Genomic DNA, 57,671 nt, shown 5'->3' on the forward strand with positions numbered 1-57,671 from the left:
CAGTTCGTAAAATCTCTAACGGTGTAGGTGTTGAGCGTATCTTCCCAATCCACACTCCACGTGTTGAAAAAATCGAAGTTGTTCGTTACGGTAAAGTACGTCGTGCGAAATTGTACTACTTGCGTGCTCTTCAAGGTAAAGCAGCTCGTATCAAAGAAATCCGTCGTTAATTCGACTAAAAACTCTGCTTCTTCAGCAGAGTTTTTATCTAGCTCCCTTAGTTCAATGGATATAACAACTCCCTCCTAAGGAGTAGTTGCTGGTTCGATTCCGGCAGGGGGCAGTAATTAGATATTCAAAAACCGCTCAGCTGAGCGGTTTTCGTCTATTCTTTCCTTTTACAGTACCCATGTACGGATGGCATGGGCAACGCCAGATTCATCATTAGATTTAGTGATGTATTTGGCGATTTTTTTGATTTCTGGATTTCCATTTTCCATGACAACGGGGTTTCCAACGACTTCCAGCATGGCGCGGTCATTTTCTTCGTCACCGATAGCCATGGTTTCATCTTTAGTCAATCCGAGTTTTTCAGCTAAGTGAGTAATGGCTGAACCCTTGTCAACATTCTTTTTAAGGAGTTCGAGGTAGAAAGGAGCAGATTTGTTGATGGAGTAACGTTCGTAAAATTCCGCTGGTATCTTTTCAATCGCAGCATCGAGAATCTCAGGCTCATCGATGAACATACACTTGACGATTTCCTTGTCAGCCATTTCTTCAGGTGTACGGTAGAAGATAGGCATGCTGACGAGGGTTGATTCGTGCACAGTGTATTTTCCGATATTGCGATTGGCAGTGTAGATTCCATCCTTGGTAATGGCATGCATGTGGACACCGAGCTTGCGACTGAGGAATTCCATATCCAGATAATCCTCATAAGTCAAGGATTCGCTGATAATCTCATGTCCTGTAGCAGTTTCTTGGACAAGGGCACCATTGAAGGTCACAACATAGTCACCCTCGTCTCTCAGCTGCAAGTCGTCCAGAAGTTTGGCAACACCTGCGATGGGGCGGCCAGTTGCAATGACGACTTTGACACCAGCTTCTTTGGCATCTTGGATGGCAGAAAAGACCTCAGGAGTGATTTCCTTTTGGCTGTTGACTAGAGTTCCGTCAATATCGACGGCGATTAGTTTAATACTCATAAATTTCCTCTTCTAGTTTTTATTTGGGGTAAAATGGTCGTTCTCAATCAAGTGTAAAAATTGCTGGGTGATACTTGCGAAGATGCTGTTTTGGTCCAACATTTCTTTTGGAAAATAGAAACGATTATCTCCGTGGCGACTGCCAGCAAGGGATTGGACGATAGGAGAAAGGCTAGAGAGTTCCGCCAGTTGACCATTTTTTTGTAGAATCTCAATCTGTGTTCGTGGATTCTCAGATTCGGGACGATAGATATCATAAGGGAGGTCAAAATTCTTATGAATGGCAGTGTAGTAGTCGGGATCAAAGCCGATATCCTCAACCAATTTTCTCATGCTAGCGAGTTGGTCTTGGTCTTCTTGTGAAAAGGTAATGGATTTAAAGACCTTGCGGTTGACAAAGCGTTGCGATAAGTCAGCAAGAATCTTGTCAGGACTGGTCATCCATAGCTGGAAATAGGTGTTCATAACCCCATCATCCAGAGCCAGATAGTCAGACAAGGTCACATTTTTTTCAAAGAAAGGCAGGAGATGTGGAGATGTTCGTGCAAAGAAATCTTTGTCTTTAGGATAGAGTTCCTTGGCGCGTTTGAGGAGATTCTGTAGGAGAACTTCCATGGCGCGTGTTGCGGGGTGGAAATAAACCTGCATGTACATCTGGTAGCGACTGAGGACGTAGTCTTCGATGGCGTGCATGCCATTGCGCTGAAAGGCGATACCATTTTCAACAGGACGAATGACTCGGAGGATGCGAGTCAGGTCAAATTCTCCATAGGATGCTCCTGTAAAATAGGAGTCGCGCAAGAGATAGTCCATGCGGTCCGCATCAATCTGACTAGAAATGAGTTGCACGACCTGCTTGTTAGGATAGGTATGGTCGATGACACTGGCTACCTTTTTTGGAAAGTCTGGCGCTACTTGTAGCAGGACTTGGTGAATCTCCGTTTCAGGACTTTGGATAATTTCCTGAGTAATGGCTTCATGGTCTGTATCAAAGAGATGTTCAAAAGTATGGGAGTAGGCACCATGACCAAGGTCATGTAGGAGAGCAGCGGTCATGGTCAAGAGAGACTCGGCAGGATCCCATTCGTCTGGATATTTTTCTTTAAAAATCTCTGTGATGCGTCGTGCAATTTCATAGACTCCTAGACAGTGAGAGAAGCGACTATGTTCTCCACCGTGGAAGGTGTAACTGGAAGTTCCCAGTTGTTTGATACGACGCAAACGCTGAAATTCTTTTGTATTAATCAAGTCATAGATTATTTGATTATTGACATGGATGTAGTTGTGAACTGGGTCACGGAATACTTTTTCGTTCATATGACCATTATAGCAAAAAGCTAGAGTTTTTGGTAAAATAGTAGGACAAGAGACAAGAGACAAGAAAGAGGACCTGATGTGAAGATTCGGATGCGAAATACGATTCAGTTTGATGAGCAGTTGGAAGTGATTGACCAACTCTATGATGTAGAAGTGCATGAAAAGGGAGATTATAGCTACCTGCTTTTCTATAATGAGGAAAAGGAAAAAGTGGTTATTAAATTTCATGGTCAAGAACTTGTGATGAGCCGATTTTCCAATCCCAAGACCATTATGCGCTTTCTAAAGGATAGCGATAGTTTAGCCTATATTCCCACACCTATGGGCATGCAGGAGTTTATCATCCAAACGAGCCGTTATGAAGTTGATGGGCAAAAGATTCATTTAGATTATCAACTACAAAATCAAGAGGGACAACCCTTTGCCAGCTATCAATTGGAAATTACTTGGGGCTAGGATCTCGTCTTTTTCAAATTTACCTAGCTATCTTCTCGAATTAGCCTACTAATGTGGTAGATTAGGCTAATTTTTGGTATAATAAAAGTTATGGAAATCGAAAAAACCAATCGTATGAATGCGCTCTTTGAATTTTATGCGGCGCTTTTGACAGATAAGCAAATGAATTATATCGAGCTCTACTACGCTGATGATTATAGTCTTGCTGAGATTGCCGAGGAATTTGGTGTCAGTCGTCAGGCTGTCTATGACAATATCAAGCGGACAGAAAAGATTCTGGAAGATTATGAGATGAAATTGCACATGTACTCGGACTACATTGTCCGCAGTCAGATTTTTGACCAGATTTTGGAGCGCTATCCCAAGGATGACTTTCTGCAAGAGCAGATAGAAATTTTAACAAGCATTGATAATAGAGAATAAGAGGAAGAAACATGGCATTTGAAAGTTTAACAGAACGTTTGCAAAACGTCTTTAAAAATCTACGTAAAAAAGGAAAAATCTCTGAATCTGATGTCCAAGAGGCAACCAAAGAAATTCGCTTGGCCTTGCTTGAGGCCGACGTTGCCTTGCCTGTTGTAAAGGACTTTATCAAGAAAGTTCGTGAGCGTGCAGTCGGGCATGAGGTCATTGATACCCTTAATCCTGCGCAACAAATTATTAAAATCGTTGATGAGGAATTGACAGCTGTTTTAGGTTCTGATACGGCTGAGATTATCAAGTCTCCTAAGATTCCAACCATCATCATGATGGTCGGTTTGCAGGGGGCTGGTAAAACAACCTTTGCTGGTAAATTGGCCAACAAACTCAAGAAGGAAGAAAATGCCCGTCCTTTGATGATTGCGGCGGATATTTATCGTCCTGCTGCTATTGATCAGCTTAAGACCTTGGGACAACAGATTGATGTGCCTGTCTTCGCTCTTGGGACAGAGGTTCCAGCTGTGGAGATTGTTCGTCAAGGTTTGGAACAAGCCCAAGCTAATCATAATGACTATGTCTTGATTGATACGGCAGGTCGTTTGCAGATTGATGAACTTTTGATGAATGAGCTTCGTGACGTGAAAGCACTAGCTCAACCAAATGAAATTCTGCTCGTCGTTGATGCCATGATTGGTCAAGAAGCGGCCAATGTTGCGCGTGAGTTTAATGCTCAGTTAGAAGTCACTGGGGTTATCCTGACTAAGATTGATGGCGACACTCGTGGTGGTGCGGCTCTATCGGTTCGTCACATCACTGGAAAACCAATCAAGTTCACTGGTACGGGTGAAAAGATTACGGACATTGAAACCTTCCACCCAGACCGTATGTCTAGCCGTATCCTTGGCATGGGGGATATGCTCACTTTGATTGAGAAAGCTTCTCAAGAATACGATGAGCAAAAAGCCCTTGAAATGGCTGAGAAGATGCGCGAAAATACCTTTGATTTCAATGATTTCATCGATCAATTGGATCAGGTGCAAAACATGGGGCCAATGGAAGACTTACTCAAGATGATTCCAGGTATGGCTAACAATCCAGCCCTTCAAAACATGAAGGTGGATGAGCGTCAGATTGCGCGCAAACGTGCTATTGTGTCTTCAATGACACCTGAAGAACGTGAAAATCCAGATTTGTTAAATCCAAGCCGTCGCCGTCGTATCGCTGCGGGTTCTGGAAATACATTTGTCGAAGTCAATAAATTCATCAAAGACTTTAACCAAGCTAAACAGCTCATGCAGGGTGTTATGTCTGGTGATATGAACAAGATGATGAAGCAGATGGGAATCAATCCAAACAACTTTCCTAAAAATATGCCAAATATGGGAGGGATGGATATGTCTGCCCTTGAAGGAATGATGGGACAAGGTGGTATGCCTGACTTGTCAGCTCTCGGAGGAGCAGGAATGCCAGATATGAGCCAGATGTTTGGTGGCGGTCTAAAAGGTAAAATCGGTGAATTTGCCATGAAACAATCCATGAAACGCATGGCGAATAAAATGAAGAAAGCGAAGAAGAAACGTAAGTAAGACAAAGGAAGGCTGCAGAGCTTTCCTTTTTTAGAAAGAATTTTTTATTTTAACATTAAAAAAATCCACTCAGTCGTCTGAGTGGATTAGGTGTGTTTAGACTCTTAATCTTTATTTTCGTATGGCAAGATTAAGTTCAAGATGATTCCTGTCATGGCTGATAGGGCAGTTCCTGAAAGGGTAACTGGACCAAGTTTAAGGATAGCTCCTCCAAGTCCAAGGACTAACATAGCGCTTGCGATGATGAGGTTACGCATTTGAGCGAAATCAACACGTTCTTTAATCAAGACTTTCAAACCGTTGCTGGCGATAACTCCATAGAGAAGGATTGACATACCACCAAGAACAGCGTTTGGAATAGTTGAAATTAAGGCAGTGAATTTACCAAGGAAGCTAAGTGCAATCGCAATAAAGGCTGCGTTACGGATAACTGAGACAGAAGCGATACGAGTCATACCGATAACCCCTGTATTTTCTCCGTAAGTTGTATTGGCTGGTCCACCAAGGAAGGCAGAAACAGAAGTTGCGATACCGTCACCAAGAAGAGTACGGTGAAGACCTGGTTCTTTCAAGAATTGACGGCCACAGATTTGACCCAAAACAGTATGGTCTCCGATATGTTCAGAAATTGTTACGATAGCGATTGGCAAGATGGCAATAGTTTCTGGACCAAAGTAAAGATTGTACTCTTTAAAGGCACCACCTGTGCTAAATGGCAAGTAGAAACCAGGAATTTCGAACCAGTTGGCTTTAAGAACTGGTGTAAAGTCAACCAAGCCAAGAGTTAATGCGAAGAGGTAACCACCGATAATGGCAAAGAGGAAAGGAATGATTCGTAGGAAGCCTTTTCCTTTTGTATTGATAAAGGCAGCAATCAAGAAAGTAACAACCGCTACAAGAGCATTTTTCCAATTTCCGTCCGCTACAAGACCAGCGTTAGTAACTGCTGAACCTGCAAGTCCAAGACCGATAACGATGATCATAGGTCCGATAATGATTGGTGGTAAGAGTTTATCAATCCATTTTGTACCTGCGAAACGAACACCGGCAGCAACAAGGACATAGACCAAACCAGTCAAGATAACCCCTGTTTGGGCAGCAGATACATCCCCACCCATTTCCTTCATAGCCAGTGACATAGCTGTGATAAAGGCGAATGATGATCCTAGATAAACTGGAACTCTAAATCCAGTTGAAATCATGTAGATGAGTGTTCCAACACCTGAAGCAAAAAGGGCAACAGATACAGGCATTCCCAAAATCAAGGGTACCAAGATGGTCGCACCGAACATGGCGAAAACGTGTTGGAAACTAAGGAGAATTCCTTTTCCAGCCGAAGGACGTTGGTCAACGTCTAGTAACAAATCAACAGTTGATTCTTGTTTCATATAAACCTCACTTTTGGGCATCAAAAAAGAGCCCATTATTTTACAGCAATAGGCCCTCAGAGTAAGACTTCTCTAAAATCTAGACTTTAAAGAGTTTCAAATATTTCTGCGTCTTCGTCACCTCACGGGATGACATTAAAAACCTTTGCTTAGGATAGTATAGCAGAAAAAAATGATTTTGTAAATCATTTTTTCCCGAGCCTAGAAATAAAAAAGCGAGGTTGATTTTGTAAATCATTTTTTCCCGAGCCTAGAAATAAAAAAGCGAGGTTGATTTTGTAAATCATTTTTAGTAAAAAATTTAGAGCGGACGTTTGTTGGGCATACCAGCTTTACGTGGATATTTATTTGGTGTTTCCTTTTTCTTTTCTACCACTGTGATGTAACGCGGATCTCCATTTGGTAGGGCGTAGCTGAGATTGTCTTCTACTTTACTAAAAAGGAGGTTGAGGGCATTCTTAGCTTCTAATAACTCCTCAGGCGCATTGCTGGCCTTGAGTGCCAATAGTTTTCCGCCAACTTTAAGGTAGGGAATAGTTAATTCAGATAGGACTTGCATACGGGCAACCGCACGAGCCGTTACAAAATCATATTGAGCACGGAAGATTTTGTCTTTGGCAAAATCTTCGGCACGTCCATGGTAGAAATGAACATCGTCTAAATCCAGTTCTTGAGCCAAAAGTTGGAGGAAGTTGATGCGCTTATTGAGTGAATCAATGATGGTCACATCTAACTGAGGATAGAGGATTTTCATTGGTAGACTAGGAAATCCTGCCCCAGCACCGATGTCAAGAAGTTTGATAGTTTCATTGGGAATCAAGCCTTGCAGAATGGGTGCAATCGAATCGTAAAAATGTTTGAGATAAACTTCTTCCTTGTCTGTAATAGCTGTTAGATTAATTTTTTCATTCCACTCGACCAAGAGTTCAAAATAACGATCAAATTGTTTTTTTTGCTGGTCCGAAAGTGGAAGATTTTGCTCGGCAAGCAGGTTGTAAAATGTTTCTGGTTTCATAGTTATTTCCTTCTTTAGTATCATCTTATTTTACCACAATCATTAAAAATTTGATATACTGGTACTAATCTAAAAGCAGAAAGGACTTATATCATGACTTGGATTATTCTTGGAGTTTTGGCTCTTATTGTTATTTTTGTGATTGTTAGCTATAACGGTTTGGTTAAAAATCGTATGCAAACCAAGGAGGCTTGGAGCCAGATTGATGTTCAGTTGAAACGTCGAAATGACCTCTTGCCAAACTTGATTGAAACTGTAAAAGGTTATGCTAAGTATGAAGGTTCTACCCTTGAAAAGGTGGCAGAACTGCGTAACCAAGTGGCGGCAGCGACTTCACCAGCAGAAGCTATGAAAGCTAGTGATGCCCTTACTCGTCAGGTTTCAGGTATTTTTGCAGTTGCAGAAAGCTATCCAGATTTGAAAGCCAGTGCCAACTTTGTTAAATTGCAAGAGGAGTTGACCAATACAGAAAATAAAATTTCTTACTCTCGTCAACTTTACAACAGTGTTGTCAGCAACTACAATGTAAAATTAGAAACTTTCCCAAGCAATATTATCGCTGGAATGTTTGGATTTAAAGCAGCAGATTTCCTTCAAACTCCAGATGAGGAAAAGGTAGTACCTAAAGTTGATTTTAGCGGTTTAGGTGACTAAGATGTTGTTTGATCAAATTGCAAGCAATAAACGAAAAACGTGGATTTTGTTGCTGGTATTTTTCCTACTCTTAGCTCTTGTTGGCTATGCGGTTGGTTACCTCTTTATGCGGTCTGGGCTTGGCGGTTTGGTTATCGCTCTGATTATCGGCTTTATCTATGCCTTGTCCATGATTTTTCAATCGACAGAGATCGTCATGTCCATGAATGGAGCGCGTGAGGTTAATGAGCAAACGGCACCAGACCTCTACCATGTAGTAGAAGATATGGCTATGGTGGCTCAGATTCCTATGCCTCGTGTTTTCATCATTGATGATCCAGCCTTAAATGCCTTTGCTACAGGTTCTAACCCTCAAAACGCAGCGGTTGCTGCGACGTCAGGTCTCCTAGCTATCATGAATCGTGAAGAACTAGAAGCTGTTATGGGACATGAAGTCAGTCATATTCGTAACTACGATATTCGCATTTCGACTATTGCTGTTGCCCTTGCTAGTGCTATCACCATGCTTTCTAGTATGGCAGGTCGTATGATGTGGTGGGGTGGAGCAGGTCGCAGACGAAGTGACGATGATCGAGATGGAAATGGTCTTGAAATCATTATGCTAGTGGTTTCCCTACTTGCAATTGTGCTGGCACCTCTCGCTGCAACCTTGGTGCAACTAGCTATTTCTCGTCAGAGGGAATTTCTAGCTGATGCTTCCAGTGTCGAGTTGACCCGCAATCCTCAAGGGATGATCAATGCCTTGCGCAAGTTGGACAATAGTGAACCAATGCATCACCACGTCGATGATGCCAGCAGTGCACTTTATATCAATGATCCCAAGAAAGGGGGAGGGTTCCAAAAGCTCTTTTATACCCACCCACCTATCCCAGAACGGATTGAACGTTTAAAACAGATGTAAAAAGAATCCAGAGATCGTCTCTGGATTTTTACTATGTTGAAAATTTATAAAGCTTCTAAATTAACTACCTCCAAACCGTGTTCTGTCAGGCGGTAGATGCTTGAACAGACCTCTTTTAAGAAACGCCTGTCATGCGAAACAGTGATGATACCGCCTGGATAGGTTGCAAAGAGTTTTCTTATTTCAGGTTGAGAAGTTGGAGAAAAGTTTCGTGTAGGTTCATCCAGCAGGAGAAAGTTTGGTTTACGCAGGACTAAATCCAAAAGCAGGAGTTTTCCCTGTTGTCCGCCAGATAAGGAGCAAATTTGATGCTGCATTTCTGGATAACTGAAATTGAGACTAGCTAAGTGAGATTGGATTTTCTGTAGTTCCTCTTTTTTACCAGTTTTGCTGAGGTAGGCTATTGGTGATAAATCCAATTGCAGTTTTTTGTGGTAATCTTGTGGCATAAAACCAAGCGAAATTTCTCTTTTGGCGCTAAGCAGCTGTTGAAACTTGGCTAGCAGAGTCGATTTCCCAATACCATTTGGGCCAATGATACCGATTTTTTCTTGGCCACGAACAGTTAGTTGAAGTCCTTGAGCCAAAACTCGCTCACCAATGGACAAATTCTCTTTTTCCAGTTGGATTAAGACTTTAGATACCGGTAATGGCTGTATATCTGAGAAAAAGAGTCTAATTTCTTCCTCTTCAAGTGGCTTTTGGGTCATGGCCTGAGCTGCCCTTTCGTAGCGTTTTTCTTGTGAGAGGACAGTTTTCATCTTTTTAGCCAATAGGCGACCGGCAGTACTGTCTTTGGTAGCTCGAAGTGCAGTTTCTACATTTTGCTTGACTCGCCGATGTTTTTCCATGGTTTTATCATAGGCTCTTTGGTCGTTAGCAGATTGCTGGCTTTGTCTGGCAAAATTAGCCTTTCTCTGCTCACTATAGCGATCATAGTCTAGGTGCTCTACTAGTGTTTCCGCTTCTTTACGGTGCTTGACCAGTCGCAAGTGGACAATAGAGTCTGCCGTTTCAGAAAGAAAGTCTTCATCATGGGAAATGAAAATAACGGTTTGCCTCATCTTCTGTATCTGTCTTTTTAGCCAATCAACTGTCTCAAGGTCCAGGTCATTTGAAGGTTCATCTAAAAATAGAATCTCAAAGGGTTTGGCTAACTCATGGATGAGCTGAATTTTCAAAGCTTCGCCACCCGATAGGCTCCCGATATCTTGGTCACTAGCAAAGCGATTACTATCAAAATGCAATTCCTCAGCTAAACGATAGAGGACACTGTAATCTAAATCAATAGTATCTAAAAAGAAGTAGTCGTGTAGACTTTTCTTTTTCAGGTCCTCAGGGAGTTTTTGAGGAATGTAGGCTATTGATTGATAATCAGATTGAATGTCTCCCCTGATAGTGAAATCAGGCAAAGCTTCCCCCATTAAAGTTTTAAGCAAGGTTGATTTGCCATTTCCTTCTTCGCCAATAATAGCTACCTTTTCACCATCTTGAATGGCCATTGTTAGGTCAGATACAAGATCTCGTAAATCTTTGTTTTGTGTGATGGTCAGGTGATTGATTTTTATCATATGATTGTCCTTTCTAGAATGTTCATAGTGCATAACAAAAAGCTCTACTTTACCTAGTAGAGCCCAAAGTCTATGTCAAAAAAACTCTATTAACATGCCAGAAAAAGAGCATAAAAGAGCACACAAAAAGAGACAAAAACAAGATCTACTAAATAAAGGTTCTTTATTTGATAGACTTAGTTGTTCATGTCTCCCTTACCTCCGAGTATTAGTATCTTTATACTATACCTTTAAGGAAATTTTGTCAATAGAAAACTGAAAATTCTAATCTCTAGAATCTAAAAACAGGTCCATAAAGAGTCAGTACGTGTTTGACATGCTCGTAATGAAATTTGTCGTAGTTTCTCAAAGCAGTGCGTGCTTGGTCGTTCAGTTTTAGGCTACCCAGTCCAATAAGTAGACTGGTACGTTGGTAAAATTTCTCAAGGTCGATTAAAATACTGTTGTTCAACTTTTCCGCTTTTTTGAGCTCTTGCATAGTAGTGTTTAGTAGCTCTTGTAGTCGAATATCATCTGCCGTACCCTGTTTGCAGCTTTGGAAACTTTTATTTAACACGGATAGGAGTTGGGTTGCATTAGTAATGAGTTCTTTATCTTCCATGTTAGCATCCTCCTTGCTCTGATGTATTCTTGCCTATAGATAGCACTAAAAAACAAAAATGTCATATTGAATATATTAAAAACTTGAATGTTAATTACAAAGTTTGGTGGGCTGATTTGTAGCCTTTTCATGGTATAATCAAGAGAGTAAATCTTTATGGAGGAAGTATGAAATTAAATATTCAAGAAATTCGTAAGCAGTCTGAAGGCTTGCATTTTGAACAAACCTTAGACCTAGCCGCAGACCTGCGTGCACGTAATCAAGAAATTTTAGATGTAAAAGATATCCTTGCTGTTGGGAAAGTACAGTACGAAGACCGTATGTATTTCTTAGATTATCAGTTGTCTTATACCATTGTCCTTGCTTCAAGTCGTAGTATGGAGCCAGTTGAGTTAGTTGAATCTTATCCAGTAACGGAAGTTTTCATGGAAGGTGCAACTAACCAACTAGATCAGGAAGTTTTAGACGATGACTTGGTCCTACCTATCGAAAATGGAGAACTTGACCTTGCTGAGAGCGTGTCAGACAATATCCTACTAAACATTCCTATCAAGGTCTTGACGGCTGAAGAAGAAGCTGGTCAAGGATTTGTGTCAGGAAATGACTGGCAAATCATGACTGAGGAAGAATACCAAGCTCAACAAGCAGTTAAGAAAGAAGAAAACAGTCCTTTTGCTGGCTTACAAGGATTATTTGACGGAGACGAATAATGGTCTTGTCAAAAAAACGAGCACGAAAGGTGCTAGAAGAAATTATTGCTCTGTTTCCAGATGCCAAGCCCAGTCTTGATTTTACCAATCATTTTGAACTCTTGGTTGCGGTCATGTTGTCAGCCCAGACAACGGATGCAGCGGTAAATAAGGCCACACCAGGTCTCTTTGCTGCCTTTCCAACGCCACAAGCCATGTCTGTGGCAACTGAGAGTGAGATTGCTTCACACATTTCTCGCCTGGGACTGTATCGGAATAAGGCTAAATTCCTTAAAAAATGTGCCCAACAGCTACTAGACGATTTTGATGGTCAAGTCCCTCAGACACGTGAGGAATTGGAGAGTTTGGCAGGTGTTGGTCGCAAGACGGCCAATGTTGTCATGAGTGTGGGATTTGGGATTCCAGCTTTTGCAGTTGATACTCATGTGGAGCGTATTTGTAAGCACCACGATATCGTTAAAAAGTCAGCGACACCACTTGAGGTGGAAAAGCGGGTCATGGATATTTTGCCACCTGAAAAATGGTTAGCAGCCCATCAGGCCATGATTTATTTTGGAAGAGCCATTTGCCATCCTAAAAATCCAGAGTGTGACCAGTACCCACAGTTATATGATTTTAGCAATTTGTAAGATGGAACATCGAAAGTTTTTGCTTGATTTTAAGCATGCTTTGTGCTATAGTAATTGATAACTAAATATTCCTTTAAACCTGTCCCGTGAGGCAGGCAAGGAGAACGATTAAGTAGTAGGGTGAAGTCTATACTGTTTGCAGTAGGGCTCGCTTGGCTATACATTTCAAGTCTCCTTGTTTAAGGAGACTTTTCTTTTTGGAGGTTTGTCATGAAGGCAAAAGAAGTTGTAGACGAATTGACCGTCAAACGAGCGATTACGCGTATTACTTATGAGATTATCGAACGTAACAAAGATTTGAATAAAATCGTCTTAGCTGGTATTAAAACGCGTGGTGTCTTTATTGCCCACCGAATCCAAGAACGTTTGGAGCAGTTAGAAAATCTTTCAGTTCCTGTTGTGGAATTGGATACGAAACCTTTCCGTGATGATGTTAAAAGTGGAGAAGATACATCTTTGGTTTCTGTTGATGTGACAGATCGTGAAGTTATCTTGGTGGATGATGTGCTTTATACAGGCCGTACTATCCGTGCTGCTATTGATAATATTGTCGGTCATGGTCGTCCTGCGCGCGTGAGTTTAGCAGTTCTAGTCGATCGTGGACATAGAGAGTTGCCAATCCGTCCAGATTACGTTGGAAAAAACATACCAACTAGTCGTTCTGAAGAAATCATCGTAGAGATGACAGAACTTGATGGCCAAGACAGAGTTCTGATTACTGAAGAAGCTTAGAAAGCTAAAGGAGTAGCCATGTCAGAAAATCAACAAGCATTGAACCATGTGGTGTCCATGGAAGACCTCACTGTCGATCAAGTCATGAAATTGATCAAGCGAGGAATTGAGTTTAAAAATGGAGCTCAGCTTCCCTATGAGGACCATCCGATTGTCTCCAATCTTTTCTTTGAGGATTCTACACGGACGCATAAGTCCTTTGAAGTGGCAGAGATTAAACTGGGATTGGAGCGACTGGACTTTGATGTGAAGACTAGTTCAGTCAATAAGGGTGAAACACTTTATGATACCATTTTGACTTTGTCTGCTTTAGGAGTTGACGTCTGTGTGATTCGTCACCCAGAGGTTGACTACTACAGAGAGTTAATTGCTAGTCCCACGATTACGACTTCCATCATAAATGGTGGAGATGGTTTGGGCCAACACCCTAGCCAGAGCTTGCTTGATTTGATGACTATTTATGAGGAATTTGGTCACTTTGAGGGGCTCAAGGTCGCTATTGCAGGTGACTTGGACCATTCACGCGTTGCCAAATCCAATATGCAGATTTTGAAACGCTTGGGAGCTGAACTCTTTTTTGCTGGACCTGAGGAATGGAGAAGTCAAGAGTTTGCAGACTATGGACAGTTTGTAACTATTGATGAAATTATTGATCAGGTGGATGTCATGATGTTTCTTCGTGTGCAACATGAACGCCATGATAGTGGAGCTGTCTTTTCAAAAGAAGACTACCATGCCCAACATGGCTTGACTCAAGAACGTTACGAGCGCTTGAAAGAAACAGCAATCCTTATGCACCCAGCTCCAGTCAACCGTGATGTAGAAATCGCAGACCACTTGGTTGAAGCACCAAAATCACGGATTGTCCAACAAATGACCAATGGTGTCTTTGTTCGAATGGCAATCTTAGAATCCGTACTGGCGAGTAGAAACGCCAACTAAAACACAAGACGTTAAAAGACGCCAGTGAGCGTCCACGAGAGGTGAAAATATGACAAAAAGACTTCTAGTATTAGAAGATGGCACAGTTTTTGAAGGCAAGGCCTTCGGAGCAGATATTGATGTAACAGGCGAAATCGTCTTTAATACAGGCATGACCGGCTACCAAGAATCCATTACAGACCAGTCTTATAATGGACAAATCTTGACCTTTACTTATCCTTTAGTAGGAAATTATGGAATTAACCGTGATGATTACGAATCCATTATTCCAACTTGTAAGGGAGTCGTTGTTTTCGAAGAAGCACGTCGAGCTAGCAACTGGCGAAATCAAATGACGCTGGATGAATTTTTGAAAGCTAAGAAAATTCCAGGTATTTCAGGGATTGATACGCGTGCTCTTACCAAGATTATCCGTAAACATGGTACGATGCGTGCAACCTTGACTCATGTTGGGGACAGTATGGACCATGTGACGGATCAGCTCCAAGCAACAGTTTTGCCGACAGACAATATCAAGCAGGTTTCTACTAAAACATCCTATCCAGCTCCAGGAGTTGGTTTGAGTGTTGTCTTAGTTGACTTTGGTCTCAAGCACTCAATCCTACGTGAACTTTCTAAGCGAAACTGTAACGTGACGGTTGTTCCTTATTCAACAACGGCGGAAGAAATTCTCCATCTCAATCCTGACGGAGTTATGTTGTCAAACGGTCCAGGTAACCCAGAAGACGTTCCACAAGCACTCGACATGATTCGTGGTGTGCAAGGAAAAATTCCAATCTTTGGTATTTGTATGGGGCATCAACTCTTTGCAATGGCAAATGGGGCTAAGACCTACAAGATGAAGTTTGGACACCGTGGATTCAACCATGCGGTACGTGAAATTGCAACAGGACGAGTAGACTTCACCAGTCAGAACCATGGTTATGCAGTTAGCCGTGAGGATTTGCCAGAGCATTTGATTATTACCCACGAAGAAATCAATGACAAGTCAGTCGAAGGTGTGCGCCACAGATACCAACCTGCTTTCTCTGTTCAATATCACCCAGATGCAGCCCCTGGTCCACACGACGCAAGCTACCTATTTGACGAGTTTATCGAGATGATGGAAGCTTTTAAACAATCAAACTAAGAACGAGTAAAAGCTCGTTGGAGAATTTATGTAACTGAACACGGACGGGAAGCTCGGAATTTAGAGAAACCAATTTGGATTGTCAATCCTTCCTTGGTTTCCTAAAATTCAATTGCTCTCTATTCGTCCTTTGTATCTTATTTAATGTCGCTCTGTGAGGCGACGAATAGAAAGGCAGGTCGTTTCTTTTAGTCGCTATCAGGCGAACTAAAAACTCCCTGCACTAGATTTTTTACCGAAAAGTATCGTTTCGCTAAAAAATCGTCGGAGAATTTATTTAATGGCAACCTGAGAGTTGCCGAATAGAAAGGAGAAGATACATTGTTCGCGGAAGTGAACACGCCCTAAGAACTGTGTGAAAAAGATAAACATCGTCTTGACGCTGAAGGCGTCTGCACCGAGTTTCCTATTTTCACTGTGTTCTTTACGGGCTTTGTATCATAAACTATGCCTAAACGTACTGATATTCAAAAAATTATGGTGATTGGTTCTGGTCCGATTATTATTGGTCAGGCTGCTGAGTTTGACTACGCTGGGACCCAGGCTTGCTTGTCGTTGAAAGAGGAAGGTTATGAGGTTGTCTTGGTTAACTCAAACCCTGCCACCATCATGACAGACAAGGAGATTGCGGACAAGGTTTATATTGAACCGATTACACTTGAGTTTGTAACGCGTATTCTTCGTAAGGAACGTCCAGATGCCTTGCTACCAACCCTTGGTGGTCAGACAGGGCTCAACATGGCCATGGAATTGTCTAAAAATGGTATCCTAGATGAACTTGGTGTTGAGCTTCTGGGAACTAAACTATCTGCCATTGATCAAGCGGAGGACCGTGACCTCTTTAAACAATTGATGGAAGAGCTCAACCAACCAATTCCAGAATCTGAAATTGTCAACACAGTCGAAGAAGCTGTTGCCTTTGCAGCAACAATTGACTACCCAGTCATCGTCCGTCCAGCCTTTACACTTGGTGGTACTGGTGGTGGTATGTGTGCCAACGAGGAAGAATTGCGTGAAATCGCTGAAAATGGTTTGAAATTGTCACCTGTCACCCAATGTTTGATTGAGCGTTCGATTGCTGGTTTCAAGGAAATCGAATACGAAGTGATGCGTGACTCAGCTGACAATGCTTTGGTTGTTTGTAACATGGAAAACTTTGACCCAGTTGGGATTCACACAGGGGATTCCATCGTGTTTGCCCCTGCGCAAACCATGTCAGATTATGAAAACCAAATGCTACGTGACGCGAGCTTGAGCATCATTCGTGCCCTCAAGATTGAAGGTGGATGTAACGTTCAGCTGGCTCTTGATCCACACAGCTTCAAGTACTACGTCATCGAAGTAAACCCTCGTGTATCACGTTCGTCAGCCCTGGCATCTAAGGCGACAGGTTATCCAATTGCCAAATTGGCTGCTAAGATTGCTGTCGGTTTGACCTTAGATGAAGTTATCAACCCAGTTACAGGTTCAACCTATGCCATGTTTGAGCCAGCCCTTGACTACGTGGTTGCCAAGATTCCGCGTTTCCCATTTGACAAGTTTGAAAAGGGTGAGCGCCGTCTTGGTACCCAGATGAAGGCAACTGGAGAAGTCATGGCGATTGGTCGTAACATCGAGGAATCTCTTCTTAAGGCTTGTCGCTCCCTTGAAATTGGAGTGCACCACAATGAAATGCCTGAGCTTGCATCGGTTTCAGATGATGCCTTGATTGAAAAAGTTGTCAAAGCCCAAGATGATCGCCTCTTCTATGTATCAGAAGCCATTCGTCGTGGCTACACACCAGAAGAGATTGCTGACTTGACTAAGATTGATATCTTCTACCTTGATAAACTCTTGCATATCTTTGAGATTGAGCAAGAATTGGGCGCACATCCTCAGGATGTCGATGTCCTGAAAACTGCCAAACTCAATGGATTTTCAGACCGTAAGATTGCTGAACTATGGGAAACGACAGCTGACCAAGTTCGCCAGCTTCGTTTGGAAAACAAGATTGTCCCAGTCTATAAGATGGTCGATACTTGTGCGGCAGAATTTGACTCTGAGACACCATATTTCTATTCAACTTATGGTTGGGAAAATGAATCTATCAAGTCTGATAAGGAATCCGTTCTAGTTCTAGGTTCTGGTCCAATCCGTATCGGGCAAGGGGTTGAGTTTGACTATGCAACCGTTCACTCTGTTAAGGCTATCCAGGCAGCTGGTTATGAAGCTATCATCATGAACTCAAATCCAGAGACCGTTTCAACAGACTTCTCTGTATCAGATAAGCTTTACTTTGAGCCATTGACATTCGAAGATGTTATGAACGTCATTGACTTGGAGCAACCAAAAGGTGTTATCGTTCAGTTTGGTGGTCAAACAGCTATCAACCTTGCGGAGCCATTGGCAAAAGCAGGTGTGACCATCCTTGGGACACAGGTTGCTGACCTAGACCGTGCCGAAGACCGTGACCTCTTCGAGCAAGCTCTAAAAGACTTGGACATTCCACAGCCACCAGGACAAACGGCTACCAATGAAGAAGAAGCAGTGCTTGCAGCTCGCAAGATTGGCTTCCCAGTCTTAGTTCGCCCATCTTATGTTTTAGGTGGACGTGCTATGGAAATCGTAGAAAATGAAGAAGATCTTCGTTCTTACATGCGTACAGCGGTTAAGGCTAGTCCTGACCATCCAGTCCTTGTTGACTCTTATATCGTTGGACAAGAGTGTGAAGTTGATGCTATTTCAGACGGAGAAAATGTTCTCATCCCTGGTATCATGGAGCACATCGAACGTGCCGGTGTCCACTCAGGTGACTCAATGGCCGTTTACCCACCACAAACCTTGTCGCAAAAGGTGCAAGAAACCATCGCAGACTATACTAAACGTCTAGCAATCGGTCTTAACTGCCTTGGAATGATGAACATCCAGTTTGTTATCAAGGATGAAAAAGTCTATGTTATTGAGGTTAATCCACGTGCCAGCCGTACGGTTCCATTCCTTTCTAAGGTGACCAATATCCCTATGGCTCAAGTAGCAACCAAACTTATTCTTGGTCAAAAACTTGAAGAACTTGGCTACCAAGATGGACTTTACCCTGAAAGCACCCGCGTTCATATCAAGGCACCTGTCTTCTCCTTTACCAAACTAGCTAAGGTAGACAGCTTGCTTGGTCCTGAAATGAAGTCAACAGGGGAAGTTATGGGTTCTGATACAACTTTGGAAAAAGCTCTCTATAAGGCCTTTGAAGCTTCTTACTTACACTTGCCAACTTTTGGTAACGTTGTATTTACCATAGCTGATGATGCCAAAGAAGAAGCCTTGGACTTGGCTCGTCGTTTCCAAAATATTGGCTATGGAATCCTCGCGACAGAAGGGACAGCAGCCTTCTTTGCCAGTCATGGATTGCAAGCCAAACCTGTTGGTAAGATTGGTGATGACGATAAGGATATTCCAAGTTTTGTTCGCAAAGGAAGAATTCAAGCTATCATTAATACAGTAGGAACCAAACGAACTGCAGACGAAGATGGTGAGCAGATTCGCCGTTCAGCCATTGAACACGGAGTGCCCCTCTTTACAGCCCTAGATACAGCTAATGCTATGCTCAAAGTATTGGAAAGCCGTAGTTTTGTTACAGAAGCAATTTAAATAGAAAAAAGAGAAGGTGTAACGATCTTCTCTTTTTTGTTATATTTTTTCTTGTAAACTACTGCTTAATCAGCTTTTGAGATAAGCTTTAATACTATGGCTATACCACTCTTGCATTTCCTTTGATGGTGGTGTCATATAATCCCCATACATCTGGGTTAAAAATTGATCATATTTTTTAGGGACAGGCAACATACGGCCCTCAAACTCAGTTAAGATGAGTTCTTTAAAGGTATCAATTGGAAATACTTCTTTCATACCTTCCTTACCAATCCCAATTCCTCCTTCATATTGAGGAGAGTTGGTTGTAGCATTTTTGACTAGCTGATCAATTTTCTTGTAAAAGTAACGGGGATTGACCACTCGGAGGGCGTACCAGCTACATAATCTTAGAAAATCTTTTAACTTGCTGTCACCGTGAACTGCGCGTGATTTTTTGATATAAGCTAGTTGACGAAGGGCTACATACTTATAGCTCTTGTCGACAATGCTCAAATCTGTAAAGCGATCAATTGGGAAGACATCGATGAAAAGGCTGGTATCATGACGCTTGTACTTAACATGGTCTTCGATAACAGTAGAAGTGTCCAAAATCGATGCGAAATTATGGAAGTACCAAGAAGAAGTGTCATATGAAAGAACCTTGTAGCGAGGGTGATTTTCTTCTTCAATAATCTTCAGTAAACGCTCATAATCTTCACGATAAAGGGAAATATCAATATCATCGTCCCAGGGAATCATACCTTTGTGGCGGATAGCTCCAAGCATGGTTCCATAACTTAGAAAATAAGGAATATCATGTTTCTTACAAGTCTCATCAATATAGTCCAGCAGGGCTAGTTGAATTTCTTTAATTTCTTCTTTTTCTAAATACTGCATCCTAATCCTCCAATTTGTAAGCGTGAAATTCATGACTGTAGAAGCGTTTTTCTTCTGGTGGTAGGGTCATATAATCTCCATAAAATTGTGTCAAAATAGTATCAAATTTTTCAGGTGCTGGAAGGCTTAAATTTTCAAAGGGTAAATCAATTGTTTTATCGAAGGTACCGCTTGGGAAGACTTCCTTTTCCTTAAATTTAGAAGGGATAAAAGCCATATAGCGCCCATTCTCACGATTATATTTTTGAATTTCTTTCTCGATTTTATTTGCAAAATAACGAGGAGAAACAGGTCGAAGGAGCAACCAAAAGGCTGTTCGTATCCAATCTTTTAAAAGGCTATCTTTATAGACAATATTTTTATGTTTACTGAAAGACAGTAGTTTGAAGCTTTCCAGTTTGTAACAAGTATCAATGACCTTAGGATCATCAAAGCGATCCATAGGGAAAATATCGATAAAAACACCGGACTCATAGGTTTTTGTATTTCGAGTATCAACAATTTTAGTCGTACTGTCGGTTATTTTGATAAAGTTGTTAAAGTAGTTTTTATCTGTTTCTAAGGATAAAAGTTTGTATTTACTTTTTTCCTTTTGAAAAATGTTTATAAATCGTTGGTAGTCTTCTCGAGGCATGGACAGATCAATATCGTCGTCCCAAGGGATAAAGCCCTCATGTCGAACAGCCCCAATCAGAGTCCCGTAGTTAATAATATAGTTGATATTGTGCTTTTTACAGAGAGTATCAATATAATCCAAAATTTCTAATTCAATTTGTTTGGCATCTTCAATGGTTAGTTGTTTCATTTTAAACTCCTATGATCTTTTGAATTTATTTTTTAAGGCTAGGACATAGTTTAAAAATTCATAGAAAATGCTATCTTTGGTGAAGGCAAGTAGACCAATATAAGAGATGGCTGATAGCAAGACAATCAAACCAGTATTAATCAAAAATGGCAAATTAATGACCATATCTACAGGATACAAGAAATTAATCAGGAAATAGATTCCTACAAAGGAAAGTGAAAAGAGCGAGTATCGAATAGTATAGCTGAAGATATGTCCTAAGTGGATGAGTTGTTTTCTATGGATGAAAATGATATAGAAAACAAGTAGAGAGGCCTCTGATAGCATAGTTGTCAGTAAGTAGTATTCAGGCGCCACGATGTGGTTGAAAAAGAGGAGACTATTTAAGCCCAAATTGAGCAATCCTGCAAAGACTGTATAGACTGTGATTCGTTTTTCATAGCCATTTGTAAAGAGAATTTGGGAACCAAGAATGGTATCCAGTGCCAGGATAATCGTACGAAAAGCGAAGAGAGAGGTTAAGATACCGCCTCCGATATATTTTTCACTACCGTAAAGTAGGATGGCATTTGGTCCTAAAACCATGAGTCCAAAACTGAGTGGAATGATAAAGAAGTTAAAGATTCGACTTCCTCTGTTAACAAGTGAGACATAAGCTTCCTTATCGCCTTTTCCTAGATAGTAACTGAGACGAGGCACACTTACTCCGATAGCTCCTGTTACAACACCAGCTATAACGGTCACAATTCGTTGAGCCATGGTATAGTAACTAACGTTGACATCAATCCCTGTTTTAACGAGGAAGAGGCGATCTAAAAAAGTGAAGAGCATATTGGCATTGGCAAAGACTAACATGGCTGTCAGAGGGAGAAAGAGTGGTTTAAAATCACTTAGGTGAATCTTAACAAGTTTGATGTCTCTTTTAATCCAAAAATAACTAATCAGGTAGTTAATCAGCGTCGATAAACTCATCACAAGTGTATAAACAACAATATCGTGTTCATTCTTGACAAACAGGAAAATAGAGACCAGCATCAGGATACGGATGAAGGCAGTCTTGTAAAAGAGAAAACTGTAATTTTCCAGAGCTTCATTGACCCACTCGATTGAAAAAATCTGGGCAATGAGTTGAATCCCCATAACAAGGTAGACTTTTTTGATGATTGGATTATCAGTAAAGAAGAGAGGATAGGCTAGGATATAGACAGCAGTGGTCAAAATTGTACACGCTATGCACAAATAAAAAAGACTAGAGAAGGTTCTATTCAGATCTTTTTTGTTATCCTTGACATTACTGATGGCCCGTAAACCGTAGTTATAGACCCCATAAGTCGCAAAGGGCAAGAAAAATGACAAAATAGTGTCAACTGAGTTGAAGTAACCATAGTCAGTTCGGTTCAAGACACGCGCGACGTAGGTACCAGTTAAGATGGGAAAAATAATATTCAAGACACGAATTCCCATATAAGATAGAGCATTTAATTTTATACTTTTCATTCAATTTACCTCGTTTTTCATTATATCATAAAGTCAGCTAATAAGAAATGAAGGGCAGTAATACTCTTCGAAAATCAAATTCAAACCACGTCAGCGTCGCCTTACCGTACTCAAGTACAGCTTACGGCTAGCTTCCTAGTTTGCTTTTTGATTTTCATTGAGTATAAGTCAAGTAATCACTTTGAAGTCTCAAAGTTTAATTTTAAGTTTTCTTTAAGAAAACTATATTATTCTGAAGAACTCTAAAATTTCACAGCCATTTATTAGTAATGACTACAGAATTCCTAGTCATTATTAGAAATGGACTAGTTTATTTGAATAATAGAACTCCTTAAACCTTCTATTCTAGAACGGGAGGGTCGGTATTTCTTTCATGATAGGACTAGATTGTGGTATAATAGAGAGAATAAGTTTTTTTAGTAAGACAAAGGAGAAAATAGATGATTTATGCAGGAATTCTTGCTGGTGGAACTGGCACACGCATGGGAATCAGTAACTTGCCAAAACAATTTTTAGAGCTAGGTGATCGACCTATCTTGATTCATACAATTGAAAAATTTGTCTTGGAACCAAGTATTGAAAAAATTGTAGTTGGGGTTCATGGAGACTGGGTTTCTCATGCAGAAGATCTTGTAGATAAATATCTTCCTCTTCATAAGGAACGTATCATCATTACAAAAGGTGGTGCTGACCGCAATACAAGTATCGAGAAAATCATTGAAGCCATTGATGCTTATCATCCGCTTACTCCAGAGGATATCGTTGTTACCCACGATTCTGTTCGTCCATTTATTACACTTCGCATGATTCAGGACAATATCCAACTTGCCCAAAATCATGACGCAGTGGATACAGTGGTAGAAGCGGTTGATACTATCGTTGAAAGTACCAATGGTCAATTCATTACAGATATTCCAAATCGTGCTCACCTTTATCAAGGACAAACACCTCAAACATTCCGTTGCAAGGACTTCATGGATCTTTACGGTTCTCTCTCTGCTGAAGAGAAGGAAATCTTGACAGATGCATGTAAAATCTTTGTCATTAAAGGAAAAGATGTAGCCTTGGCCAAGGGTGAATACTCAAATCTGAAGATTACAACAGTAACAGATTTGAAGATTGCAAAAAGTATGATTGAGAAAGACTAGTAAAATGATTAATCAAATTTATCAACTAACTAAGCCTAAGTTTATCAATGTCAAATATCAGGAAGAGGCTATTGACCAAGAAAATCATATCCTTATCCGTCCCAACTACATGGCGGTCTGTCATGCGGATCAGCGTTACTACCAGGGAAAACGGGATCCCAAGATTTTGAATAAAAAGCTTCCAATGGCAATGATTCACGAGTCATGTGGAACCGTTATTTCTGACCCGACGGGAACCTATGAGGTTGGGCAAAAAGTTGTCATGATTCCAAATCAGCCTCCTATGCAGAGTGATGAGGAATTCTATGAAAACTACATGACAGGGACCCATTTCTTGTCTAGTGGATTTGATGGCTTTATGAGAGAGTTTGTTTCTCTCCCTAAAGACCGTGTGGTGGCTTATGATGATATTGAAGACACGGTTGCAGCCATTACAGAGTTTGTCAGTGTTGGCATGCACGCTATGAATCGTCTATTGACCCTTGCTCATAGCAAGCGGGACCGAATCGCCGTTATCGGAGATGGAAGTTTAGCATTTGTGGTTGCCAATATTATCAACTATACTTTGCCAGAAGCAGAGATTGTGGTTATTGGTCGTCATTGGGAAAAATTGGAACTTTTCTCTTTTGCCAAAGAATGCTATATCACTGATAATATTCCCGAAGATTTGGCCTTTGACCATGCTTTTGAGTGTTGTGGTGGTGATGGTACTGGACCAGCTATTAATGACTTGATTCGCTACATTCGTCCTCAGGGAACGATTCTCATGATGGGAGTTAGCGAATATAAAGTCAATCTCAATACTCGTGATGCCTTAGAAAAGGGCTTGCTCTTGGTTGGTTCCTCTCGTTCTGGTCGCATTGATTTTGAAAATGCAATCCAAATGATGGAAGTCAAGAAATTTGCCAATCGTCTTAAAAATATCCTTTATCTAGAAGAACCTGTAAGAGAAATTAAAGATATTCACCGTGTCTTTGCAACCGATTTAAACACAGCCTTTAAAACTGTGTTTAAGTGGGAAGTATAAGTGCTGGAGGTTAATTGTGGAGAAAATCATTAAAGAAAAAATTTCTTCCCTACTTAGTCAAGAAGAGGAAGTCCTCAGTGTTGAACAACTGGGAGGTATGACCAATCAAAACTATTTGGTCAAAACAACAAATAAGCAGTACATCGTTAAGTTCTTTGGTAAAGGGACAGAAAAACTGATCAATCGTCAAGATGAAAAGTATAATCTTGAACTACTAAAGGATTTAGACTTAGATGTAAAAAATTATCTTTTTGATATTGAAGCTGGTATCAAAGTAAATGAGTATATCGAATCTGCGATTACGCTTGATTCAAGGTCAATCAAGACCAAATTTGATAAAATTGCTCCAATATTACAAACGATTCATGCTTCTGGTAAGGAATTAAGAGGAGAATTTGCTCCTTTTGAAGAAATCAAAAAATACGAATCTTTGATTGAGGAAAAAATCCCTTATGCTAACTATGAAGCGGTTCGAGAAGAAGTCTTCTCCTTAGAGAAAAGACTGGCTGACTTAGGTGTTGACAGAAAATCTTGTCATATTGATTTGGTGCCTGAAAACTTTATCGAATCACCTCAAGGACGACTTTATCTGATTGACTGGGAATATTCATCAATGAACGATCCAATGTGGGATTTGGCTGCCCTCTTTTTAGAGTCTGAATTCACTCGTCAAGAGGAAGAAGACTTCTTGTCTCGCTATGAGAGTGAGCAAACACCTGTCTCTCGTGAAAAGATTGCCATTTATAAAATTTTACAAGACGCTATTTGGAGTTTATGGACAGTTTACAAAGAAGAGCAAGGTGCAGATTTTGGTGATTATGGTGTGAGCCGTTACCAAAGAGCTATTAAAGGTTTGTTATATTATGGAGGTTCAGATGAAAAATAAAAATGGAGTTTCTTTTGGTCTACTCTCAGGTATTTTCTGGGGTTTAGGTCTAACGATTAGTGCTTATATCTTTTCGATTTTTACAGATTTGTCGCCCTTTGTGGTGGCCGCTGCTCACGATTTCTTGAGTATCTTTATCTTACTAGCTTTTCTCTTGGTAAAAGAAGGAAAAGTTCGTCTCTCAATTTTCTTAAATATTCGCAATGTTAGTGTTATCATCGGAGCCTTGCTGGCAGGTCCTATCGGAATGCAGGCCAATCTTTATGCGGTTAAGTATATCGGAAGTTCCTTAGCTTCATCGGTATCCGCTATCTATCCTGCGATTTCAGTTTTATTGGCTTTCTTCTTTTTGAAGCACAAGATTTCAAAAAATACTGTATTTGGTATTGTCTTGATTATTGCAGGAATTATTGCTCAGACCTATAAGGTTGAACAGGTTAATTCCTTCTACATTGGGATTCTCTGTGCTTTGATTTGTGCCATTGCATGGGGAAGTGAGAGTGTTCTTAGCTCTTTTGCCATGGAAAGTGAATTGAGTGAAATCGAAGCTCTCTTAATCCGTCAAGTAACTTCATTCTTGTCCTATCTTGTGATTGTGCTCTTCTCTCATCAGTCATTTGCAGAAGTGGCCAATGGACAATTGCTAGGTCTTATGATTGTCTTTGCAGCCTTTGATATGATTTCCTATTTGGCTTATTATATCGCTATCAATCGCTTGCAACCAGCCAAGGCTACAGGCTTGAACGTGAGCTATGTAGTATGGACTGTCTTGTTTGCAGTTGTTTTCTTGGGTGCACCACTAGATATGCTGACAATTATTACGTCACTAGTCGTCATTGCTGGAGTTTATATTATTATTAAAGAATAAAGGAGATTTGTGTGAAAGCCATTATCTTAGCAGCGGGATTGGGAACTCGCTTGCGTCCTATGACTGAAAATACCCCTAAAGCCTTGGTTCAGGTTAATCAAAAACCCTTGATTGAATACCAAATTGAATTTCTCAGAGAAAAAGGAATCCATGATATCATCATCATCGTCGGTTATCTTAAAGAACAATTTGATTACTTGAAAGAGAAATACGGTGTTCGCCTCGTTTTCAATGATAAATACGCTGATTACAATAACTTTTACTCTCTCTATCTTGTAAAAGAAGAATTGGCTAACAGCTATGTTATTGATGCGGATAACTATCTCTTCAAAAATATGTTCCGCAATGATTTGACACGTTCGACTTATTTTAGTGTTTATCGTGAAGATTGTACCAACGAATGGTTCTTGGTCTATGGAGATGACTATAAGGTTCAAGACATTACTGTTGATAGTAAGGCAGGTCGCATCCTTAGTGGTGTATCCTTCTGGGATGCTCCAACTGCAGAAAAGATTATCAGCTTTATCGACAAGGCTTATGCAAGTGGTGAATTTGTTGATCTCTACTGGGACAATATGGTTAAGGATAACATCAAAGAGCTAGATGTCTATGTTGAAGAATTAGAAGGCAATAGCATCTATGAGATCGATAGTGTCCAAGATTATCATAAATTAGAAGAAATTCTTAAAAACGAAAATTAAAGATTCCAACATCTGGCTAAAATAGTCGGATGTTTTTTGATTTTTTTACGAATAAATAGATGAGTAGAAAAAGAAATGGAGATATTTATGAAAATCACAAACTATGAAATCTATAAGTTTAAAAAATCAGGTTTGACCAATCAACAGATTTTGAACGTTCTAGAATACGGTGAAAATGTCGATCAAGAACTTTTGTTGGGTGATATTGCAGAAATATCAGGTTGCCGAAATCCAGCTGTTTTTATGGAACGTTATTTTCAGATAGACGATGCGCATTTGGAGAAAGAATTTCAAAAATTTCCATCTTTCTCTATTTTAGATGACTGTTATCCTTGGGATTTGAGTGAAATTTATGATGCGCCTGTACTTTTATTTTACAAGGGAAATCTTGACCTTTTGAAATTTCCTAAGGTAGCGGTCGTGGGCAGTCGTGCTTGTAGCAAACAGGGAGCTAAGTCGGTTGAAAAAGTCATTCAGGGCTTGGAAAATGAACTGGTTATCGTCAGTGGATTAGCCAAGGGCATTGACACAGCAGCTCATATGGCAGCTCTTCAGAATGGCGGAAAAACCATTGCAGTGATTGGAACAGGACTGGATGTGTTTTATCCTAAAGCCAATAAACGTTTGCAAGACTACATCGGCAATGATCATCTGATTCTCAGTGAATATGGACCTGGCGAACAACCTCTGAAATTTCATTTTCCTGCCCGTAATCGCATCATTGCTGGACTTTGCCGTGGTGTGATTGTAGCAGAGGCTAAGATGCGCTCAGGTAGTCTCATTACCTGTGAGAGAGCGATGGAAGAAGGGCGCGATGTTTTTGCTATTCCTGGTAGTATTTTAGATGGACTATCAGACGGTTGCCATCATTTGATTCAAGAAGGGGCAAAATTGGTCACCAGTGGGCAGGATGTTCTTGCAGAATTTGAATTTTAATACTCTTCGAAAATCTCTTCAAACCACGTCAGCTTCACCTTGCCGTAGGTATGGTTACTGACTTCGTCAGTCTCATCTGCAACCTCAAAGCAGTGCTTTAAGCAACCTGCGGTTAGTTTCCTAGTTTGCTCTTTGATTTTCATTGAGTATAAGACGAAATTTCGCTTACTAGATAAACTTTTCTTCTATATATAGGAGCTAAGTCTTGACAGTTATGGCAAAATGGTTTACACTTTATAAAGTTTATTACTTTGAAAAGGTGTGATACTGTGGCTACGGCAACAAAAAAGAAAAAATCAACAGTTAAAAAAAATCTAGTAATCGTGGAGTCGCCTGCTAAGGCCAAGACGATTGAAAAATATCTTGGCAGAAACTACAAGGTTTTAGCCAGTGTCGGGCATATTCGGGATTTGAAGAAATCCAGTATGTCCGTCGATATTGAAAATAATTATGAACCGCAATATATCAATATCCGAGGAAAAGGTCCTCTTATCAATGACTTGAAAAAAGAAGCTAAAAAAGCTAATAAAGTCTTTCTGGCGAGTGACCCGGACCGTGAAGGAGAAGCGATTTCTTGGCATTTGGCTCACATTCTCAACTTGGATGAAAATGATGCTAACCGTGTGGTCTTCAATGAAATCACCAAGGATGCGGTCAAAAATGCTTTCAAAGAGCCACGCAAGATTGATATGGACTTGGTCGATGCCCAACAGGCTCGTCGTGTCTTGGACCGCTTGGTAGGCTATTCGATTTCGCCTATTTTGTGGAAGAAGGTCAAGAAGGGCTTGTCAGCAGGTCGCGTTCAGTCTATTGCACTTAAGTTAATCATTGACCGTGAGAATGAAATTAATGCCTTCCAACCAGAAGAATATTGGACAATTGATGCTGTCTTTAAAAAAGGAACCAAGCAATTTCAGGCTTCCTTCTATGGAGTAGATGGTAAAAAGCTTAAACTGACTAGCAATGATGAGGTCAAGGAAGTCTTGTCTCGTCTGACTAGCAAAGATTTTTCAGTGGATCAGGTAGATAAGAAAGAGCGTAAACGCAATGCTCCTTTACCTTATACTACTTCATCTATGCAGATGGATGCTGCCAATAAAATCAATTTCCGTACTCGAAAAACCATGATGGTTGCCCAACAGCTCTATGAAGGAATTAATATTGGTTCTGGTGTTCAAGGTTTGATTACCTATATGCGTACCGATTCGACTCGTATCAGTCCAGTGGCGCAAAATGAGGCAGCAAACTTCATTACGGACCGTTTTGGTAGCAAGTATTCTAAGCATGGTAGCAAGGTAAAAAACGCTTCAGGTGCTCAGGATGCCCACGAGGCTATTCGCCCGTCTAGCGTTTCTAATACACCTGAAAGCATCGCTAAGTATCTGGATAAGGATCAGCTCAAGCTTTATACCCTTATCTGGAATCGTTTTGTAGCGAGTCAGATGACAGCTGCTGTCTTTGATACCATGGCTGTTAAATTGTCTCAAAATGGGGTTCAATTTGCTGCTAATGGTAGTCAGGTTAAGTTTGATGGTTATCTTGCCATTTATAATGATTCTGACAAGAATAAGATGTTACCAGACATGGCTGTTGGAGATGTGGTTAAGCAGGTTAATAGCAAACCAGAGCAACATTTCACTCAACCGCCTGCTCGTTATTCTGAAGCGACACTGATCAAGACCTTGGAGGAAAATGGGGTTGGTCGTCCGTCAACCTACGCACCAACCATTGAAACTATTCAGAAACGTTATTATGTTCGCCTTGCAGCCAAACGTTTTGAACCAACAGAGTTGGGAGAAATTGTTAACAAGCTCATCGTTGAATATTTCCCAGATATAGTAAACGTGACCTTCACAGCTGAAATGGAAGGCAAGCTGGATGATGTCGAAGTCGGAAAAGAGCAGTGGCAACGTGTCATTGATGCCTTTTACAAACCTTTCTCTAAAGAGGTTGCCAAGGCTGAAGAAGAAATGGAAAAAATCCAGATCAAGGATGAACCAGCTGGATTTGACTGTGAAGTGTGTGGTAGTCCAATGGTTATTAAACTTGGTCGTTTTGGTAAGTTCTACGCTTGTAGCAATTTCCCAGATTGCCGTCATACCCAAGCAATCGTGAAAGAGATTGGTGTAGAGTGTCCAAGTTGTCATCAGGGACAAATCATTGAACGCAAAACCAAACGTAATCGCCTTTTCTATGGTTGCAATCGCTATCCAGACTGTGAATTTACCTCTTGGGACAAGCCTGTTGGTCGTGACTGTCCAAAATGTGGCAATTTCCTCGTAGAGAAAAAAGTCCGTGGTGGTGGCAAGCAGGTTGTTTGTAGCAAGGGTGACTACGAAGAAGAAAAGATTAAATAAGAGGAGAGTCCTGAAAGTTAATTTTAGGCTCTTTTTGGTTGGAACTTGACAAAATTCATCATTTTATGCGAAACTAGAAGAAGATTATTTTATACTCAATGAAAATCAAAGAGCAAACTAGAAACTAACCGCAGGTTGCTCAAAGCACTGCTTTGAGGTTGCAGATAAGACTGACGAAGTCAGGAACCATACCTACGTCAAGGCGACGTTGATGCGGTTTGAAGAGATTTTCGAAGAGTATTAACTAGGAGAAGTTATGCGTATTATTTATCTAATTATTGGTTTTTTATCACTGGCCTTGGCTATTGTTGGGGTTGTTTTACCCTTGTTGCCTACAACACCTTTTCTTTTACTGTCTATTGCTTGTTTCTCAAGAAGTTCCAAGCGTTTCGAAAATTGGCTTTATCATACCAAGCTCTATCAAGCATATGTAGCTGATTTTCGAGAGACTAAGTCTATTGCGCGTGAACGTAAGAAAAAAATCATCGTATCTATCTATATCTTGATGGGAATTTCCATTTATTTTGCCCCTCTCTTACCAGTCAAAATCGGTCTGGGAGCCTTGACCATCTTTATCACTTATTATCTCTTCAAGGTCATTCCAGACAAAGAATAAGTAAAATTTGTAACTATTTCCCTTGATAAAAATGAAAGCATATTCACCACAATATGATATAATAAATTCAAAGTAATCTTCAAGGAGAATCAAATGATTTACGAATTTTGTGCTGAAAATGTGACCTTGCTTGAAAAAGCGATGGAGGCTGGAGCTCGTCGAATCGAACTCTGTGATAATCTAGCAGTGGGAGGAACAACACCAAGCTATGGAGTAACCAAGGCAGCGGTTGAATTGGCAGCTAACTACGATACAACCATTATGACCATGATTCGTCCACGTGGTGGCGACTTTGTCTATAATGAACTGGAAATTGCAATCATGTTAGAAGACATTCGATTGACTGCTCAGGCTGGAAGTCAAGGAGTTGTATTTGGAGCCTTAACTGCTGAGAAGAAGTTGGATAAACCTAATCTTGAAAAGTTAATTGCTGCATCAAAAGGAATGGAAATTGTCTTCCACATGGCCTTTGATGAATTGAGCGAAGAAGACCAGTTAGAAGCTATTGACTGGCTCAGCCAAGCCGGTGTCACTCGTATCCTAACTCGCGCTGGTGTGTCTGGCGATTCACTAGACAAACGTTTTGCTCACTATCACAGAATTTTGGAGCATGCTAAAGGTAAAATTGAAATTCTACCAGGTGGGGGGATTGACCTTGACAACCGTCAAACCTTTATTGACCAACTGGGCGTGACACAATTGCACGGAACCAAGGTTGTCTTTTAAAAAATAGAAAGGAACTGCTAGCTTTGGGTAGCAGTTTTCACTTATGTTTGAAATTTTTAAATTCTATCAATTGAATCAAGAAAAGGCTCATGCTTATGGTTTTGTAGAAAATGGTGGAGTCTGGACCTATAGTTGCCAGATTTTGCAGGGTGACTTTGTCATGACTGTGTCCATCACTGCTGATAATGTGAGTTTTCAGGTCTTTGATCAGGAAACGGGCGACCTCTATCCTCAAGTGCATATGGAAAGTATGAGAGGAAGTTTTGTTGCAAGTGTCCGTGAGGCTTGTTTGGAGATTCTTTACCAAATTCGGAAGACTTGTTTTGATGTGCAAGATTTTATTTGTCCTCAGACTAAGCGAATCATGGCTCAGGTTCAGGAAAAGTATGGAAACCAGTTGGAGTATTTGTGGGAGAAATCGCCTGATTCAGCAGTTTTAAGACATGAAGGTAATCAAAAGTGGTATGCTGTTTTGATGAAAATTTCTTGGGATAAACTTGAAAAGGGTAGAGAAGGTCTAGTCGAAGCAATTAATCTCAAACATGACCAAGTAGCGGACTTACTTTCACAAAAGGGTATTTATCCAGCTTTTCATATGAACAAACGCTACTGGATTAGTGTGGCTTTTGATGATACTTTGTCAGATGAAATGGTACTGGAATTGATAGAGAAAAGTTGGAGCTTAACCTCTAAAAAATGAAATATTTCAAGGATTTTCAAGAACTTTCAATTAGCTAAATATTCTATACTGAAGAAATTTTCAGAAAATATTGGATTTTTTCTTGACAAGTAGTTTTGTCTATGCTAAAATACTAAACAAGATATCAAACGAAGGAGAAAGTCAAACATGAAAACAGCTAAGTTTAATCAATTTGCTTTGTTGTTGAGGTACTCGGGCTAGTGCAAAAAGCATTAGTCCTGTTTGGCTTACCAAGCGGGAGTGAATCAACATCTCGCTTGGACTTCTAAGCGAGATGTTTTTTTAAAAACCACATTTGGAAAAGGGGAAATCTTATGCGTAAAGTTGAATTTTTTGATACAAGTCTTCGTGATGGGGAACAAACACCTGGTGTTAACTTCTCAATAAAGGAAAAAGTTTCCATTGCAAGACAGCTGGAGAAATGGGGAATTTCTGTAATTGAAGCTGGTTTTCCGGCTGCTAGTCCAGATTCATTTATAGCCGTTCAAGAAATTGCTAAAGCCATGAAAAAAACAGCAGTGACAGGATTAGCTCGTTCTGTAAAATCTGATATTGATGCTTGTTATGAGGCACTTAAGGATGCCAAGTATCCACAGATTCATGTCTTTATCGCTACCAGTCCGATTCATCGTAAGTATAAACTTAATAAGAGCAAGGAAGAGATTTTGGCAGCTATTAAGGAACATGTTTCCTATGCCCGCTCTAAGTTTGAAGTAGTCGAATTCTCTCCTGAGGATGCGACCAGAACAGAGTTGGATTTCCTATTACAAGTCGTTCAAACAGCGGTTGATGCTGGTGCGTCTTATATCAATATCCCTGACACGGTTGGATTCACCACGCCAGAAGAGTTTGCACGCATCTTTGATCACTTGACTGAAAATATTAAATCAGATCATAAAGTTGTCTTTGGTGTCCACTGTCATGATGATCTCGGTATGGCAACTGCAAATACTTTGACAGCAATTAAACACGGTGCTGGACGTGTCCAGGGAACTATTAATGGTATCGGTGAACGCGCAGGTAATGTTGCTCTTGAAGAAGTAGCTGTTGCTTTGAAGATTCGTGAGGATTTCTTCCAAGCAACTAGTGATATTGTTTTGGATGAAACAATGAATACGTCAGAAATGGTTTCTCGCTTCTCTGGTATTCCAGTTCCTAAAAACAAGGCTGTGGTTGGTGGCAATGCCTTTTCTCACGAGTCTGGTATTCACCAAGACGGAGTCCTTAAAAATCCTCTTACTTATGAAATTATTACCCCTGAATTGGTTGGAGTTAAGAGTAATAGTCTTCCGCTTGGTAAATTGTCTGGTCGCCATGCCTTTGTTGAGAAACTAAGAGAATTGGCTCTAGATTATACAGAAGAAGATATCAAACCACTCTTTGCTAAGTTCAAGGCTCTGGCAGATAAGAAGCAAGAAATCACAGATGCAGATATTCGAGCTCTGGTCGCTGGAACTATGGTTGAAAACCCAGAAGGTTTCCATTTTGATGATTTACAACTTCAAACTCATGCAGACAATGACATTGAAGCACTCGTTAGCCTAGCCAATATGGATGGTGAGAAAGTCGAATTTAATGCGACAGGGCAAGGTTCTGTTGAAGCAATCTTTAATGCTATCGACAAGTTCTTTAACCAATCTGTCCGTTTGGTGTCCTATACCATTGATGCGGTGACAGATGGAATTGATGCCCAAGCTCGGGTTTTGGTCACTGTTGAAAACAGAGATACAGAAACCATCTTTAATGCAGCAGGGCTTGATTTCGATGTGCTGAAGGCTTCGGCTATTGCCTATATCAATGCTAATACCTTTGTTCAAAAAGAGAATGCTGGTGATATGGGACGCAGCGTTTCTTACCGCGATATGCCTAGTGTGTAAAGGAGAAGGCTATGACAAAGAAAATAGTAGCTCTAGCAGGGGACGGAATCGGTCCAGAAATCATGGAGGCCGGTTTAGAGGTTCTGGAGGCTCTAGCTGAAAAAACAGATTTTGACTATGAGATTGACAGACGACCCTTCGGAGGTGCAGGTATTGATGCTGCAGGGCATCCCTTACCTGATGAAACCCTCAGGGCATGTAGAGAAGCAGATGCCATTCTCCTAGCGGCTATCGGTAGTCCTCAGTATGATGGAGCAGCGGTTCGCCCTGAACAAGGCCTGCTGGCTCTCCGTAAGGAACTCAATCTCTATGCCAATATTCGCCCAGTAAAAATCTTTGATAGTCTCAAGCATTTGTCACCACTCAAACCAGAACGAATTGCTGGTGTAGACTTTGTGGTGGTTCGTGAGTTGACTGGTGGGATTTACTTTGGAGATCATATCCTTGAAGAGCGCAAAGCGCGTGATATCAACGACTATAGCTATGAGGAAGTAGAACGGATTATTCGTAAGGCCTTTGAAATTGCAAGAAATCGCAGAAAAATCGTTACCAGTATCGATAAGCAAAATGTTCTAGCGACCTCAAAACTCTGGCGCAGAGTAGCTGAGGAAGTCGCACAGGATTTTCCAGATGTAACCTTGGAACACCAGCTGGTGGACTCAGCTGCCATGCTTATGATTACCAATCCTGCTAAGTTCGATGTCATCGTGACAGAGAATCTTTTCGGAGATATTCTATCTGATGAATCAAGCGTTTTATCAGGCACACTTGGAGTTATGCCATCAGCCAGTCACTCTGAAAAGGGTCCAAGTCTCTATGAGCCCATTCACGGTTCAGCGCCTGATATTGCAGGTCAAGGAATTGCCAATCCTATTTCCATGATTTTATCAGTTGCCATGATGTTGAGAGACAGTTTTGGACGTTATAAGGATGCGGAACGTATCGAGCGTGCTGTTGAGGCAAGTCTGGCAGCTGGTGTTTTAACAAGAGATATAGGTGGACAGGCTTCGACCAAGGAAATGATGGAAGCTATCATTGCAAGGTTATGAAGTTAGACGAAAAAATTACTCTAGTCCTTTTGATTTGGAATGTCATGATTTTCTTGATTTATGGCATTGACAAATTAAAGGCAAGGAGAAAAGCTTGGCGCATCCCTGAGAAAATCTTACTTATTTTAGCCTTTACTTGTGGTGGTTTTGGTTCCTGGTTAGCAGGAATCATCTTTCATCACAAGACTAGAAAATGGTACTTTAAGACGGTTTGGTTTCTCGGGATGATAACCACACTAGTAGCCTTATATTTTATTTGGAGGTAATGGATGGCAGGAAAATCGATTTTTGATAAATTATGGGACCGTCATGTCATCACAGGAGAAGAGGGGCAGCCCCAACTCATGTATGTGGACCAGCATTATATTCATGAAGTGACCAGTCCTCAGGCTTTTCAAGGATTGCGAGATGCAGGGCGCAGATTGAGACGACCAGACTTGACATTTGGAACCTTTGACCACAATGTCCCGACAGTCAATATCTACGATATTCGAGATGTGATTTCTAAAGCGCAAATTGATAAGCTTGCTGAAAATGTTGAGGAGTTTGGGATTGAACATGCAGCCCATGGTTCTGAAAAGCAGGGGATCGTTCACATGGTTGGTCCAGAAACAGGACGAACCCAACCAGGGAAATTCATCGTCTGTGGAGACAGCCATACGGCAACCCACGGAGCATTCGGAGCAATCGCCTTTGGAATTGGGACCAGTGAGGTCGAGCATGTCTTTGCTACACAGACCCTCTGGCAGGTCAAACCCAAGAGAATGCTGGTGGAATTCACTGGTGTTCCTCAAAAAGGAGTTTATTCTAAGGATTATATTCTCGCCTTGATTGCCAAGTACGGCGTTGCCTGTGGTGTTGGCTATGTGGTGGAATATCGTGGGCAAGCGATTGATGCACTGAGCATGGAAGAGCGAATGACCATCTGCAATATGTCCATCGAGTTTGGCTCTAAGATGGGAATCATGAATCCAGATCAAACCACCTATGACTATCTCAAGGGACGGGAATGTGTTCCAGAGAATTTCGAAGAGGCTGTGGCGGATTGGAAAACAATTGTCAGTGATGAGGATGCCGTTTACGATAAGGTTATCCAGATGGATGTCTCAGACTTGGCTCCCATGGTAACTTGGGGAACCAATCCTGCTATGGGGGTTGACTTTGACAGCAGTTTCCCAGAAATTAAGGATATGAATGATGAGCGCGCTTATAATTACATGAACTTGGAGCCTGGTCAAAAGCCAGCGGATATTGAACTAGGCTATATCTTTATCGGTTCTTGTACAAATGCTCGTCTCAGCGACTTGCAACTGGCTGCGCGATTTGTCGAAGGGAAGAAAATAGCACCTAACTTAACGGCTATCGTGGTTCCGGGCTCTCGTCCTGTCAAACGAGCTGCTGAGAAGTTGGGTTTGGATAAGGTTTTCATAGATGCTGGCTTTGAGTGGAGAGATCCAGGTTGCTCAATGTGCCTAGGGATGAATCCGGACAAGGTTCCTGATGGTGTCCACTGCGCTTCAACCAGCAACCGCAATTTTGAAGACAGACAGGGCTTTGGTGCTAAGACCCACCTCTGCAGTCCAGCCATGGCAGCTGCGGCAGCTATTGCAGGGCGCTTTGTAGATGTTCGACAAATGCCAGAAGCTCAGTAAGGAGAGGATATGGAGAAATTTACAGTTTATACAGGAACGACCGTTCCTCTCATGAATGATAACATCGACACCGACCAAATCCTACCCAAGCAGTTTCTCAAGTTAATTGATAAGAAAGGCTTTGGTAAGTACCTCATGTATGCTTGGCGTTATCTGGACGATAACTACACTGAGGATCCAGATTTTGTCTTTAATCGACCTGAATATCGTAAAGCCAGTATCCTTATCTCAGGGGATAACTTTGGGGCAGGTTCTTCGAGAGAACACGCAGCTTGGGCACTAGCAGACTACGGTTTTAAGGTCGTGATTGCAGGATCTTTCGGTGACATTCATTACAATAATGAACTCAATAATGGTATGTTGCCTATTGTTCAGCCCAGAGAGGTTAGAGAAAAGCTGGCCCAGCTTAAACCAACCGATCAGGTAACTGTGGACTTGGAACAACAGAAAATCATCTCACCAGTTGGAGAATTCACTTTCGAAATCGATAGCGAATGGAAACACAAGCTCTTAAATGGTTTGGATGATATCGGTATTACTTTGCAGTATGAAGACTTGATTGCTGCTTATGAAAAACAACGACCAGCCTACTGGCAGGATTAGAAAAAATAGAAAAGGAAATAGAATTATGACAAAACACATTCAATGGAACGGAACACTTTCACAAGAAGGCTATGATATTTTAAAAGGTGACGGCGGATGTATCGTTTGCCCTACTAAAGTTGGTTACATTATCATGACTAGCGACAAGGCAGGACTTGAACGCAAGTTCGCAGCCAAAGAGCGTAACCGTAACAAACCAGGCGTTGTTCTCTGTGGTAGCATGGATGAGCTTCGCGCTTTAGCACAACTCAACCCAGAAATTGAAGCCTTCTACCAAAAACATTGGGACGAAGATATTCTTCTTGGTTGTATCCTTCCTTGGAAACCAGAAGCCTTTGAAAAACTCAAAGCATACGGTGATGGCCGTGAAGAACTGATGACTGACGTGCGTGGTACTAGCTGTTTTGTTATCAAATTTGGGAAAGCTGGTGAACAATTAGCTGCCAAACTTTGGGAAGAAGGCAAGATGGTCTATGCCTCATCTGCAAACCCATCTGGAAAAGGAAATCGTGGTAAGGTAGAAGGTATCGGAGAACGCATCGAAGGGGCAGTTGACCTTGTTATCGAGGCAGACGACTACGTGGCATCAATCCAGCCTGACAAAACGATTGAAACTCGCTACGAGCAAGGTGTGATGGTCTCTATGGTCGATAAAGACGGCAAACTCATCCCAGAACAAGGAGGAGCACGTTCAACTTCACCAGCCCCAGTTGTGATCCGTAAAGGGCTTGATATTGATAAAATCATGATGCACCTGTCAGACACCTTTAACTCATGGGACTATCGTCAGGGCGAGTATTATTAGAATGTAGAAGAAGTGGGGAGAAAATAATCTCTCCTCTTTTTTCTATTTTTGTAAGAAAAATCCGAACGATATATTTTAATTTATAAAATTATTTGACAAAAACTGTACTTTGGTTTATAATTAATTAAGGAAACGTCGGAAAAGGCGTAGTGATGCGAGAGCATAGGTAGGTCATTACAAAAGAAACGAGACATCGATATGTTAAATGAATTTCCAATTTTCGATTACGAAGATATTCAATTGATTCCAAATAAATGTGTGATTAAAAGCCGTGCAGAAGCGAATACAAGTGTCACTCTAGGAAATCACACCTTTAAACTACCTGTTGTGCCAGCTAATATGCAGACGATTTTGGATGAAAATGTAGCAGAGCAACTGGCTAAAGGTGGTTACTTCTACATTATGCACCGTTTTGATGAGGCAGGACGTATTCCTTTTATTAAGCGTATGCATGAGCAAGGGCTTATTGCTTCTATCTCTGTCGGTGTTAAGGACTATGAGTATGATTTTGTTAGCCAGCTCAAGGCTGATGCTCCAGAATACATCACGATTGACATTGCTCATGGTCATGCGGATAGCGTGATTTCTATGATTCAACACATCAAGAAAGAATTGCCAGATACTTTTGTCATTGCTGGTAACGTGGGAACACCAGAAGCTGTGCGTGAATTGGAAAATGCTGGTGCGGATGCTACTAAAGTCGGAATCGGTCCTGGTAAGGTTTGTATCACCAAGGTCAAGACTGGTTTTGGTACAGGTGGTTGGCAGTTGGCTGCTCTACGCTGGTGTGCTAAGGCTGCACGTAAACCGATTATTGCTGATGGTGGGATCCGTACTCACGGTGATATTGCCAAGTCTATCCGTTTTGGTGCCAGCATGGTTATGGTTGGTTCCCTCTTTGCAGGACACATCGAAAGTCCAGGGAAAACGATTGAAGTTGATGGTGAACAGTTCAAAGAGTACTATGGTTCAGCTTCACAATATCAAAAAGGTGCATACAAAAACGTGGAGGGCAAACGAATCTTGCTTCCTGCCAAAGGTCATTTACAAGACACTTTAACTGAGATGGAACAAGACCTTCAAAGTGCTATTTCGTATGCAGGTGGACGTGAGGTAGCTGACCTCAAGCACGTGGATTATGTGATTGTCAAAAACTCTATTTGGAATGGGGATGCTTCCCACTAAGGGAAGACTTTCATTCCGGAAAAAAACTTGTTATTAAAGCAATTTTTTGTTATAATAAAACAAGTTTCCACCCTTAGTGTAATGGATATCACGTAAGATTCCGGTTCTTGAGATGGGGGTTCGATTCCCTCAGGGTGGATGTAAACATCCTAAGAAAGCCTTTAATAGGGCTTTTTTGCTTTATACCGCCCCAAATTTGCCCAGAAAACTGAAAACATCATTCTAAAGCATGCCCAAATCCCCTCCAGTCCCGTTTTAAAGTGACTCAGGGTGCTTTTTTTGATATAATAAAAAGGACTGTTATCAGTTAGAAAGAGGTTGGTATGAAAGAATTACAAACTGTACTAAAGAACCATTTTGCAATCGAATTTGCAGACAAAAATTTACTGGAGACTGCCTTTACTCATACGAGTTATGCCAATGAGCACCGCCTCTTAAAAATTTCACACAATGAACGCTTGGAATTTTTAGGAGACGCTGTTCTACAGTTATTGATTTCAGAATATCTGTATAAAAAATATCCTAAAAAGCCTGAGGGTGACTTGTCTAAACTCCGTGCCATGATTGTCCGTGAGGAGAGTTTGGCTGGTTTTGCGCGTGATTGCCAGTTTGATCAGTTTATCAAACTTGGTAAAGGGGAAGAAAAGTCTGGTGGACGCAATCGTGATACCATTCTTGGTGATGCCTTCGAAGCCTTTCTTGGTGCCCTTCTTTTGGACAAGGATGTGGCCAAGGTTAAGGCATTTATCTATCAAGTCATGATTCCGAAGGTTGAAGCAGGCGAATTTGAGATGATTACAGACTACAAAACCCATCTCCAAGAGTTACTTCAGGTCAATGGCGATGTGGCTATTCGTTATCAGGTGATTTCTGAAACGGGTCCTGCCCACGATAAGGTCTTTGATGTAGAAGTTCTTGTCGAAGGTAAGAGCATTGGTCAAGGTCAAGGTCGTTCTAAGAAACTAGCAGAGCAGGAAGCTGCCAAAAATGCCGTTGAGAAAGGGCTGGATTCATGTATTTAAAGGAAATCGAAATTCAGGGATTCAAGTCTTTTGCTGATAAGACTAAGGTCGTCTTTGACCAAGGTGTGACGGCAGTTGTTGGACCCAATGGCTCTGGGAAGTCTAATATTACAGAAAGTCTGCGTTGGGCCTTGGGGGAGTCAAGTGTTAAGAGTCTCCGTGGGGGCAAGATGCCGGATGTCATTTTTGCTGGAACTGAGAGTCGGAAACCGCTCAATTATGCTTCTGTAGTTGTGACTCTGGATAATCATGACGGATTTATCAAGGATGTAGGGCAAGAAATTAGGGTAGAACGCCATATCTATCGTAGTGGAGATAGCGAATATAAGATTGACGGCAAGAAAGTCCGTCTGCGTGATATTCATGACCTTTTCTTGGATACTGGATTGGGACGAGATTCCTTCTCCATTATTTCCCAAGGGAAGGTTGAGGAAATTTTTAACTCCAAGCCTGAAGAACGCCGAGCCATTTTTGAAGAAGCTGCAGGAGTTTTGAAATACAAGACTCGTAGAAAAGAGACAGAGAGTAAACTACAACAAACTCAGGATAATTTAGACCGCCTTGAAGACATTATCTACGAATTGGATAATCAAATCAAACCTCTTGAGAAGCAAGCTGAGAATGCCCGTAAGTTTTTAGATTTGGAAGGTCAACGCAAGGCTATTTACTTGGATGTCCTTGTTGCTCAAATCAAGGAAAATAAGGCTGAACTAGAGTCGACAGAAGAAGAGTTGGCGCAGGTTCAGGAACTCTTGACGAGCTATTACCAGAAGCGTGAAAAATTAGAAGAGGAAAATCAGAATCTCAAGAAGCAACGCCAAGATTTACAGGCTGAAATGGCCAAAGATCAAGGCAGTTTGATGGACTTGACCAGTCTGATTAGTGATTTAGAGAGAAAATTAGCCCTATCGAAACTGGAATCTGAGCAAGTAGCTCTCAATCAACAGGAAGCACAAGCCCGTTTGGCCTCTTTGGAGGATAAGAGAAATTCACTCAGCAAAGAAAAATCTGATAAGGAAAGCTCTTTAGCTCTCTTAGAGGAAAATCTAGTCCAAAATAATCAAAAACTCAATCGTTTAGAGGCTGAGTTGCTGGCTTTTTCAGATGATCCTGATCAGATGATTGAGCTCTTGCGTGAACGCTTTGTAGCTCTTTTACAAGAAGAAGCCGATGTCTCAAACCAGTTGACCCGTATCGAGAATGAGTTGGAAAATAGTCGTCAGCTTTCTCAAAAACAAGCAGATCAATTAGAAAAGCTCAAAGAACAACTGGCTACAGCTAAAGAGAAGGCTAGGCAGCAAAAGGCGGAGCTTGAAACTGCCAAGGAGCAGGTTCAGAAATTATTGGCTGACTACCAAGCTATTGCCAAGGAACAAGAAGAGCAGAAAACTTCCTATCAAGCTCAACAAAGTCAACTTTTTGACCGTCTGGATAGTCTCAAAAACAAGCAGGCCAAAGCTCAGAGTTTGGAAAATATCCTGAGAAATCATAGTAACTTTTATGCAGGTGTTAAGAGTGTTCTCCAAGAAAAAAATCGCCTTGGTGGGATTATTGGTGCAGTCAGTGAGCATCTGACCTTTGATGTGCATTATCAAATTGCGCTGGAAATCGCGCTCGGAGCCAGTAGTCAGCATATCATCGTAGAAGATGAAGAGGCGGCAACCAAAGCTATTGATTTCCTCAAACGAAACAGAGTAGGTCGTGCGACCTTTCTTCCATTGACGACTATCAAGGCTCGTACGATTTCTAGTCAGAATCAAGATGCTATCGCTACAAGTCCAGGATTTCTGGGTATGGCAGATGAGTTGGTGACATTCGATACTAGACTGGAAGCTATTTTCAAGAACTTGCTAGCTACGACGGCTATCTTTGATACCGTAGAGCATGCGCGTGAAGCTGCTCGACAGGTTCGTTATCAGGTTCGTATGGTGACATTGGACGGTACAGAGTTGCGCACAGGTGGTTCTTATGCGGGTGGTGCCAATCGCCAGAATAACAGCATTTTCATCAAGCCAGAACTGGAGCAATTACAAAAAGAAATTGCTGAAGAAGAAGTAAGCTTGCGTTCTGAAGAAGCGAGTTTGAAGACCTTACAAGACCAGATGGCTAGATTGACCGAATCATTAGAAGCCATCAAATCTCAGGGGGAGCAGGCACGTATTCAGGAGCAAGGCTTGTCCCTCGCTTATCAGCAGACCAGTCAGCAAGTTGAAGAGCTAGAAACTCTTTGGAAACTTCAAGAAGAGGAATTAAATCGTCTTTCTGATGGAGATTGGCAAGCAGATAAGGAAAAATGCCAAGAGCGTCTTGCTACAATCGCCAGTGACAAGCAAAATCTGGAAGCTGAGATTGAAGAGATTAAGTCTAACAAAAATGCCATTCAAGAACGCTATCAAAACTTGCAGGAAGAGCTAGCGCAAGCTCGTCTGCTTAAGACAGAACTGCAAGGGCAAAAACGTTATGAAGTGGCTGACATTGACCGTCTAGGCAAGGAATTGGATAATCTGGATATTGAACAAGAGGAAATTCAGCGCCTTCTTCAAGAAAAGGTTGACAATCTTGAGAAAGTTGATACGGATTTGCTCAGTCAGCAGGCCGAAGAAGCTAAAATGAAAAAAACAAATCTTCAACAAGGTTTGATTCGCAAGCAGTTTGAATTAGATGATATTGAAGGACAGCTGGATGATATTTCCAGTCATTTGGACCAGGCACGTCAGCAGAATGAAGAGTGGATTCGCAAGCAAACACGTGCTGAAGCTAAGAAAGAAAAGGTCAGCGAGCGCTTACGCCATTTACAAAGCCAATTAACAGACCAGTATCAGATTAGCTATACAGAAGCTTTAGAAAAGTCTCATGAGTTGGAAAATCTCAATCTGGCAGAGCAAGAGGTGCAGGATTTGGAGAAGGCTATTCGCTCACTGGGTCCTGTCAATTTGGAAGCTATTGAACAGTACGAAGAAGTGCACAACCGTCTGGACTTTCTAAATAGTCAGCGAGATGATATTTTGTCAGCGAAAAATCTGCTCCTAGAGACTATCACAGAGATGAATGATGAGGTCAAGGAACGCTTTAAATCAACCTTTGAAGCCATTCGTGAGTCCTTTAAAGTGACCTTCAAGCAGATGTTTGGTGGAGGTCAAGCAGATCTGATTTTGACTGAAGGAGACCTGCTGACAGCTGGGGTTGAGATTTCTGTTCAACCTCCAGGTAAGAAAATCCAGTCCCTTAATCTGATGAGTGGTGGTGAAAAAGCTTTATCGGCTCTTGCCTTGCTTTTCTCCATTATTCGTGTCAAGACCATTCCATTTGTCATCTTGGATGAGGTGGAAGCTGCGCTGGATGAAGCCAATGTTAAACGTTTTGGGGATTACCTCAATCGATTTGACAAGGATAGTCAGTTTATCGTCGTAACCCACCGCAAGGGAACCATGGCTGCAGCGGATTCTATCTATGGTGTTACCATGCAAGAATCAGGTGTCTCAAAAATTGTTTCGGTGAAGTTAAAAGATTTAGAAAGTATTGAAGGATGACAATTAAACTAGTAGCAACAGATATGGATGGAACCTTCCTAGATGGGAATGGGCGCTTTGATATGGATCGCCTCAAGTCTCTCTTGGTTTCCTACAAGGAAAAAGGGATTTACTTTGCAGTAGCTTCAGGGCGCGGATTTCTGTCTCTAGAAAAATTATTTGCTGATGTTCGTGATGACATTATTTTCATCGCGGAAAATGGCAGTTTAGTAGAGTATCAAGGTCAGGACTTGTATGAAGCGACTATGTCTCGTGACTTTTATCTATCAACTTTTGAAAAGCTGAAAACGTCACCTTATGTAGATATCAATAAACTGCTCTTGACGGGAAAAAAGGGAGCTTATGTTCTAGATACGGTTGATGAGACCTATTTAAAAGTGAGTCAGCACTATAATGAAAATATCCAAAAAGTAGCGAGTCTGGAAGATATTACAGATGACATTTTCAAATTTACAACCAACTTCACAGAAGAAACGCTGGAAGCTGGGGAAGCTTGGGTCAATGAACATGTTCCTGGTGTTAAGGCCATGACAACAGGCTTTGAATCCATTGATATTGTTCTGGACTATGTCGATAAGGGTGTGGCCATTGTTGAATTAGCTAAAAAACTTGGTATCACAATGGATCAGGTTATGGCTTTTGGAGACAATCTTAATGACTTGCATATGATGCAGGTTGTGGGACATCCTGTAGCTCCTGAAAATGCACGACCAGAAATTTTAGAATTGGCAGAGACTGTGATTGGTCACCATAAGGACCAGTCGGTTATAGCTTATATGGAGGGCTTATAATGGCAGATATAAAATTGATCGCATTGGACTTGGACGGGACCTTGCTGACTACTGATAAAAGGCTGACGGATCGTACCAAGGCAACCTTGAAAGCTGCGCGTGATCGTGGTATCAAGGTCGTATTGACAACTGGTCGTCCCTTAAAAGCTATGGATTTCTTTCTCCATGAGCTAGGGACTGACGGCCATGAAGATGAGTATACGATTACTTTTAATGGTGGTTTGGTTCAGAAAAATACAGGTGAAATCCTTGATAAAACAGTCTTTTCATATGATGATGTGGCACGCTTGTATGAGGAAACAGAGAAATTATCACTGCCTCTTGATGCTATCTCAGAAGGAACTGTTTATCAAATTCAATCCGACCAAGAAAGTCTTTATGCCAAATTCAATCCAGCATTGACCTTTGTTCCAGTGGACTTTGAAGACTTATCTAGTCAGATGACTTACAATAAGTGCGTGACTGCCTTTGCTCAAGAACCCTTGGATGCAGCCATTCAGAAGATTTCTCCAGAATTGTTTGACCAATATGAAATCTTTAAATCACGTGAAATGTTGCTAGAGTGGTCACCAAAGAATGTTCATAAAGCAACAGGCTTGGCAAAACTAATCAGCCATCTTGGAATCGACCAAAGCCAAGTTATGGCTTGTGGTGACGAGGCTAATGACCTCTCTATGATTGAATGGGCAGGGCTCGGTGTTGCCATGCAAAATGCTGTTCCTGAAGTTAAGGCAGTCGCAAATGTGGTAACTCCTATGACCAATGATGAGGAAGCTGTCGCCTGGGTTATCGAAGAATATGTGCTAAAGGAGAACTAAGATATGGGATTGTTTGACCGTCTATTCGGAAAAAAAGAAGAACCTAAAATCGAAGAAGTTGTAAAAGAAGCTCTGGAAAATCTTGATTTGTCTGAAGCTACTGAGCCTGCCCTTACAGAAGCTGAGAAAGTTCCTCAAGAAGATGCAGAGGTTGAAAGTTCTGAAGAAGATCTGCTCCAAGAAGAGGAAAATCAAGACACAGTTGAAGAAAATAACAATTTAGAGCCAGTTGTAGAAGTTCCTCAAGAAGAAGCCGAAGAATTTCCAAACTCACAAGAAGTTTCAGAGGAAGAGAATACTGAGCTCTTAGAGACTGTAGAAGAAAATACTTCTGAAGTTCTTGAACCAGAAACTCCTCAAGCAGAAGAAACTGTTCAGGAAAAATATGACCGCAGTCTCAAGAAAACTCGTACAGGATTCGGTGCTCGCTTGAACGCCTTTTTTGCCAACTTCCGTTCTGTTGACGAAGAATTTTTCGAGGAGTTGGAAGAACTACTTATCATGAGTGATGTTGGTGTCCAAGTCGCTTCTAACTTAACTGAGGAGCTACGCTACGAAGCCAAGCTTGAAAACGCCAAGAAACCTGACGCCCTTCGCCGCGTCATCATTGAGAAATTGGTTGAGCTTTATGAAAAGGATGGCAACTATGATGAAAGCATTCACTTCCAAGATGGATTGACAGTCATGCTCTTTGTCGGGGTTAATGGTGTTGGGAAAACAACTTCCATCGGAAAACTAGCCCACCGCTACAAACAAGCTGGTAAGAAGGTCATGCTGGTTGCAGCAGATACCTTCCGTGCAGGAGCAGTAGCACAGCTAGCTGAATGGGGCCGTCGTGTGGATGTTCCAGTAGTAACTGGACCTGAAAAAGCTGACCCAGCCAGTGTGGTTTTTGATGGTATGGAACGTGCCGTGGCTGAAGGTATCGATATTCTCATGATTGATACCGCTGGTCGTCTGCAAAATAAGGATAACCTTATGGCTGAGTTGGAAAAGATTGGTCGCATCATCAAACGTGTTGTGCCAGAAGCACCGCATGAAACCTTCTTAGCACTTGATGCATCAACAGGTCAAAACGCTCTTGTACAGGCCAAAGAATTTTCGAAAATCACTCCTTTAACAGGAATTGTCTTGACTAAGATTGATGGAACTGCTCGAGGTGGTGTTGTTCTAGCCATCCGAGAAGAACTCAATATTCCTGTAAAATTGATTGGTTTTGGTGAAAAAATCGATGATATTGGAGAGTTTAACTCAGAAAACTTTATGAAAGGTCTCTTGGAAGGCTTAATCTAATCAAAAGCAAAAATCCTGCAAGGCACAAACTTGCAGGAAATTTTTTTATTCTAAACGACCATCTTGACGATAGGCGATATCTGGTTGCCAAGTCCATTTGGCACCGAATTTTTCAAGTAAGTCAAAGCTGGCTTTAGGTCCCATGCTTCCAGCTTTATAGTCATGAAGTGGGGCACCATTTTCAGCCCATAGTTCTTCGATACGGTCAATCAATTTCCATGATGCACCAACCTCATCCCAGTGGCTAAAGTTAGTTGAGTTGTTATTTAGAACATCATAAATCAATTTCTCGTATGGTTCTGGAGAAGCACCAGTTGCGGTCGCATCTGTACGATAATCAAGTGAGTTAGGAGCCAAGTTGAATTCTTCTCCTACTTGCTTCCCATTTAGGCTAAGAGAGAAGCCTTCTGTTGGTTGGATATAGATGGTCAAAATATTTGGAGCAAGTGGTTCTCCAAAGATAGAGTCCATTTGTTTAAAGACGATGTTGACATGAGTTCCTTTCTCAGTCAAACGTTTACCAGTACGGAAGAAGAATGGAACACCACGGAAGCGATCACTGTCTACAAAGAAGGCACCAGATGCAAAGGTTTCAGTTGTAGATTCTGGATTTACATTTGGCTCGCTACGATAAGAGATGTATTTCATGCCATCAATCTTACCTGAACGGTATTGACCACGGATAAAGTGTTCTTTAAGCTCTTCATCAGTTGGATGATAGAGGTTTTTAAAGACCTTAATCTTTTCAGCACGAATCTCGTCCTTTGTGAAGCTTGCTGGCTTATCCATAGCAAGTAGGGATAGAAGTTGCAAAGTATGATTTTGTACCATGTCGCGGAGGGCACCAGATTGGTCATAGTAGCCACCACGTTCTTCTACACCCAAGCGCTCTGCAAAGGTAATTTGAACATTGTCTATAAAGTCTTTATTCCAAACGTTCTCAAAAATCAGGTTTGCAAAGCGAACTGCAAAGATACTTTGAATCATTTCCTTACCAAGATAATGGTCAATACGGAAAATTTGTTCTTCGTTAAATGTTGCTAGGAGTTCGTCATTCAACTTGCTTGCAGTTGCGTAATCTGTACCAAATGGCTTCTCAACGATTAAACGCTCAAAACCTTTACCATCTACAATGTTTTCAGACTTGAGGTGCTTAGCAATAGTTCCAAAGAATTGAGGAGCCATAGACAAGAAGAAGAGCTTGTTGTGTCCAGCTTGGTACTTGTCATTTAGTTCAGCCTGCAATTGACGCAAAGCAATGTAGTGTTCTGTATCATTGACATCATGGCTTTGATAGTAGAAGTGACTAGCGAATTCCTGAGCCTGTTCGGTACTATCTGCCAAATCAAGGATAGATTCAACTACTACAGATTCAAAATATTCCTTGCTCCAAGGACGACGGGCAGTTCCAATGACAGCAAAGTGCTCGGAAAGATTGCCGGATTTATATAGTCTAAATAGGGAAGGGTAGAGCTTGCGTTTAGCCAGGTCTCCACTCGCACCGAAAATTGTAACAATAACCTTAGATGACATCTAGCTACCTAATTTCTATTTTTATTCCTAGTCTTGCTAGGTATGAGGAAATCTCATTTCATAAACTTAATTCTAACATAATTTTCCGAAAAATCAAAAAATCCAATACGAGATAGAAAAAAACTGCAAGGAAATCCTTACAGTTTGAGTTTAGACGTTTAAGACCTTGTCCAAGAAATCTTTCAGACGTGGGTGTTGCGGGTTATCAAAGATTTGGTCAGGTGTTCCATCTTCTAGGAACTCGCCATCTGCAGTAAAGATAACACGGTTAGCAACCTGACGAGCAAATCCCATCTCATGGGTTACGATAATCATGGTCATGCCTTGCTCAGCCAATTCCTTCATAACGTTCAGTACGTCTCCAACCATCTCAGGGTCAAGGGCTGAAGTTGGTTCATCAAATAGCATGATGTCTGGATTCATTGCTAGTCCACGAGCGATGGCCACACGTTGTTTTTGACCACCTGATAGGCTATCTGGGTTAGCATTAGCTTTATCTGCTAGTCCAACCTTTTCAAGCAACTCCATTCCCAATTTCTCAGCTTCTTCCTTAGTCATCAACTTGTGTTCAATAGGAGCAAAGGTGATGTTGTCTAAAACAGACATGTGTGGGAAGAGATTGAAATGTTGGAACACCATTCCGATATTTTCACGGACGTGGTCAACATTGGTTGTTTTTTCAGTTAAGTCATAACCGTTCACAGTGATGTGACCGCTCGTAACTTCTTCTAGAAGATTAAGGCTACGAAGGAAGGTTGATTTACCAGAACCTGAAGGACCGATGATACAAACAACATCTCCTTCATAGAACTTAGTTGTAATTCCTTTTAAAACTTCATTTTTTCCGTAGCTTTTGTGTAAATCATTTACATCAATTTTTAATTTTGCCATTAACGAATCCTCTTTTCTAAGCGTTTCGCTAGTTTAGTCAAAAGTGTGATAATTACAAGATAGAAGATAGCAAGGATTGCATACATCTTGAAACTTTGGTAGTTACGGGCAATGATAATCTTACCAGTTTGGAAGAGTTCAACCAAACCGATAGCAGATACGATTGTTGTATCTTTAAGTGCGATAACGAATTGGTTAACAAAGTTTGGCAACATCAATTTAGTTGCTTGTGGCAAGATAATCTTACGCATGGTTTTTCCATAAGAGATACCCAAGCTTCGGCTGGCTTCCATTTGTCCAACTGGAACGGCCTGAATACCACCACGAACGATTTCAGCGATATAAGCGGCTGCATTGAGCGATAGGGCAATGGTACCAGCTACAAAGTCGTTAATTGGACTTTGTTGGCCTGTGATAGACTCGATAAAGTTTGGAATTCCCCAGAAGATAAAGGCTGCAAGAATCATCAATGGAATACCACGGATAACGTCAACGAAAATCTCAGAGATCACACGAAGAGATTTGTATGGGCTAACGCTAAACATACCGAAGATAATCCCGATGACAATGGCAATAGCAAATGAGATAAGAGCTAGAGCAAGAGTGATACCAAGACCGCTAAGGAGTTGTTTGTAGTTGTTTTGAAGCAAGCCCCAGATAGTTGTTTCATCAACCGTGCTTGTTGAAGCAGATGAAGATTCACTAGCTAGGTATTTGTCAAGAATCTTTTGGAATTCACCGTTTGCTTTAAGGTTTGCAAGTCCGTTATTGAACATTTCAATCAATTCTGGATTTGTGCCTTTTTTAACGGCAAAGGCTGTTTCTCCGATTGGAGTTCCAGCGATTGGTGTTTTCAATTTTTGACCTTGGCTGATAGAATATTTGAGAACAGGTTCATCATCCATAACGGCATCAATGGCACCAGTATTTAAACTGTCATACATTGATGAACCATCAGCGAAGGTTTTGATTTTGTAGCCGTATTTACTTTGGTTTTCAGTTAGGAAGGTTTGAGAAGCAGTTCCATTTTTAACACCGACTGTCTTCCCTTTTAAATCTTCATAAGAAGCAATGCTACTTGATTCTTTGACACCAAGGATAGTATTGGCAGTGTAGTATGATTCTGAGAAGTCAAAAGTTGCCTTACGAGCATCTGTGACTGACATACCAGCAATGATACCATCAGCTTGACCAGCTTGAACTGCGCTAATAGCAGCATCGAAACCAGGATTGGTAATTTCAATTTCAAAACCTTGGTCTTTAGCGATGGCCTTAATCAATTCCATATCAATACCAGTAAATTGGTTGCTTGAATTTTGGAAAACAAAAGGTGCAAAAGAAGAATCGCTGGCAATGATGTATTTAGCCTTAACAGGAATAGCTTTTAAGCCTGCAAGAGTAGTTGTAGTTGGCACTGCTGAAGATGATGAAGCAGTCCATTTCTTGATGATTTTATCAAGACTACCATCTTTTTTCATTTCAGCCAAGGCTTGGTTAAATTCAGTAACTAGGTGCTCGTATTTGCTTCCTTTTTTAACACCGAAAGCAAAGCTACCTACAGCCTCACCATCCATTTCAATATGGAGGTCTTGACCTTGGTTGATGGCATACTCGATAACCGGTTTATCATCCATCATAGCATCAATAGCACCAGCACTTAAGCTGTTGTTCATCAAATCACTAGTGTCAAATGTTTTAATAGTAAAGCCGTATTTATCTTTAATCGTTTCTAGGAAACGTTGAGCGGCTGTTCCATTTTTAACACCAACAGTTTTACCAGACAATTGGTCGTACTTGCTAATCTTGTGTGCCTTTGTAGTTGCAATGACAACTTTTGTATCATAGTAAGTATCAGACATGGTAAAGACTTTTTCACGTTCTTTAGTCTTTGTCATTCCTGCCATGATAGCGTCAGCTTGACCAGCTTGAACCGCATTGACCGCTGCGTCAAATCCAGGATAGGACATCTGAATATTCCATCCTTTAATTTCAGCGACTTTGTTGATAATGTCAACATCAATTCCTTTATAAGTTTGATCTGAATCTTTAAACTCAAAAGGTGCATAGGCGGTGTCAGAAACAATCTTAATCGTCTCTGCTTTGGCAATACCTAATGAGAAAATTGGGAATAAAATTAGCAAAAATGCTAGAAATTTTTTCTTCATTTTTAGTCTCCTTTTCCGAATATTTTCCCATTATATCAGAAAAAGTAAAAAAAGGCAAATTTTTATATTTTTGTGTTAGAAAATATAACATGAGTTGTTTCTTTTCTTTCTTGAATTGCCACTATAAAGTGCTATAATGGTATAAATAGAAGAAAAGAGGACAGGAATATGAAAGCAAAAAGAATCTTAAAAGACTTTGAAACTTCTAAAATGAGTTTAAACATTTACACAAGCCCCTTGTTAGCCTTTGCTTTTGTCTTCATAGGAGAGTTTGTGGCTTATACTCTGTATGGTATTAGTTTGTTAGCTCTCATCGGACTAGCTAGAAATTTTGGAGAGGCTGGTCAAAATCTTGCAACCTACTTGCAGACCTTGCAGCAGAGCTTGATGGATAAAACAGGTGATTTTCGTTTAATTTTAGAATTGCTGGCCTTTGGTTTTATTCTCAACACTGTGTTCAGATGGACTAGAAAAGTTGAGAAAAGGCCTATTCAAACCTTGGGATTTTATAGAGAGAATTTCCTAAGCAATCTTCTTAAAGGATTTGGGCTAGGTCTGGCACTTTTTCTTCTGACCTTGTTAGGTTTAGTAGCATTAGGGCAATATCGTTTGGAATCCATTCACTTGAATCCTTATTCGCTTACCTTTGTTGTCTTTACTATCCCATTTTGGATTTTACAGGGGACAGCAGAAGAAGTAGTGTCGCGTACTTGGCTCCTTCCTCAATTGGCTTCAAGAACCAATCTAAAACTAGCTGTTCTTATATCGAGCCTGTTCTTTACCCTGCTTCATGTGGGAAATTCTGGTCTAACACCACTATCTCTAGTGAATCTCTTCTTATTCGGAGTTGCCATGTCACTTTACCTCCTCAAAACAGATACAGTTTGGGGTGTAGCAGGTATTCATGGGGCTTGGAATTTTGCTCAGGGCAATCTCTTTGGGATTTTAGTTAGTGGTCAACCATCCGGAACGTCTCTGATGAGCTTTTTACCACAAGGAAATCAAGATTGGCTATCAGGTGGTTCTTTTGGCATAGAAGGTTCCATTATGACAAGTCTGGTCTTGCTACTGCTGATTGTCTATCTCGCTTACCAATTAAAGAAAGAAAATGAAAGGATGTGACTTCGGTCCGTCCTTTTCTTCGTGAAAATGCTACAAGTATGCTAAAATAGGAATAACACATGGAGAGAGGATTCTTATGATTAACCGCATTACAGATAATCAATTTAAACTAGTATCAAAATATCAACCATCAGGAGATCAACCCCAAGCTATCGAGCAGTTGGTAGATAATATCGAGGGTGGAGAAAAAGCTCAGATTCTGATGGGGGCGACTGGAACAGGGAAGACCTATACTATGAGTCAGGTCATTTCCAAAGTCAATAAACCAACTCTGGTTATTGCCCACAATAAAACTCTAGCAGGCCAGCTTTATGGGGAGTTTAAGGAATTTTTCCCTGAAAATGCAGTTGAGTACTTTGTGTCTTACTATGATTATTACCAGCCAGAAGCCTATGTACCTTCTAGTGATACTTACATTGAGAAGGATAGTTCTGTCAATGATGAGATTGACAAACTTCGTCACTCAGCGACTTCGTCTCTTTTGGAGCGTAATGATGTTATTGTCGTGGCCTCAGTCTCTTGTATCTATGGTTTGGGTTCGCCTAAGGAATACGCTGATAGTGTTGTTAGTCTCCGTCCAGGTCTTGAAATTTCTCGTGATAAACTCTTGAATGACTTAGTTGACATCCAGTTTGAGCGAAATGATATTGATTTCCAACGCGGAAGATTTCGCGTTCGTGGGGATGTAGTGGAGATTTTCCCAGCCTCTCGTGATGAGCATGCCTTTCGAGTAGAATTTTTTGGAGACGAAATTGACCGTATTCGTGAGGTTGAGGCTCTGACAGGTCAGGTACTGGGAGAAGTGGATCATTTGGCGATTTTCCCTGCGACTCACTTTGTGACCAATGACGATCATATGGAGGATGCTATTGCCAAGATTCAAGCAGAATTAGAAGAGCAACTAGCTATCTTTGAGAAGGAAGGCAAACTGCTTGAAGCCCAGCGTTTGAAACAGCGGACAGAGTATGATATTGAGATGTTGCGTGAGATGGGCTATACCAACGGGGTTGAAAACTATTCACGCCACATGGATGGTCGTAGCGAAGGTGAGCCTCCTTATACGCTTCTCGACTTCTTCCCAGATGATTTTTTGATTATGATTGACGAGAGTCACATGACTATGGGACAAATCAAGGGCATGTACAATGGAGACCGTTCGCGTAAGGAAATGCTGGTTAATTATGGTTTCCGTTTGCCGTCTGCTCTGGACAATCGTCCTCTCCGTCGTGAAGAGTTTGAAAGTCATGTGCACCAGATTGTCTACGTTTCAGCGACACCTGGTGACTATGAAAATGAACAGACCGAGACAGTGATTGAGCAAATCATTCGTCCGACAGGTCTTTTGGATCCTGAGGTGGAGGTCCGTCCGACTATGGGACAGATTGATGACCTCTTGGGTGAAATCAATGCCCGTGTTGAAAAGAACGAACGGACCTTTATCACCACTTTGACTAAGAAAATGGCAGAAGACTTAACCGACTACTTTAAGGAAATGGGTATCAAGGTCAAGTACATGCACTCGGATATCAAGACTTTGGAACGTACGGAGATTATCCGTGACCTGCGCTTAGGAGTCTTTGACGTCTTGGTCGGAATCAATCTCCTCCGTGAAGGGATTGATGTTCCTGAAGTAAGCTTAGTTGCCATTCTCGATGCTGACAAGGAAGGCTTCCTTCGTAACGAACGTGGACTCATCCAGACCATTGGCCGCGCTGCCCGTAATAGCGAAGGACATGTCATTATGTACGCTGATACCATGACTCAGTCTATGCAACGTGCCATTGATGAAACGGCCCGTCGTCGGAAAATCCAGATGGCTTATAATGAAGAGCATGGTATCGTTCCACAAACCATCAAGAAAGAAATCCGTGACCTGATTGCTGTGACCAAGGCAGTTGCTAAGGAAGAGGACAAGGAAGTCGATATTAATAGCCTCAACAAACAAGAGCGCAAAGAACTTGTCAAGAAACTAGAAAAACAAATGCAGGAAGCCGTTGAGGTGCTTGACTTTGAACTAGCAGCTCAGATACGTGATATGATGCTGGAAGTCAAGGCGTTGGATTAGGGGAATTTTATGAATATTTTAGTTATTAATGGACATCCTGATAAAGAAAGCTACTGCCAAGCAATTTTTCAAACGATTGTAGAAAACATAGACTCAAATAGACATGAACTTGAAATGATTAATCTTAATGAGGAAGAGTTTGATCCTGTTTTACGTTATGGTTATCGACAAAGGATGGAGGACGATCCGTTTATTCTACGCTCTCAAGAATTAATTCAGTGGGCAGATCATTTCATTTTTGTTTATCCTATTTGGTGGAGTAGTATGCCTAGTCTATTGAAGGGGTGGATTGATCGTGTTTTTACGCCAGGCATTGCATACTCTGCAAATAATCGAGGAAGCTTTATTTTGAACTACTTGAGAGGGAAACAGTTCAAAAAGTTACTAAAAGGAAAAACAGCTAGTATCTATGCAACTTCTATGGCACCAACTTGGTGGTACAAAGTATTTTCAGGTCCGATTAACATTCCAGACAGTTATGGAATATCAGTATTAAAGAATGCTGTATTGAATCACTGTGGCATAAAAACAAAGAGGGTTTCAATCTTAGGAGAGTTAGGCCGTGAAGTAAATACAAGTTCAACAAGACAAAAATTTCTACAAAAAGTAGCAAAGGAAGTCAAGGCGTTGGATTAAGGAGAAGAAAATAAATGACGGTTATTATCAAATCAATGGAAACTCCTGAAGAGATAGAAGGTAAATCCTTCGTTCACTGGCAAACGTGGAGAGAGGCTTATGATGACCTTTTGCCTGCAGAATTTCAGGAGACAATGACATTAGAAAGGTGTCTATTCTTTAGTAAAAAGTATTCAGAATATACATTGATTGCGATGGATGGCGTGAAGGTAGTTGGTTTTATCAGTTATGGAAACTTTCGTGATGAGACTATTCAAGCTGGTGAAATTATTGCTTTATATGTTTTAAAAGATTATTATGGAAAAGGTATCGCACAAAAGTTAGTTAGAGCAGCTTTGACTGCTCTTAATCATTTTTCTGAAATTTTCTTATGGGTATTGAAAGATAATAAGCGAGCCATTGCTTTCTATTAAAAAATGGGTTTTACTTTTGATGGCCAAGAAAAAATACTTGAACTTGGAAAGCCTATAAAGAAAAACGAATGGTATTTTATTCTAAATAATTTTAAAAAGTAGAAGCTAGAATCTCTGGTACCAAGTCTGAAAATTTAATAAATTAGAAAGCGAGTAAATTTATGTCCCGTTCCCAATTAACGATTTTAACAAATATTTGTCTGATTGAAGACCTCGAAACTCAGCGAGTGGTTGTGCAGTATCGCTCTCCTGAAACCAATCGCTGGTCTGGTTATGCCTTTCCTGGAGGTCATGTAGAAAATGGCGAATCTTTCGCAGAGTCTGTCATTCGTGAAATCTATGAAGAAACAGGGTTGACTATCCAAAATCCTCAACTTGTCGGCATTAAAAATTGGCCACTAGATACAGGTGGGCGCTATATTGTCTTTTGTTATAAGGCAACTGAGTTCTCTGGTACCCTTCGCTCTTCAGATGAAGGAGAAGTTTCTTGGATTCAAAAAGACCAGATTCCAAACTTGGATCTGGCCTATGATATGCTACCTTTGATGGAGATGATGGAAGCTCCTGACAAGTCAGAGTTTTTCTACCGCCACCGTACAGAAGATGGCTGGGAGAAGAAAATCTTCTAGTCTTTTACTAAAGAACCTAGCTGATCCAAGGCCTCTTCGATATAGTGGAGGTCTTGTTGTGTTTTCTGTCTAATAGTAATAGAAGATTAGGAAAAAACATATATACTCTGAAATAAATTTAAAATATTTCTAAAAAAGTATTGACAAAAACAAAGAAAACGCTTACTATATACATAAGGGAACGGTTCCACAATATAAAAAGGAGGAGTGATGACTACAATAAAACAGGTTGCTGAAGAAGCTGGAGTATCAAAGTCAACAGTTTCAAGATATATTTCGAAAAAAGGCTATGTCGGAGATGATGCGAGAGAAAAGATAAAAAATGCTATCAAGAAATTAAATTACACACCAAATGTATTAGCACAATCTTTAAAAACTAAAAAAAATCGAATGGTAGGACTCTTATTGCCAGATATTTCTAATCCGTTCTTCCCAAGATTGGTTCGAGGAGCCGAATCATATTTGAAAGATAAAGGTTATAGGATTATGGTTGGTACTATTTCAGATCATGATTCGTTAGAAGAATATATAAACCTTTTGTTAAAAACAAATGCAGCTGGTATTATAACGACACTTGACTTTACAAAGGAATTTCCAAATCTGACGTTACCTGTTGTTGTGGTTGACCGGATTAGTAAAGATACAGGTTACGGTGTCTTTTCTGATAATCAGTTGGGTGGACGTTTGGCTGCTAAAGCAATTTGGAATGCTGGCGCTAAGCAAGTTATGATTATTAAAGTTTTAGATGATAAAGCTGAGAACATTGCGGAACGATTTGAAGCCAGTTTAAACTATTTGAGGAATAAATCTTTAGAGATTCATATTGAAGAAAGTGAAACATTTGAGTTTGAAAAAATTCAAAAAGAAGCTAAAGAGAATCTAAAAAGAAATCCAAATATTGATAGTATTATAGCACCTTCTGATATTCATGCGATAGCTTATATTCATGAAATTTTAGCAATTGGTAAAAAAATTCCAGATGATATTCAAATCATTGGTTATGATGATATTGTACTTAGTCAATTTATTTATCCTTCTTTATCAACTATCCACCAATCATCATATAAAATGGGAGAACAGGCTGCAAGGCTAATCTATAATATGGCAAATAAGTTCTCTATAGATGAAGTTAAAATTAAACTACCTGTTAGATACGTAGAAAGAAATACATTAAGGAGAAAGTAATGAGTAAAATTGTTGTTGTTGGAAGTATTTCAATGGACTTAGTTATGAGAACAAAAAGGATTCCAGAAGGAGGTGAAACGATTTTTGGGGATTCATTTAATATAGTTCCAGGTGGAAAAGGTGCAAATCAAGCTGTAGCTATTGGTAGATTATCCAGTGTAGAAGATAATGTTTACATATTTGGAAACGTCGGAGAAGATATTTTTTCAGCAGATTTACTAAGCAATCTGCAAAATAATAATATTTCTATAGAATATGTGGGAACGGTACCACAATCTACAGGAGTTGCACAAATTACTTTATATGGAGGTGATAATAGGATTATTTATTATCCCGGAGCGAATAATTTAGTTAAAACAAATGATTGGAAAAATGAGTGGGAATTGATTAGTGATGCAAGTATTGTTGTATTACAAAATGAAATACCACATGAAGCCAACT

52 protein-coding genes, 2 tRNA genes and 2 pseudogenes (2 of these 56 only partly in view) are annotated in these 57,671 nt (G+C 40.8%); 43 read left to right on the forward strand and 13 right to left on the reverse strand.

Annotation, left to right across the window (positions count from 1 at the left end; genetic code table 11):
- Together rplS and N8M20_RS03600 are read left to right on the forward strand one after the other, a co-directional pair.
- Positions 1–170: the 3' portion of a 50S ribosomal protein L19 gene (gene rplS, locus N8M20_RS03595; RefSeq protein ID WP_001068669.1), read on the forward strand. Its footprint begins 178 nt before the window's first position; the window shows 170 of its 348 coding nt (coding positions 179–348); the start codon falls outside the window, past its left edge; the stop codon is at positions 168–170.
- 41 nt (positions 171–211) lie between these two features.
- A tRNA-Arg gene (locus N8M20_RS03600) sits at positions 212–283 on the forward strand.
- Between the two features lie 55 nt (positions 284–338).
- Here the strand turns inward: N8M20_RS03600 and yidA are convergent.
- A complete protein-coding gene (yidA, locus tag N8M20_RS03605) occupies positions 339–1,145 on the reverse strand; it encodes a sugar-phosphatase (RefSeq protein WP_049521599.1) in 807 nt (268 codons plus the stop codon).
- Between the two features lie 12 nt (positions 1,146–1,157).
- On the reverse strand, positions 1,158–2,462 hold the full coding sequence (locus N8M20_RS03610) for an HD domain-containing protein (RefSeq protein ID WP_261079091.1): 1,305 nt from the start codon (positions 2,460–2,462) through the stop codon (positions 1,158–1,160).
- A 78-nt stretch (positions 2,463–2,540) separates the two neighbouring features.
- Between N8M20_RS03610 and N8M20_RS03615 the strand changes: the two genes are divergently transcribed.
- The 3 genes from N8M20_RS03615 to ffh all read left to right on the forward strand — a co-directional run bounded on the left by N8M20_RS03615 (position 2,541) and on the right by ffh (position 4,924).
- The gene (locus tag N8M20_RS03615; RefSeq protein ID WP_020902347.1) at positions 2,541–2,918 is read left to right on the forward strand and encodes a YwiB family protein; all 378 of its coding nucleotides are present in this window, start codon (positions 2,541–2,543) and stop codon (positions 2,916–2,918) included.
- A 90-nt stretch (positions 2,919–3,008) separates the two neighbouring features.
- Entirely contained in the window at positions 3,009–3,341 is a 333-nt protein-coding gene (locus N8M20_RS03620; protein WP_000402066.1) for a putative DNA-binding protein, read from the forward strand.
- An 11-nt stretch (positions 3,342–3,352) separates the two neighbouring features.
- Positions 3,353–4,924 (forward strand): signal recognition particle protein, encoded by a 1,572-nt coding sequence (ffh, locus tag N8M20_RS03625; protein WP_261079092.1) that lies wholly within the window; start codon positions 3,353–3,355, stop codon positions 4,922–4,924.
- A 104-nt stretch (positions 4,925–5,028) separates the two neighbouring features.
- On the opposite strand, the gene N8M20_RS03630 is transcribed toward ffh, so the two are convergent.
- Together N8M20_RS03630 and rsmG are read right to left on the reverse strand one after the other, a co-directional pair.
- A complete protein-coding gene (locus N8M20_RS03630) occupies positions 5,029–6,312 on the reverse strand; it encodes a uracil-xanthine permease family protein (RefSeq protein ID WP_004256659.1) in 1,284 nt (427 codons plus the stop codon).
- Positions 6,313–6,613: 301 nt separating this feature from the next.
- Complete coding sequence (gene rsmG, locus N8M20_RS03635) at positions 6,614–7,327, reverse strand: 16S rRNA (guanine(527)-N(7))-methyltransferase RsmG (RefSeq protein WP_261079093.1); 714 nt, start codon at positions 7,325–7,327, stop codon at positions 6,614–6,616.
- A 93-nt stretch (positions 7,328–7,420) separates the two neighbouring features.
- Here rsmG and N8M20_RS03640 point away from each other — a divergent pair, with 93 nt between their 5' ends.
- Entirely contained in the window at positions 7,421–7,981 is a 561-nt protein-coding gene (locus N8M20_RS03640) for a LemA family protein (protein WP_120718843.1), read from the forward strand.
- 1 nt (position 7,982) lies between these two features.
- The gene (gene htpX, locus N8M20_RS03645; protein WP_261079094.1) at positions 7,983–8,882 is read left to right on the forward strand and encodes a zinc metalloprotease HtpX; all 900 of its coding nucleotides are present in this window, start codon (positions 7,983–7,985) and stop codon (positions 8,880–8,882) included.
- Positions 8,883–8,926: 44 nt separating this feature from the next.
- Here htpX and N8M20_RS03650 read toward each other — a convergent pair whose 3' ends face one another.
- Both N8M20_RS03650 and N8M20_RS03655 read right to left on the reverse strand, forming a co-directional pair.
- Positions 8,927–10,486, reverse strand: coding sequence for an ATP-binding cassette domain-containing protein (locus N8M20_RS03650; RefSeq protein ID WP_261079095.1), 1,560 nt, complete (start codon positions 10,484–10,486; stop codon positions 8,927–8,929).
- A gap of 238 nt (positions 10,487–10,724) precedes the next feature.
- Positions 10,725–11,054: a helicase BlpT gene (locus N8M20_RS03655; protein ID WP_261079096.1), complete on the reverse strand. Its 330-nt coding sequence runs from the start codon at positions 11,052–11,054 to the stop codon at positions 10,725–10,727.
- A 167-nt stretch (positions 11,055–11,221) separates the two neighbouring features.
- Between N8M20_RS03655 and N8M20_RS03660 the strand changes: the two genes are divergently transcribed.
- The 6 genes from N8M20_RS03660 to carB all read left to right on the forward strand — a co-directional run bounded on the left by N8M20_RS03660 (position 11,222) and on the right by carB (position 18,820).
- Positions 11,222–11,764 carry a YceD family protein gene (locus N8M20_RS03660; RefSeq protein WP_000773212.1) on the forward strand — a complete coding sequence of 181 codons (543 nt, stop codon included), beginning with the start codon at positions 11,222–11,224 and terminating at the stop codon, positions 11,762–11,764.
- Positions 11,764–12,393 carry an endonuclease III gene (gene nth, locus N8M20_RS03665; RefSeq protein WP_261013879.1) on the forward strand — a complete coding sequence of 210 codons (630 nt, stop codon included), beginning with the start codon at positions 11,764–11,766 and terminating at the stop codon, positions 12,391–12,393. Before N8M20_RS03660 ends, nth begins: the two co-directional genes overlap by 1 nt.
- Before the next feature lie 210 nt (positions 12,394–12,603).
- On the forward strand, positions 12,604–13,125 hold the full coding sequence (gene pyrR / locus N8M20_RS03670) for a bifunctional pyr operon transcriptional regulator/uracil phosphoribosyltransferase PyrR (RefSeq protein WP_004257972.1): 522 nt from the start codon (positions 12,604–12,606) through the stop codon (positions 13,123–13,125).
- A gap of 18 nt (positions 13,126–13,143) precedes the next feature.
- A complete protein-coding gene (locus N8M20_RS03675) occupies positions 13,144–14,067 on the forward strand; it encodes an aspartate carbamoyltransferase catalytic subunit (protein ID WP_261079097.1) in 924 nt (307 codons plus the stop codon).
- A gap of 49 nt (positions 14,068–14,116) precedes the next feature.
- Positions 14,117–15,196, forward strand: a complete 1,080-nt coding sequence (locus N8M20_RS03680) for a carbamoyl phosphate synthase small subunit (RefSeq protein ID WP_000166853.1) — start codon at positions 14,117–14,119, stop codon at positions 15,194–15,196.
- Positions 15,197–15,643: 447 nt separating this feature from the next.
- A complete protein-coding gene (carB, locus tag N8M20_RS03685; protein WP_261079098.1) occupies positions 15,644–18,820 on the forward strand; it encodes a carbamoyl-phosphate synthase large subunit in 3,177 nt (1,058 codons plus the stop codon).
- Between the two features lie 69 nt (positions 18,821–18,889).
- Here carB and N8M20_RS03690 read toward each other — a convergent pair whose 3' ends face one another.
- The 3 genes from N8M20_RS03690 to tacF are packed head-to-tail and all read right to left on the reverse strand — an operon-like array spanning position 18,890 to position 22,001.
- Positions 18,890–19,699 (reverse strand): LicD family protein, encoded by an 810-nt coding sequence (locus tag N8M20_RS03690; protein WP_261079100.1) that lies wholly within the window; start codon positions 19,697–19,699, stop codon positions 18,890–18,892.
- Position 19,700: 1 nt separating this feature from the next.
- Positions 19,701–20,504, reverse strand: a complete 804-nt coding sequence (locus N8M20_RS03695) for a LicD family protein (protein ID WP_261079102.1) — start codon at positions 20,502–20,504, stop codon at positions 19,701–19,703.
- Between the two features lie 9 nt (positions 20,505–20,513).
- Entirely contained in the window at positions 20,514–22,001 is a 1,488-nt protein-coding gene (gene tacF, locus N8M20_RS03700; RefSeq protein WP_261079103.1) for a type IV teichoic acid flippase TacF, read from the reverse strand.
- 440 nt (positions 22,002–22,441) lie between these two features.
- Between tacF and N8M20_RS03705 the strand changes: the two genes are divergently transcribed.
- From N8M20_RS03705 to ftsY, 23 genes are all read left to right on the forward strand, one after another.
- On the forward strand, positions 22,442–23,149 hold the full coding sequence (locus tag N8M20_RS03705; RefSeq protein ID WP_261079105.1) for an IspD/TarI family cytidylyltransferase: 708 nt from the start codon (positions 22,442–22,444) through the stop codon (positions 23,147–23,149).
- Between the two features lie 4 nt (positions 23,150–23,153).
- Positions 23,154–24,176 (forward strand): ribitol-5-phosphate dehydrogenase, encoded by a 1,023-nt coding sequence (locus N8M20_RS03710; RefSeq protein WP_196310319.1) that lies wholly within the window; start codon positions 23,154–23,156, stop codon positions 24,174–24,176.
- 16 nt (positions 24,177–24,192) lie between these two features.
- On the forward strand, positions 24,193–25,062 hold the full coding sequence (locus N8M20_RS03715) for a phosphotransferase family protein (protein WP_261079106.1): 870 nt from the start codon (positions 24,193–24,195) through the stop codon (positions 25,060–25,062).
- Positions 25,052–25,930: a DMT family transporter gene (locus N8M20_RS03720; protein ID WP_173254232.1), complete on the forward strand. Its 879-nt coding sequence runs from the start codon at positions 25,052–25,054 to the stop codon at positions 25,928–25,930. Before N8M20_RS03715 ends, N8M20_RS03720 begins: the two co-directional genes overlap by 11 nt.
- A gap of 11 nt (positions 25,931–25,941) precedes the next feature.
- On the forward strand, positions 25,942–26,631 hold the full coding sequence (locus N8M20_RS03725; protein ID WP_261079107.1) for a sugar phosphate nucleotidyltransferase: 690 nt from the start codon (positions 25,942–25,944) through the stop codon (positions 26,629–26,631).
- Between the two features lie 87 nt (positions 26,632–26,718).
- Entirely contained in the window at positions 26,719–27,567 is an 849-nt protein-coding gene (gene dprA, locus N8M20_RS03730) for a DNA-processing protein DprA (protein ID WP_261079108.1), read from the forward strand.
- A 269-nt stretch (positions 27,568–27,836) separates the two neighbouring features.
- Positions 27,837–29,924, forward strand: coding sequence for a type I DNA topoisomerase (topA, locus tag N8M20_RS03735; RefSeq protein ID WP_261079109.1), 2,088 nt, complete (start codon positions 27,837–27,839; stop codon positions 29,922–29,924).
- A 256-nt stretch (positions 29,925–30,180) separates the two neighbouring features.
- Positions 30,181–30,540: a YbaN family protein gene (locus N8M20_RS03740; RefSeq protein ID WP_261079111.1), complete on the forward strand. Its 360-nt coding sequence runs from the start codon at positions 30,181–30,183 to the stop codon at positions 30,538–30,540.
- Between the two features lie 93 nt (positions 30,541–30,633).
- Positions 30,634–31,266: a copper homeostasis protein CutC gene (locus tag N8M20_RS03745; RefSeq protein ID WP_261079112.1), complete on the forward strand. Its 633-nt coding sequence runs from the start codon at positions 30,634–30,636 to the stop codon at positions 31,264–31,266.
- 43 nt (positions 31,267–31,309) lie between these two features.
- Positions 31,310–31,966 (forward strand): MmcQ/YjbR family DNA-binding protein, encoded by a 657-nt coding sequence (locus N8M20_RS03750; RefSeq protein WP_261079113.1) that lies wholly within the window; start codon positions 31,310–31,312, stop codon positions 31,964–31,966.
- A 314-nt stretch (positions 31,967–32,280) separates the two neighbouring features.
- Positions 32,281–33,843, forward strand: a complete 1,563-nt coding sequence (locus tag N8M20_RS03755; protein WP_261079114.1) for a 2-isopropylmalate synthase — start codon at positions 32,281–32,283, stop codon at positions 33,841–33,843.
- An 11-nt stretch (positions 33,844–33,854) separates the two neighbouring features.
- Positions 33,855–34,892 (forward strand): 3-isopropylmalate dehydrogenase, encoded by a 1,038-nt coding sequence (gene leuB / locus N8M20_RS03760; RefSeq protein ID WP_261079115.1) that lies wholly within the window; start codon positions 33,855–33,857, stop codon positions 34,890–34,892.
- Complete coding sequence (locus N8M20_RS03765) at positions 34,889–35,158, forward strand: DUF1294 domain-containing protein (RefSeq protein WP_261079116.1); 270 nt, start codon at positions 34,889–34,891, stop codon at positions 35,156–35,158. The genes leuB and N8M20_RS03765 overlap by 4 nt, the downstream gene beginning before the upstream one ends.
- A 3-nt stretch (positions 35,159–35,161) precedes the next feature.
- Positions 35,162–36,544, forward strand: a complete 1,383-nt coding sequence (gene leuC, locus N8M20_RS03770) for a 3-isopropylmalate dehydratase large subunit (RefSeq protein WP_261079117.1) — start codon at positions 35,162–35,164, stop codon at positions 36,542–36,544.
- A 9-nt stretch (positions 36,545–36,553) separates the two neighbouring features.
- Positions 36,554–37,147 carry a 3-isopropylmalate dehydratase small subunit gene (gene leuD, locus N8M20_RS03775; RefSeq protein WP_000410640.1) on the forward strand — a complete coding sequence of 198 codons (594 nt, stop codon included), beginning with the start codon at positions 36,554–36,556 and terminating at the stop codon, positions 37,145–37,147.
- Positions 37,148–37,172: 25 nt separating this feature from the next.
- Positions 37,173–37,952 carry an L-threonylcarbamoyladenylate synthase gene (locus N8M20_RS03780; RefSeq protein ID WP_261079118.1) on the forward strand — a complete coding sequence of 260 codons (780 nt, stop codon included), beginning with the start codon at positions 37,173–37,175 and terminating at the stop codon, positions 37,950–37,952.
- A gap of 198 nt (positions 37,953–38,150) precedes the next feature.
- Positions 38,151–39,137: a GMP reductase gene (locus N8M20_RS03785; RefSeq protein ID WP_261079119.1), complete on the forward strand. Its 987-nt coding sequence runs from the start codon at positions 38,151–38,153 to the stop codon at positions 39,135–39,137.
- 67 nt (positions 39,138–39,204) lie between these two features.
- Positions 39,205–39,276 (forward strand) — tRNA-Arg (locus tag N8M20_RS03790).
- A 184-nt stretch (positions 39,277–39,460) separates the two neighbouring features.
- Positions 39,461–40,159, forward strand: a complete 699-nt coding sequence (gene rnc / locus N8M20_RS03795) for a ribonuclease III (protein ID WP_033677334.1) — start codon at positions 39,461–39,463, stop codon at positions 40,157–40,159.
- Positions 40,150–43,689 carry a chromosome segregation protein SMC gene (gene smc / locus N8M20_RS03800; RefSeq protein WP_261079120.1) on the forward strand — a complete coding sequence of 1,180 codons (3,540 nt, stop codon included), beginning with the start codon at positions 40,150–40,152 and terminating at the stop codon, positions 43,687–43,689. The genes rnc and smc overlap by 10 nt, the downstream gene beginning before the upstream one ends.
- Positions 43,686–44,480: a Cof-type HAD-IIB family hydrolase gene (locus N8M20_RS03805; protein ID WP_261079121.1), complete on the forward strand. Its 795-nt coding sequence runs from the start codon at positions 43,686–43,688 to the stop codon at positions 44,478–44,480. The genes smc and N8M20_RS03805 overlap by 4 nt, the downstream gene beginning before the upstream one ends.
- Positions 44,480–45,298, forward strand: a complete 819-nt coding sequence (locus N8M20_RS03810) for a Cof-type HAD-IIB family hydrolase (protein ID WP_033687075.1) — start codon at positions 44,480–44,482, stop codon at positions 45,296–45,298. Before N8M20_RS03805 ends, N8M20_RS03810 begins: the two co-directional genes overlap by 1 nt.
- A 3-nt stretch (positions 45,299–45,301) precedes the next feature.
- Positions 45,302–46,591, forward strand: a complete 1,290-nt coding sequence (gene ftsY, locus N8M20_RS03815) for a signal recognition particle-docking protein FtsY (RefSeq protein ID WP_261079122.1) — start codon at positions 45,302–45,304, stop codon at positions 46,589–46,591.
- A 45-nt stretch (positions 46,592–46,636) separates the two neighbouring features.
- Here the strand turns inward: ftsY and zwf are convergent, their stop codons facing one another.
- The 3 genes from zwf to N8M20_RS03830 form a co-directional block, all read right to left on the reverse strand.
- Positions 46,637–48,124, reverse strand: a complete 1,488-nt coding sequence (gene zwf, locus N8M20_RS03820) for a glucose-6-phosphate dehydrogenase (protein WP_261079123.1) — start codon at positions 48,122–48,124, stop codon at positions 46,637–46,639.
- Positions 48,125–48,274: 150 nt separating this feature from the next.
- Complete coding sequence (locus tag N8M20_RS03825; protein WP_084887071.1) at positions 48,275–49,015, reverse strand: amino acid ABC transporter ATP-binding protein; 741 nt, start codon at positions 49,013–49,015, stop codon at positions 48,275–48,277.
- The gene (locus N8M20_RS03830; RefSeq protein ID WP_261079124.1) at positions 49,015–51,180 is read right to left on the reverse strand and encodes an ABC transporter substrate-binding protein/permease; all 2,166 of its coding nucleotides are present in this window, start codon (positions 51,178–51,180) and stop codon (positions 49,015–49,017) included. The genes N8M20_RS03825 and N8M20_RS03830 overlap by 1 nt, the downstream gene beginning before the upstream one ends.
- Before the next feature lie 168 nt (positions 51,181–51,348).
- Between N8M20_RS03830 and N8M20_RS03835 the strand changes: the two genes are divergently transcribed.
- From N8M20_RS03835 to N8M20_RS03855, 5 genes and pseudogenes are all read left to right on the forward strand, one after another.
- A complete protein-coding gene (locus N8M20_RS03835; RefSeq protein WP_261079125.1) occupies positions 51,349–52,302 on the forward strand; it encodes a CPBP family intramembrane glutamic endopeptidase in 954 nt (317 codons plus the stop codon).
- Between the two features lie 76 nt (positions 52,303–52,378).
- Positions 52,379–54,367: an excinuclease ABC subunit UvrB gene (gene uvrB / locus N8M20_RS03840; RefSeq protein WP_261079126.1), complete on the forward strand. Its 1,989-nt coding sequence runs from the start codon at positions 52,379–52,381 to the stop codon at positions 54,365–54,367.
- A gap of 9 nt (positions 54,368–54,376) precedes the next feature.
- Positions 54,377–55,003 carry an NAD(P)H-dependent oxidoreductase gene (locus tag N8M20_RS03845; RefSeq protein WP_261079127.1) on the forward strand — a complete coding sequence of 209 codons (627 nt, stop codon included), beginning with the start codon at positions 54,377–54,379 and terminating at the stop codon, positions 55,001–55,003.
- 14 nt (positions 55,004–55,017) lie between these two features.
- Positions 55,018–55,505: pseudogene (locus tag N8M20_RS03850) on the forward strand (GNAT family N-acetyltransferase).
- A gap of 72 nt (positions 55,506–55,577) precedes the next feature.
- Positions 55,578–56,045 carry an 8-oxo-dGTP diphosphatase gene (locus tag N8M20_RS03855; RefSeq protein WP_261079128.1) on the forward strand — a complete coding sequence of 156 codons (468 nt, stop codon included), beginning with the start codon at positions 55,578–55,580 and terminating at the stop codon, positions 56,043–56,045.
- On the opposite strand, the pseudogene N8M20_RS03860 reads toward N8M20_RS03855, so the two are convergent.
- Positions 56,042–56,119, reverse strand: a pseudogene (locus N8M20_RS03860) (DNA-binding transcriptional regulator); the annotation flags it as partial. The gene N8M20_RS03855 and the pseudogene N8M20_RS03860 overlap by 4 nt on opposite strands.
- 136 nt (positions 56,120–56,255) lie before the next feature.
- On the opposite strand from N8M20_RS03860, the gene N8M20_RS03865 reads away from it, so the two are divergent.
- Positions 56,256–57,230: a LacI family DNA-binding transcriptional regulator gene (locus tag N8M20_RS03865; protein WP_261079130.1), complete on the forward strand. Its 975-nt coding sequence runs from the start codon at positions 56,256–56,258 to the stop codon at positions 57,228–57,230.
- Positions 57,230–57,671: the beginning of a ribokinase gene (gene rbsK, locus N8M20_RS03870; protein ID WP_261079132.1), read on the forward strand. Its footprint extends 470 nt past the window's final position; only the first 442 of its 912 coding nucleotides appear in the window; the start codon lies at positions 57,230–57,232; its stop codon lies off the right edge, out of view. The genes N8M20_RS03865 and rbsK overlap by 1 nt, the downstream gene beginning before the upstream one ends.

The organism is Streptococcus mitis (genome assembly GCF_946190275.1).
Lineage (GTDB): Bacteria > Bacillota > Bacilli > Lactobacillales > Streptococcaceae > Streptococcus > Streptococcus mitis_DC.

What these genes read in the sequence shown, in the direction of transcription:
- yidA (WP_049521599.1), bottom strand. Translation starts at nt 1,145, where the DNA reads ATGAGTATTAAACTAATCGCCGTCGATATTGACGGAACTCTAGTCAAC.
- N8M20_RS03610 (WP_261079091.1), bottom strand. Translation starts at nt 2,462, where the DNA reads ATGAACGAAAAAGTATTCCGTGACCCAGTTCACAACTACATCCATGTC.
- N8M20_RS03620 (WP_000402066.1), top strand. Translation starts at nt 3,009, where the DNA reads ATGGAAATCGAAAAAACCAATCGTATGAATGCGCTCTTTGAATTTTAT.
- ffh (WP_261079092.1), top strand. Translation starts at nt 3,353, where the DNA reads ATGGCATTTGAAAGTTTAACAGAACGTTTGCAAAACGTCTTTAAAAAT.
- N8M20_RS03630 (WP_004256659.1), bottom strand. Translation starts at nt 6,312, where the DNA reads ATGAAACAAGAATCAACTGTTGATTTGTTACTAGACGTTGACCAACGT.
- rsmG (WP_261079093.1), bottom strand. Translation starts at nt 7,327, where the DNA reads ATGAAACCAGAAACATTTTACAACCTGCTTGCCGAGCAAAATCTTCCA.
- N8M20_RS03640 (WP_120718843.1), top strand. Translation starts at nt 7,421, where the DNA reads ATGACTTGGATTATTCTTGGAGTTTTGGCTCTTATTGTTATTTTTGTG.
- htpX (WP_261079094.1), top strand. Translation starts at nt 7,983, where the DNA reads ATGTTGTTTGATCAAATTGCAAGCAATAAACGAAAAACGTGGATTTTG.
- N8M20_RS03650 (WP_261079095.1), bottom strand. Translation starts at nt 10,486, where the DNA reads ATGCACTATGAACATTCTAGAAAGGACAATCATATGATAAAAATCAAT.
- N8M20_RS03655 (WP_261079096.1), bottom strand. Translation starts at nt 11,054, where the DNA reads ATGGAAGATAAAGAACTCATTACTAATGCAACCCAACTCCTATCCGTG.
- N8M20_RS03660 (WP_000773212.1), top strand. Translation starts at nt 11,222, where the DNA reads ATGAAATTAAATATTCAAGAAATTCGTAAGCAGTCTGAAGGCTTGCAT.
- nth (WP_261013879.1), top strand. Translation starts at nt 11,764, where the DNA reads ATGGTCTTGTCAAAAAAACGAGCACGAAAGGTGCTAGAAGAAATTATT.
- pyrR (WP_004257972.1), top strand. Translation starts at nt 12,604, where the DNA reads ATGAAGGCAAAAGAAGTTGTAGACGAATTGACCGTCAAACGAGCGATT.
- N8M20_RS03675 (WP_261079097.1), top strand. Translation starts at nt 13,144, where the DNA reads ATGTCAGAAAATCAACAAGCATTGAACCATGTGGTGTCCATGGAAGAC.
- N8M20_RS03680 (WP_000166853.1), top strand. Translation starts at nt 14,117, where the DNA reads ATGACAAAAAGACTTCTAGTATTAGAAGATGGCACAGTTTTTGAAGGC.
- carB (WP_261079098.1), top strand. Translation starts at nt 15,644, where the DNA reads ATGCCTAAACGTACTGATATTCAAAAAATTATGGTGATTGGTTCTGGT.
- N8M20_RS03690 (WP_261079100.1), bottom strand. Translation starts at nt 19,699, where the DNA reads ATGCAGTATTTAGAAAAAGAAGAAATTAAAGAAATTCAACTAGCCCTG.
- N8M20_RS03695 (WP_261079102.1), bottom strand. Translation starts at nt 20,504, where the DNA reads ATGAAACAACTAACCATTGAAGATGCCAAACAAATTGAATTAGAAATT.
- tacF (WP_261079103.1), bottom strand. Translation starts at nt 22,001, where the DNA reads ATGAAAAGTATAAAATTAAATGCTCTATCTTATATGGGAATTCGTGTC.
- N8M20_RS03705 (WP_261079105.1), top strand. Translation starts at nt 22,442, where the DNA reads ATGATTTATGCAGGAATTCTTGCTGGTGGAACTGGCACACGCATGGGA.
- N8M20_RS03710 (WP_196310319.1), top strand. Translation starts at nt 23,154, where the DNA reads ATGATTAATCAAATTTATCAACTAACTAAGCCTAAGTTTATCAATGTC.
- N8M20_RS03720 (WP_173254232.1), top strand. Translation starts at nt 25,052, where the DNA reads ATGAAAAATAAAAATGGAGTTTCTTTTGGTCTACTCTCAGGTATTTTC.
- dprA (WP_261079108.1), top strand. Translation starts at nt 26,719, where the DNA reads ATGAAAATCACAAACTATGAAATCTATAAGTTTAAAAAATCAGGTTTG.
- N8M20_RS03740 (WP_261079111.1), top strand. Translation starts at nt 30,181, where the DNA reads ATGCGTATTATTTATCTAATTATTGGTTTTTTATCACTGGCCTTGGCT.
- N8M20_RS03745 (WP_261079112.1), top strand. Translation starts at nt 30,634, where the DNA reads ATGATTTACGAATTTTGTGCTGAAAATGTGACCTTGCTTGAAAAAGCG.
- N8M20_RS03750 (WP_261079113.1), top strand. Translation starts at nt 31,310, where the DNA reads ATGTTTGAAATTTTTAAATTCTATCAATTGAATCAAGAAAAGGCTCAT.
- N8M20_RS03755 (WP_261079114.1), top strand. Translation starts at nt 32,281, where the DNA reads ATGCGTAAAGTTGAATTTTTTGATACAAGTCTTCGTGATGGGGAACAA.
- leuB (WP_261079115.1), top strand. Translation starts at nt 33,855, where the DNA reads ATGACAAAGAAAATAGTAGCTCTAGCAGGGGACGGAATCGGTCCAGAA.
- N8M20_RS03765 (WP_261079116.1), top strand. Translation starts at nt 34,889, where the DNA reads ATGAAGTTAGACGAAAAAATTACTCTAGTCCTTTTGATTTGGAATGTC.
- leuC (WP_261079117.1), top strand. Translation starts at nt 35,162, where the DNA reads ATGGCAGGAAAATCGATTTTTGATAAATTATGGGACCGTCATGTCATC.
- leuD (WP_000410640.1), top strand. Translation starts at nt 36,554, where the DNA reads ATGGAGAAATTTACAGTTTATACAGGAACGACCGTTCCTCTCATGAAT.
- N8M20_RS03780 (WP_261079118.1), top strand. Translation starts at nt 37,173, where the DNA reads ATGACAAAACACATTCAATGGAACGGAACACTTTCACAAGAAGGCTAT.
- N8M20_RS03785 (WP_261079119.1), top strand. Translation starts at nt 38,151, where the DNA reads ATGTTAAATGAATTTCCAATTTTCGATTACGAAGATATTCAATTGATT.
- rnc (WP_033677334.1), top strand. Translation starts at nt 39,461, where the DNA reads ATGAAAGAATTACAAACTGTACTAAAGAACCATTTTGCAATCGAATTT.
- smc (WP_261079120.1), top strand. Translation starts at nt 40,150, where the DNA reads ATGTATTTAAAGGAAATCGAAATTCAGGGATTCAAGTCTTTTGCTGAT.
- N8M20_RS03805 (WP_261079121.1), top strand. Translation starts at nt 43,686, where the DNA reads ATGACAATTAAACTAGTAGCAACAGATATGGATGGAACCTTCCTAGAT.
- N8M20_RS03810 (WP_033687075.1), top strand. Translation starts at nt 44,480, where the DNA reads ATGGCAGATATAAAATTGATCGCATTGGACTTGGACGGGACCTTGCTG.
- ftsY (WP_261079122.1), top strand. Translation starts at nt 45,302, where the DNA reads ATGGGATTGTTTGACCGTCTATTCGGAAAAAAAGAAGAACCTAAAATC.
- zwf (WP_261079123.1), bottom strand. Translation starts at nt 48,124, where the DNA reads ATGTCATCTAAGGTTATTGTTACAATTTTCGGTGCGAGTGGAGACCTG.
- N8M20_RS03825 (WP_084887071.1), bottom strand. Translation starts at nt 49,015, where the DNA reads ATGGCAAAATTAAAAATTGATGTAAATGATTTACACAAAAGCTACGGA.
- N8M20_RS03830 (WP_261079124.1), bottom strand. Translation starts at nt 51,180, where the DNA reads ATGAAGAAAAAATTTCTAGCATTTTTGCTAATTTTATTCCCAATTTTC.
- N8M20_RS03835 (WP_261079125.1), top strand. Translation starts at nt 51,349, where the DNA reads ATGAAAGCAAAAAGAATCTTAAAAGACTTTGAAACTTCTAAAATGAGT.
- uvrB (WP_261079126.1), top strand. Translation starts at nt 52,379, where the DNA reads ATGATTAACCGCATTACAGATAATCAATTTAAACTAGTATCAAAATAT.
- N8M20_RS03845 (WP_261079127.1), top strand. Translation starts at nt 54,377, where the DNA reads ATGAATATTTTAGTTATTAATGGACATCCTGATAAAGAAAGCTACTGC.
- N8M20_RS03855 (WP_261079128.1), top strand. Translation starts at nt 55,578, where the DNA reads ATGTCCCGTTCCCAATTAACGATTTTAACAAATATTTGTCTGATTGAA.
- N8M20_RS03865 (WP_261079130.1), top strand. Translation starts at nt 56,256, where the DNA reads ATGACTACAATAAAACAGGTTGCTGAAGAAGCTGGAGTATCAAAGTCA.